At 45.5% G+C, this 57,671-nt stretch carries 49 protein-coding genes and 4 tRNA genes (2 of these 53 cut by a window edge); 15 read left to right on the forward strand and 38 right to left on the reverse strand.

What is annotated here, in order from left to right; all coding sequences use genetic code 11:
* Both VT06_RS03390 and VT06_RS03395 read left to right on the forward strand, forming a co-directional pair.
* Window positions 1-422, forward strand: the end of a protein-coding gene (locus VT06_RS03390; protein ID WP_046552862.1) for an oligopeptide/dipeptide ABC transporter ATP-binding protein. Its footprint begins 574 nt before the window's first position; only the last 422 of its 996 coding nucleotides appear in the window; its start codon lies beyond the left edge, outside the window; its stop codon occupies window positions 420-422.
* Window positions 419-1,186 (forward strand): ATP-binding cassette domain-containing protein, encoded by a 768-nt coding sequence (locus VT06_RS03395; RefSeq protein ID WP_046552863.1) that lies wholly within the window; start codon window positions 419-421, stop codon window positions 1,184-1,186. The genes VT06_RS03390 and VT06_RS03395 overlap by 4 nt, the downstream gene beginning before the upstream one ends.
* Window positions 1,187-1,268: 82 nt before the next feature.
* On the opposite strand, the gene VT06_RS03400 is transcribed toward VT06_RS03395, so the two are convergent.
* From VT06_RS03400 to VT06_RS03455, 12 genes are all read right to left on the reverse strand, one after another.
* Window positions 1,269-3,176, reverse strand: coding sequence for a SurA N-terminal domain-containing protein (locus tag VT06_RS03400; RefSeq protein ID WP_046552864.1), 1,908 nt, complete (start codon window positions 3,174-3,176; stop codon window positions 1,269-1,271).
* Window positions 3,177-3,316: 140 nt separating this feature from the next.
* Window positions 3,317-3,589, reverse strand: a complete 273-nt coding sequence (gene hupB / locus VT06_RS03405) for a nucleoid-associated protein HU-beta (protein ID WP_046552865.1) — start codon at window positions 3,587-3,589, stop codon at window positions 3,317-3,319.
* A gap of 208 nt (window positions 3,590-3,797) precedes the next feature.
* Window positions 3,798-6,194: an endopeptidase La gene (gene lon / locus VT06_RS03410; RefSeq protein WP_046552866.1), complete on the reverse strand. Its 2,397-nt coding sequence runs from the start codon at window positions 6,192-6,194 to the stop codon at window positions 3,798-3,800.
* 112 nt (window positions 6,195-6,306) lie between these two features.
* Window positions 6,307-7,587 carry an ATP-dependent protease ATP-binding subunit ClpX gene (clpX, locus tag VT06_RS03415; RefSeq protein ID WP_046552867.1) on the reverse strand — a complete coding sequence of 427 codons (1,281 nt, stop codon included), beginning with the start codon at window positions 7,585-7,587 and terminating at the stop codon, window positions 6,307-6,309.
* A gap of 55 nt (window positions 7,588-7,642) precedes the next feature.
* Window positions 7,643-8,248: an ATP-dependent Clp endopeptidase proteolytic subunit ClpP gene (clpP, locus tag VT06_RS03420; RefSeq protein WP_046552974.1), complete on the reverse strand. Its 606-nt coding sequence runs from the start codon at window positions 8,246-8,248 to the stop codon at window positions 7,643-7,645.
* Between the two features lie 122 nt (window positions 8,249-8,370).
* On the reverse strand, window positions 8,371-9,684 hold the full coding sequence (gene tig / locus VT06_RS03425; RefSeq protein ID WP_235357349.1) for a trigger factor: 1,314 nt from the start codon (window positions 9,682-9,684) through the stop codon (window positions 8,371-8,373).
* 300 nt (window positions 9,685-9,984) lie between these two features.
* A complete protein-coding gene (locus tag VT06_RS03430; RefSeq protein WP_046552869.1) occupies window positions 9,985-11,238 on the reverse strand; it encodes a glutamate-5-semialdehyde dehydrogenase in 1,254 nt (417 codons plus the stop codon).
* A complete protein-coding gene (proB, locus tag VT06_RS03435) occupies window positions 11,235-12,356 on the reverse strand; it encodes a glutamate 5-kinase (protein ID WP_046552870.1) in 1,122 nt (373 codons plus the stop codon). Before proB ends, VT06_RS03430 begins: the two co-directional genes overlap by 4 nt.
* Before the next feature lie 480 nt (window positions 12,357-12,836).
* A tRNA-Pro gene (locus VT06_RS03440) sits at window positions 12,837-12,913 on the reverse strand.
* A 23-nt stretch (window positions 12,914-12,936) separates the two neighbouring features.
* Window positions 12,937-13,012: transfer RNA gene (locus VT06_RS03445), tRNA-His, on the reverse strand.
* 26 nt (window positions 13,013-13,038) lie between these two features.
* Window positions 13,039-13,115: transfer RNA gene (locus VT06_RS03450), tRNA-Arg, on the reverse strand.
* A gap of 274 nt (window positions 13,116-13,389) precedes the next feature.
* Window positions 13,390-13,466, reverse strand: a tRNA-Pro gene (locus tag VT06_RS03455).
* Between the two features lie 187 nt (window positions 13,467-13,653).
* On the opposite strand from VT06_RS03455, the gene folD reads away from it, so the two are divergent.
* Window positions 13,654-14,514, forward strand: coding sequence for a bifunctional methylenetetrahydrofolate dehydrogenase/methenyltetrahydrofolate cyclohydrolase FolD (gene folD, locus VT06_RS03460; RefSeq protein ID WP_046552871.1), 861 nt, complete (start codon window positions 13,654-13,656; stop codon window positions 14,512-14,514).
* Window positions 14,515-14,570: 56 nt separating this feature from the next.
* On the opposite strand, the gene cysS is transcribed toward folD, so the two are convergent.
* Window positions 14,571-15,950, reverse strand: a complete 1,380-nt coding sequence (gene cysS / locus VT06_RS03465; RefSeq protein ID WP_046552872.1) for a cysteine--tRNA ligase — start codon at window positions 15,948-15,950, stop codon at window positions 14,571-14,573.
* A gap of 141 nt (window positions 15,951-16,091) precedes the next feature.
* Here cysS and VT06_RS03470 point away from each other — a divergent pair, with 141 nt between their 5' ends.
* Window positions 16,092-16,586: a peptidylprolyl isomerase gene (locus VT06_RS03470; protein WP_046552873.1), complete on the forward strand. Its 495-nt coding sequence runs from the start codon at window positions 16,092-16,094 to the stop codon at window positions 16,584-16,586.
* A 13-nt stretch (window positions 16,587-16,599) separates the two neighbouring features.
* A complete protein-coding gene (locus VT06_RS03475; RefSeq protein ID WP_046552874.1) occupies window positions 16,600-17,346 on the forward strand; it encodes a UDP-2,3-diacylglucosamine diphosphatase in 747 nt (248 codons plus the stop codon).
* Here VT06_RS03475 and VT06_RS03480 read toward each other — a convergent pair.
* A complete protein-coding gene (locus tag VT06_RS03480) occupies window positions 17,327-18,163 on the reverse strand; it encodes a tRNA-(ms[2]io[6]A)-hydroxylase (RefSeq protein ID WP_046552875.1) in 837 nt (278 codons plus the stop codon). The two genes, VT06_RS03475 and VT06_RS03480, sit on opposite strands and share 20 nt — an antisense overlap.
* A gap of 198 nt (window positions 18,164-18,361) precedes the next feature.
* Here VT06_RS03480 and VT06_RS03485 point away from each other — a divergent pair, with 198 nt between their 5' ends.
* The gene (locus VT06_RS03485) at window positions 18,362-18,961 is read left to right on the forward strand and encodes a Yip1 family protein (RefSeq protein ID WP_046552876.1); all 600 of its coding nucleotides are present in this window, start codon (window positions 18,362-18,364) and stop codon (window positions 18,959-18,961) included.
* A gap of 69 nt (window positions 18,962-19,030) precedes the next feature.
* On the opposite strand, the gene purF is transcribed toward VT06_RS03485, so the two are convergent.
* From purF to fabB, 10 genes are all read right to left on the reverse strand, one after another.
* Entirely contained in the window at window positions 19,031-20,542 is a 1,512-nt protein-coding gene (purF, locus tag VT06_RS03490; protein ID WP_046552877.1) for an amidophosphoribosyltransferase, read from the reverse strand.
* Between the two features lie 20 nt (window positions 20,543-20,562).
* Entirely contained in the window at window positions 20,563-21,051 is a 489-nt protein-coding gene (locus VT06_RS03495; RefSeq protein WP_046552878.1) for a CvpA family protein, read from the reverse strand.
* Between the two features lie 124 nt (window positions 21,052-21,175).
* A complete protein-coding gene (locus VT06_RS03500; protein ID WP_046552879.1) occupies window positions 21,176-21,811 on the reverse strand; it encodes an SPOR domain-containing protein in 636 nt (211 codons plus the stop codon).
* The gene (folC, locus tag VT06_RS03505; protein ID WP_046552880.1) at window positions 21,808-23,082 is read right to left on the reverse strand and encodes a bifunctional tetrahydrofolate synthase/dihydrofolate synthase; all 1,275 of its coding nucleotides are present in this window, start codon (window positions 23,080-23,082) and stop codon (window positions 21,808-21,810) included. Before folC ends, VT06_RS03500 begins: the two co-directional genes overlap by 4 nt.
* Before the next feature lie 6 nt (window positions 23,083-23,088).
* Entirely contained in the window at window positions 23,089-23,961 is an 873-nt protein-coding gene (gene accD, locus VT06_RS03510) for an acetyl-CoA carboxylase, carboxyltransferase subunit beta (protein WP_046552881.1), read from the reverse strand.
* A 142-nt stretch (window positions 23,962-24,103) separates the two neighbouring features.
* Window positions 24,104-24,883 (reverse strand): tRNA pseudouridine(38-40) synthase TruA, encoded by a 780-nt coding sequence (gene truA, locus VT06_RS03515; RefSeq protein ID WP_046552882.1) that lies wholly within the window; start codon window positions 24,881-24,883, stop codon window positions 24,104-24,106.
* A 90-nt stretch (window positions 24,884-24,973) separates the two neighbouring features.
* Window positions 24,974-27,376 (reverse strand): FimV/HubP family polar landmark protein, encoded by a 2,403-nt coding sequence (locus tag VT06_RS03520; protein WP_046552883.1) that lies wholly within the window; start codon window positions 27,374-27,376, stop codon window positions 24,974-24,976.
* Between the two features lie 193 nt (window positions 27,377-27,569).
* Complete coding sequence (locus VT06_RS03525) at window positions 27,570-28,589, reverse strand: aspartate-semialdehyde dehydrogenase (RefSeq protein ID WP_046552884.1); 1,020 nt, start codon at window positions 28,587-28,589, stop codon at window positions 27,570-27,572.
* Window positions 28,590-28,601: 12 nt separating this feature from the next.
* Entirely contained in the window at window positions 28,602-29,720 is a 1,119-nt protein-coding gene (locus VT06_RS03530) for a 4-phosphoerythronate dehydrogenase (RefSeq protein WP_235357351.1), read from the reverse strand.
* Window positions 29,721-29,826: 106 nt separating this feature from the next.
* Window positions 29,827-31,041, reverse strand: a complete 1,215-nt coding sequence (fabB, locus tag VT06_RS03535) for a beta-ketoacyl-ACP synthase I (RefSeq protein WP_046552886.1) — start codon at window positions 31,039-31,041, stop codon at window positions 29,827-29,829.
* A 166-nt stretch (window positions 31,042-31,207) separates the two neighbouring features.
* Here fabB and mnmC point away from each other — a divergent pair, with 166 nt between their 5' ends.
* Together mnmC and VT06_RS03545 are read left to right on the forward strand one after the other, a co-directional pair.
* Window positions 31,208-33,100 (forward strand): bifunctional tRNA (5-methylaminomethyl-2-thiouridine)(34)-methyltransferase MnmD/FAD-dependent 5-carboxymethylaminomethyl-2-thiouridine(34) oxidoreductase MnmC, encoded by a 1,893-nt coding sequence (gene mnmC / locus VT06_RS03540; RefSeq protein WP_046552975.1) that lies wholly within the window; start codon window positions 31,208-31,210, stop codon window positions 33,098-33,100.
* 121 nt (window positions 33,101-33,221) lie between these two features.
* The gene (locus VT06_RS03545) at window positions 33,222-33,551 is read left to right on the forward strand and encodes a hypothetical protein (RefSeq protein ID WP_046552887.1); all 330 of its coding nucleotides are present in this window, start codon (window positions 33,222-33,224) and stop codon (window positions 33,549-33,551) included.
* Between the two features lie 53 nt (window positions 33,552-33,604).
* Here the strand turns inward: VT06_RS03545 and VT06_RS03550 are convergent, their stop codons facing one another.
* Entirely contained in the window at window positions 33,605-34,489 is an 885-nt protein-coding gene (locus tag VT06_RS03550; RefSeq protein WP_200897896.1) for an OmpA family protein, read from the reverse strand.
* Between the two features lie 168 nt (window positions 34,490-34,657).
* Between VT06_RS03550 and rnt the strand changes: the two genes are divergently transcribed.
* On the forward strand, window positions 34,658-35,293 hold the full coding sequence (rnt, locus tag VT06_RS03555) for a ribonuclease T (RefSeq protein WP_046552889.1): 636 nt from the start codon (window positions 34,658-34,660) through the stop codon (window positions 35,291-35,293).
* A 50-nt stretch (window positions 35,294-35,343) separates the two neighbouring features.
* Here rnt and grxD read toward each other — a convergent pair whose 3' ends face one another.
* The gene (gene grxD / locus VT06_RS03560) at window positions 35,344-35,694 is read right to left on the reverse strand and encodes a Grx4 family monothiol glutaredoxin (protein WP_046552890.1); all 351 of its coding nucleotides are present in this window, start codon (window positions 35,692-35,694) and stop codon (window positions 35,344-35,346) included.
* Between the two features lie 243 nt (window positions 35,695-35,937).
* Here grxD and sodB point away from each other — a divergent pair, with 243 nt between their 5' ends.
* From sodB to VT06_RS03580, 4 genes are all read left to right on the forward strand, one after another.
* Complete coding sequence (gene sodB, locus VT06_RS03565) at window positions 35,938-36,522, forward strand: superoxide dismutase [Fe] (protein ID WP_046552891.1); 585 nt, start codon at window positions 35,938-35,940, stop codon at window positions 36,520-36,522.
* A 262-nt stretch (window positions 36,523-36,784) separates the two neighbouring features.
* Complete coding sequence (locus VT06_RS03570; protein WP_046552892.1) at window positions 36,785-38,707, forward strand: PrkA family serine protein kinase; 1,923 nt, start codon at window positions 36,785-36,787, stop codon at window positions 38,705-38,707.
* A gap of 13 nt (window positions 38,708-38,720) precedes the next feature.
* Complete coding sequence (locus VT06_RS03575) at window positions 38,721-39,986, forward strand: YeaH/YhbH family protein (protein WP_046552893.1); 1,266 nt, start codon at window positions 38,721-38,723, stop codon at window positions 39,984-39,986.
* A gap of 9 nt (window positions 39,987-39,995) precedes the next feature.
* Entirely contained in the window at window positions 39,996-41,504 is a 1,509-nt protein-coding gene (locus VT06_RS03580; protein ID WP_046552894.1) for a SpoVR family protein, read from the forward strand.
* Window positions 41,505-41,515: 11 nt separating this feature from the next.
* Here the strand turns inward: VT06_RS03580 and VT06_RS03585 are convergent, their stop codons facing one another.
* Both VT06_RS03585 and VT06_RS03590 read right to left on the reverse strand, forming a co-directional pair.
* The gene (locus tag VT06_RS03585) at window positions 41,516-42,493 is read right to left on the reverse strand and encodes a diguanylate cyclase (RefSeq protein WP_046552895.1); all 978 of its coding nucleotides are present in this window, start codon (window positions 42,491-42,493) and stop codon (window positions 41,516-41,518) included.
* 2 nt (window positions 42,494-42,495) lie between these two features.
* Window positions 42,496-43,500, reverse strand: a complete 1,005-nt coding sequence (locus VT06_RS03590) for a response regulator (protein ID WP_046552896.1) — start codon at window positions 43,498-43,500, stop codon at window positions 42,496-42,498.
* A 130-nt stretch (window positions 43,501-43,630) separates the two neighbouring features.
* Between VT06_RS03590 and tpx the strand changes: the two genes are divergently transcribed.
* Entirely contained in the window at window positions 43,631-44,251 is a 621-nt protein-coding gene (gene tpx / locus VT06_RS03595; RefSeq protein WP_046552897.1) for a thiol peroxidase, read from the forward strand.
* A 119-nt stretch (window positions 44,252-44,370) separates the two neighbouring features.
* On the opposite strand, the gene adk is transcribed toward tpx, so the two are convergent.
* From adk to VT06_RS03645, 10 genes are all read right to left on the reverse strand, one after another.
* Window positions 44,371-45,015: an adenylate kinase gene (adk, locus tag VT06_RS03600; RefSeq protein ID WP_046552898.1), complete on the reverse strand. Its 645-nt coding sequence runs from the start codon at window positions 45,013-45,015 to the stop codon at window positions 44,371-44,373.
* Between the two features lie 293 nt (window positions 45,016-45,308).
* Window positions 45,309-47,234: a molecular chaperone HtpG gene (htpG, locus tag VT06_RS03605; protein ID WP_046552899.1), complete on the reverse strand. Its 1,926-nt coding sequence runs from the start codon at window positions 47,232-47,234 to the stop codon at window positions 45,309-45,311.
* Window positions 47,235-47,401: 167 nt separating this feature from the next.
* Window positions 47,402-48,004 (reverse strand): recombination mediator RecR, encoded by a 603-nt coding sequence (gene recR / locus VT06_RS03610; protein ID WP_046552900.1) that lies wholly within the window; start codon window positions 48,002-48,004, stop codon window positions 47,402-47,404.
* 41 nt (window positions 48,005-48,045) lie between these two features.
* Window positions 48,046-48,372, reverse strand: coding sequence for a YbaB/EbfC family nucleoid-associated protein (locus VT06_RS03615; RefSeq protein ID WP_046552901.1), 327 nt, complete (start codon window positions 48,370-48,372; stop codon window positions 48,046-48,048).
* An 86-nt stretch (window positions 48,373-48,458) separates the two neighbouring features.
* Entirely contained in the window at window positions 48,459-50,438 is a 1,980-nt protein-coding gene (dnaX, locus tag VT06_RS03620) for a DNA polymerase III subunit gamma/tau (protein ID WP_046552902.1), read from the reverse strand.
* A 44-nt stretch (window positions 50,439-50,482) separates the two neighbouring features.
* A complete protein-coding gene (gene apt, locus VT06_RS03625) occupies window positions 50,483-51,031 on the reverse strand; it encodes an adenine phosphoribosyltransferase (RefSeq protein WP_046552903.1) in 549 nt (182 codons plus the stop codon).
* Between the two features lie 303 nt (window positions 51,032-51,334).
* Window positions 51,335-52,069 carry a TonB-dependent receptor plug domain-containing protein gene (locus tag VT06_RS03630; RefSeq protein ID WP_046552904.1) on the reverse strand — a complete coding sequence of 245 codons (735 nt, stop codon included), beginning with the start codon at window positions 52,067-52,069 and terminating at the stop codon, window positions 51,335-51,337.
* On the reverse strand, window positions 52,062-52,256 hold the full coding sequence (locus VT06_RS18385; protein WP_046552905.1) for a hypothetical protein: 195 nt from the start codon (window positions 52,254-52,256) through the stop codon (window positions 52,062-52,064). The genes VT06_RS03630 and VT06_RS18385 overlap by 8 nt, the downstream gene beginning before the upstream one ends.
* Window positions 52,257-52,465: 209 nt before the next feature.
* Window positions 52,466-53,452 carry a class I SAM-dependent methyltransferase gene (locus VT06_RS03640; protein ID WP_046552906.1) on the reverse strand — a complete coding sequence of 329 codons (987 nt, stop codon included), beginning with the start codon at window positions 53,450-53,452 and terminating at the stop codon, window positions 52,466-52,468.
* A 91-nt stretch (window positions 53,453-53,543) separates the two neighbouring features.
* Window positions 53,544-56,201, reverse strand: a complete 2,658-nt coding sequence (locus VT06_RS03645) for a TonB-dependent siderophore receptor (RefSeq protein WP_046552907.1) — start codon at window positions 56,199-56,201, stop codon at window positions 53,544-53,546.
* 526 nt (window positions 56,202-56,727) lie between these two features.
* On the opposite strand from VT06_RS03645, the gene dinG reads away from it, so the two are divergent.
* Window positions 56,728-57,671 carry the 5' end (the start) of an ATP-dependent DNA helicase DinG gene (gene dinG / locus VT06_RS03650; protein WP_235357352.1) on the forward strand. It continues 1,126 nt past the right edge of the window, so 944 of the gene's 2,070 nt are visible here — the first part of the coding sequence; its start codon is at window positions 56,728-56,730; its stop codon lies off the right edge, out of view.

Genomic DNA, 57,671 nt, shown 5'->3' on the forward strand with positions numbered 1-57,671 from the left:
CCACTCAAGCACAATTATTTCGTTTGCTCGCCAGCTTTAATCAATTAAAAGGTATGGCCGTGCTACTGATTAGCCACGAGCTAGAGAGTGTTGCCCGCTACACCCAAAAACTCAGTGTATTGTATTGTGGTCAGTTAGTTGAAGCCGGTGAAACCAGTCAACTGCTGCAAGCCCCGTTGCATCCTTATACCGATGCCTTAATTAAAAGCGTACCGGAGTTCCAGCCAGATCTGGCTGCCAAAACACCCCTGTATGCCCTACCTGGCAGTATTCCGACCTTACAACATGTGCCGATTGGGTGTCGTCTTGGACCACGCTGCCCAAATGCCCGCAAAGAGTGTGTTAAAACGCCAGCATTAGAGCGGCAGCAAAACCATTATTTTAGTTGCCATTTCCCACTCACCACTAAGGGCCGAAGATGACCGATTTATTGGAAGTGCAGGCGCTTGGGAAGGTATACAGTAAACAGCGTGGTTGGTTTGGCCGGCAGCAGGTAACTGCACTGGACAATGTTAGTTTCAGCTTGGCTGAAGGTAAAACGTTAGCGGTAGTCGGCGAAACCGGTTCAGGTAAAAGTACCTTGGCCAAACTGTTGGTGGGTATTGAAAAACCGGATAGTGGCCAGATTTTACTCGCCGGAAAACCGGTACAGATAAGTCATTATAAGAAGTATAACCATTTTATTCGCTTTATTTTTCAGGATGCCGGTCGTTCTCTTAATCCGTCACAAAAAGTCGGCCAAATGCTGGAAGATGTGCTGTGTTTCAGTACAATACTTGATCAACAACAGCGGCGCTATAAAATCGGTCAAACCTTAAAGTTATTGGGTTTACTGGATGAACATGCTGAACACTACCCGCACATGTTTTCTGGCGGTCAGTTGCAACGTGTCGCACTGGCCCGGGCGCTTATTCTTGATCCAAAACTGCTGATCCTGGATGAAGCATTAACTGCACTGGACCCCACCTTACGCGCACAAATTGTCAATTTATTGCTAGAACTACAACAAAAATCCGGGTTGGCGTATTTACTAATCAGTAATCAGTTAAGGCTGGTGCGGCATATTAGCGACAGTATATTAGTATTACATCAAGGGCAAGCCGTCGACTATGGTACAACTGCCGCAGTTTTTTCGGCGCCAACTCATGATTACACCAGAAAGCTGATTAACAGCTCTACTAGCTAAACCCGGGTAGTCGCCATAAAAAAACCGTGCCATTAAACACGGTCTTTAACTAACCTCAGCAAATTATCGACGATAATAAAACTTAGTTTTGCTCAAGCTCAGCAGAGCGCAGTTTACGACTGATTTTAGCATTGGCTTTTAAGGCCGCAACCAATGCCAGGTAACTTTGTTCAGCCTGACGTTGTGCCATACCATCAAGCTCTTGCTCGCTGGGAATAACCGTAACTGCACTATCCTGCACTGCAGTTACGGCGACTATCGCAACATCACCATTAGCTAACGTTACCGAATCAATACTAGGCTTACCTGACACTGGCCGTGCAAGCTTAAACGCTTTAGCACGAACTTCCGTGTCAATGCTGCCGCCAAAGCGCGGAGTAGCCGGAGCAGACTGCAGTACAGCATCAACTTGTGCTGCCAAACTTACCATATCCTGCTGTTCAATGGCCAACAGTGTTACCACTTGCTCTTGCGCAAAGCGGATTTGTTCTTCAATTTGTAAAGCAGACGTAATTTGTTCAGTTACTTCTGCCAGCGGCAAGGTTCTGGCTGGCTGATGGTCTTTAACCCGCACCACGACCAAACGCTGCTCACCAATCTCAATCGGATCACTGTTTAAACCATCATTAATAAAGCTTTGCTCAAACAGTTTATTTATCACCGCAGGATGACTAAGCGGTTCCGCTGCCTCAGCTTGGCTAAACAGTGAGGTAGAGCGCACTCGCTCTCCTAACACAGCGGCCGTTTCGTCCAGGTTATCCGGCACTTCGAATGCCACTTCAGCCATACGGGTCTGTAATTGATAGAACTGCTCAGTAGCCTGCTCTTGCTGTAAGCGCTCGGCAATATCATCACGCACCTGAGCCAGTGGCTGTTGCTGGCCTGGCTCTAGCGTGATGAGTTTAATAATATGATAACCATACTGGCTTTGTACCACATCACTTAACTGGCCTGGCGTAGTCAAGGCAAAGGCTGCAGTTTCGAAATTCGGATCCATTTGCCCTGGCGCTAAACTGTCAAGCACACCGCCATTTTCAGCTGAAAACGTATCGGCCGATCGCTGCTTGGCTAATTCAGAAAAATCAGCGCCTTGCTGTAATTCGTTTAGTAAGGCTGCAGCGGCTGCAGCGACCTCTGTATCAGCACCCTCAGCTTCCAGCATAATATGTGCAACCTTACGCTGCTCTGCCGTGCTGTAACGCGCTTGGTTGGCATCGTAGTAAGCCTGAATTTGCTGCTCAGTAACGTCAATATCAGTAGCTAAGTTTGCAGCAGACAGTTCAACGTAGTCAGCGGCTACCTTGGGCTTAGTCTCAAAACGCTGAATTTGCATCTGATAATAATCTTGGATCATCTGCTCGCTAATCGTCACCTGCGCCGCAAAACTTTCTGCTTTTACAACAAAATAACTAATGTCGCGGCTTTGCTGCTCCAATTGGCGTATTTGCTGAACTTCTGAAGGCAGCGAAAACTCACTGGCAAATACACCTGCGCGGAATTGACTAGCAGCCATATCTTGCCGTACTAATTCCCGAAAATCGGTGCTTTGATAGCCCATCTGCCGTAACAGTGCAATATAGCGGTCGTTATTAAAACTACCGTCTACCTGAAATTCACCCAGTGCTCTGATAGTATCGCGCACCTGATCATCACCCACCCGTATCCCCAACTTGCTAACAAACTGCTGTTGCAGGGTATCGTCGATCAGTCGCTCAAGCACTTCAGCCCGAAACCGGCGGTTATAAGCAGGATCGGCTGCGATGGTCTCGTACATTTCACCAAATTGTTGTTGCATCCGGGCGCGATCACGCTGCAATGCTTGTTCAAATTGCGTTTGATTAATCTCTTCGCCATTAACCACGGCGACAGCAACATCAGTGGGTGAACTTAAATAACTGCCTACGCCTGCCAATGCAAAGGTAAGAATAACCAAACCTAAAATAGTTTTGGCAACGACACCCTGGGAGCCTTCTCTGATTCTCTCTAACATCTTCGCGACATCTCTATTTTCAACTTAGTGGTAAGTTGTCTTAAAAAAAAAGCGCATCTTAACAGATGCGCCTTTTTTAATGAAGCCCGGTAACTAACCCAGACTTTACAGGCTGCTCCGGCGGCCGGAGCAAACACCAGTTAATTTACGGCGTCTTTTAACGCTTTACCTGGCTTAAAAGAAGGAATTTTCGCAGAAGCGATTTGAATAGTAGCGCCAGTTTGTGGGTTACGGCCTGCACGGGCAGCACGCTCACGTACACTGTAAGTACCAAAACCAACTAAAGCTACGGAGTCGCCTTCTTTAAGAGCGTCAGTAACAGCATCAATGAACGCGTCTAATGCACGACCAGCTGCCGCTTTTGATATATCTGCATTAGCAGCAATTTTGTCGATAAGTTGAGACTTGTTCACAATATCATCCCCTTCAATTGTTATTATTTTCTACAACACGCAGTTATTAGCTTTTATAGCCCGCGCTTCGTTATAACAAGCATCTTGTTGTCTTGCAAGCGGAAGACGCATTCAAACTAAAATTTAGGTTTTAACCGCAGCCCTTGTTATACAAGGGCTGGGTCGAAACTGACCATAACTTAGCACAGCCAACAGGAATGAAAAGCCCCTAAGCAAGATTTTTTATGATTTTTTTGCTTTTTGCTGAATTTTTTGCCGTATTTACGACACTAACGCGCTCTATAGGCTCCTGTAATGCATATTCAAGCACATCTTCAATCCATTTTACCGGCTTAATATCGATGTCGCCTTTGACATTATCCGGAATTTCTTTCAGGTCCCGAATATTATCATGTGGTATCAACACGCGCTTTATGCCACCACGGTGCGCGGCAAGCAGCTTCTCTTTTAAGCCGCCAATCGGTAACACTTCACCACGTAGAGTGATTTCTCCTGTCATTGCCACATCAGCCCGTACCGGGTTACCCGTTAAGCTGGAAACCAAAGCAGTAACCATAGCAATACCGGCACTCGGCCCGTCTTTTGGTGTTGCTCCTTCTGGCACATGCACATGAATATCACGCTTTTCGTAAAAATCTTCATTAATACGCAGTATTTCAGCACGGCTACGAACAACCGTCATCGCTGCCTGAATTGACTCTTTCATGACATCACCAAGCGAACCGGTAAAGGTTAATTTACCTTTGCCGATAACCGAAGCAGCTTCGATGGTTAACAAATCACCGCCTACCTCTGTCCAGGCCAATCCTGTAACCTGACCAATCCGGTTGCTGTCTTCCGCTTTACCGTAATCAAAACGCTGTACGCCAAGGAAATCTTCAAGATTTTCAGCGTTAATAATCACCTTCGTAATCTCGGTGTTCAACAATATTTGTTTTACCGCCTTGCGACACAATTTAGACACTTCCCGCTCTAAACTACGCACCCCGGCTTCGCGGGTGTAATAGCGAATAATACCAATAATAGCGCTATCTTCAATCTTAAGTTCATGAGGCTTTAAGCCATTGCGGCTAATTTGTTTGGCAATTAAATGCTGTTTCGCAATATTTAACTTTTCATCTTCGGTATAGCCTGACAATCGAATAACTTCCATCCGGTCTAGCAAAGCAGCCGGAATATTCAGGCTATTTGATGTTGCAAAAAACATTACGTCCGATAAATCGTAATCTACTTCCAAATAATGATCGCTGAAGGTACTATTTTGCTCAGGATCAAGCACCTCGAGTAATGCTGCCGCAGGATCACCGCGGAAATCTGACGCCATCTTGTCAATTTCATCGAGTAAAAATAACGGGTTACGTACCCCTACTTTTGCCATCTTCTGAATAATTTTACCTGGCATTGAACCAATATAAGTTCGCCGATGACCACGGATTTCCGCTTCATCGCGCACGCCGCCCAGCGCCATCCGGACATATTTACGGCCAGTCGCCTTGGCTACTGACTGGCCTAGCGAGGTTTTACCGACGCCTGGTGGCCCTACCAGACACAAAATAGGACCTTTTAGCTTATTAACCCGTTGTTGCACCGCTAAATATTCAATGATGCGCTCTTTTACTTTTTCCAGACCATAGTGATCAGAATTCAGAATTTGCTCGGCCACCGCCAAGTTTTTCTTTACCTTACTGCGCGATTTCCAGGGTACAGAAGCCAACCACTCAATATAACTGCGCACCACGGTAGCTTCGGCTGACATAGGTGACATCATTTTCAGCTTTTGCAACTCGGCTTTGGCTTTATTAGCCGCCTCAAGTGGCATTTTTGCTTGTTCAATTTTATTGGCCAACGCTTCAAATTCATCCGGCGCATCGTCCAGATCACCTAACTCGCGCTGAATCGCTTTCATCTGTTCATTCAGATAATACTCGCGTTGGCTTTTTTCCATTTGTTTCTTAACCCGGCTACGAATGCGACGCTCGACCTGTAATATGTCAATTTCGCTTTCCATCATCGCCATCAGGTATTCCAGACGCTCGGTAACATCGACCAGTTCCAGCACTTTCTGCTTATCTTCAACCTTAAGCGGCATGTGCGCGGCCATGGTATCCGCTAATCGGGCAGCGTCGTCTATACCACTAAGGGCAGTAAGCACTTCCGGTGGTATCTTTTTATTTAGCTTAATGTAGCCTTCAAACTGGTTGATAGCAGAACGAAGAAAAACTTCCTGCTCACTGCTATCAATATCAATTGATGGGATCAAGTCGATATGCGCGGCGAAGGCATGTTCCGTCTCGGTAAATTCAACTAAACGGGCACGCTTCGCCCCTTCTACCAACACTTTAACCGTACCATCAGGCAGTTTTAATAACTGCAAAATAGTCGCGACGGTACCAATTTTGTACAAATCATCAGCAGTGGGGTCGTCTAAAGTGGCATCTTTTTGCGCAACCAGAAAAATTTGCTTATCGTTATCCATAGCGGCATCTAAACACTTAATAGACTTAGCCCGGCCGACAAACAATGGGATAACCATGTGGGGGTAAACGACGACGTCACGCAACGCCAACACCGGCATATGCAAACGTTCAGTTTGTTCTACTGTCATTGATTTTCTCTCGAATTAATACTGCGGGCGACACCTGATAGCAAGTATATGGGGTTAAATTGGTAAACTTCAATTGTGAAGACAAAAAAGGAGCTTAACCAGCTCCTTTTCGTTAGTGTGACTGCGCTACATCCGGTTCGCTATTCTCGTATATTAATATGGGCTGAGTCTCGCCTCGGATCACTGTTTCATCAATAACAACTTTACTAACATCTTTCATAGAAGGAAGCTCGTACATAGTGTCGAGTAACACACCTTCCACAATAGAGCGTAAACCACGGGCGCCGGTTTTACGTTCCATGGCTTTTTGGCCAATGGCTTTTAACGCGTCATCCCGGAATTCCAATTCGACATCTTCCATTTTGAACAATGCCGCGAATTGTTTTACTAAGGCATTTTTTGGCTGACTTAGAATTTGTACTAAGGCGTCTAAATCGAGCTCAGTTAACGTTGCAACTACCGGTAAGCGACCAATAAATTCAGGAATTAAACCGTATTTTACCAAGTCTTCAGGCTCAACATCGCGGAACGACTCGCTTAAACTGCGGGTACTTTCTTTACTTTTAACTGTTGCACCAAAACCGATACCGGCACCTTTGGCGCTGCGCTGCTCAATTACTTTGTCTAATCCGGCAAAAGCACCGCCACAAATAAACAGAATTTTTGAAGTATCAACCTGCAAAAACTCCTGCTGTGGATGTTTACGGCCCCCCTGCGGTGGTACCGATGCAATAGTACCTTCAATCAGTTTAAGTAATGCTTGCTGCACACCTTCACCTGACACATCACGTGTTATTGACGGGTTGTCTGATTTGCGGGAAATTTTATCAATTTCATCAATATAAACAATACCACGTTGTGCTTTTTCAACATCATAATCGCACTTTTGCAATAGTTTTTGGATAATATTTTCAACATCTTCGCCAACATAGCCAGCTTCAGTCAATGTTGTCGCATCGGCCATAGTAAAGGGAACATCAAGTAACCGGGCTAAGGTTTCCGCCAGCAGTGTTTTGCCACTGCCGGTTGGCCCAATTAACAAAATATTACTTTTGCTTAGTTCAATTTCTTGCTTATGTTGGGCGCTGCGCAGTCGTTTATAATGATTATAAACCGCGACTGCCAATACTTTTTTGGCGTGTTCCTGCCCGATAACATACTCATCGAGGTGGCCACGAATTTCCCGTGGCGTCGGTAAAGAATCCGACTCGCGCTTAGGCGAAATGTCTTTAATTTCTTCGCGAATAATATCGTTGCATAAATCAACACATTCGTCACAGATATAGACTTGTGGGCCGGCGATCAACTTACGCACTTCATGCTGTGATTTGCCACAAAACGAGCAATATAACAATTTGCCGCTTTTATCGCCGTCAGTGCGGTGATCAGACATGTAACTACCTCTTATTACGTCGCTGGTGGCCACGAAACAGGCCACCTGACTTCAATTATTTTGCATCTCTTTTACTTAATATGGTGTCTATCAGTCCATAATCCAAGGCTTGCTGAGCACTTAAAAAACGATCGCGCTCAGTATCAGACACCACTTCTTCATATGTTTTACCAGTATGCTCAGCCATTAAACGGTTTAATTTTTCTTTAATACCTAATATTTCTCTGGCATGGATCTCAAAGTCAGTAGCCTGACCTTGGAAACCACCAAGCGGCTGATGGATCATCACCCGGGCATTCGGTAAACAATAACGCTTACCCTTAGTACCGCCAGATAACAAAAATGCCCCCATACTCGCAGCCTGGCCAACACATACTGTGGCTATGTCAGGTTTAATATAGCGCATTGTATCGTAAATTGATAAACCGGCGGTAACTGAGCCACCTGGTGAATTGATATAAATATAAATATCTTTTTCCGGATTCTCAGATTCAAGAAACAACAACTGCGCCACAATTAGATTAGCCATATGGTCTTCAACCTGGCCAGTCAAAAATATCACTCGCTCTTTAAGCAAGCGAGAAAAAATGTCATATGACCGCTCACCCTTAGCCGTTTGTTCAACAACCATTGGTACTAAAGCGTTCATGATGTCCGTCATATCGCGTGACATTGGCATAAATGGGGTCCCTTAATAATAACTCAGTATTGTGGTGCCTGAAAATAAAATGGCCCGAACTGCTGTTCGAGCCATTAAAACCAGCATACCACGATAAGTCAAACTTAGTTGGTGGCTTGCGGGTTCATTATCTCGTCAAAAGCGGCAGTTTGCTCTGTTACCTTAGCCGTGGCTAAAATCAGTTCAATCGCTTGCTCTTCCAACGCAACATTGCGCATGCTTTGCATTAATTCGTTATTGCTATGATAATACTGCACCACTTCGGCAGGATCTTCATAAGCAGAAGCCACGTTGGCAATAAGTTCTTCAACTTTAGCATTGTTTACTTTCAGCTCGTTTGTTTTGATCACTTCGCCTAATAATAAACCTACTTTAACCCGGTCTTTTGCTTGTTCTTCAAACAGCGATGCTGGTAACTCAGGCAGTTGTTTTGGGTCAACATTCTTACCGAAACGCTGCAGGGCCTGCTTACGTAAAACGTCAACCTCACCACCAATTAATGACTGCGGCACTTGCACTTCATTATTTGCTAATAAGCCTTTTATAACTTGTTCTTTAACTTTGCCTTTGATGGTCTGCTTCAGTTCGCGTTCCATATTTTTACGAACTTCAGTTTTCAAAGCGTCAACACTCGCTTCAGTTAAACCGAAAAGTGTAGCAAATTCATCATTTAATTCAGGCAGTACCTGCTCTTCAATACTACCCACGGTAACATTGAAGCTTGCGGCTTTACCTTTCAGATTTTCAGCATGATAGTCGGCAGGAAAATCTACGGCAATGGTTGCTTGCTCACCGGCTTTTTTACCAATAACACCATCTTCAAAGCCCGGGATCATCCGGCCCTTCCCAAGTTCTAACTGAAAATCAGTGGCTTTGCCACCTTCAAACTCTTCGCCATCGATAGAACCAACAAAATCCATGGTTACCCGATCACCCGTTACCGCAGCGCCGTTTTTAACCTGCCATTTTGCGTGTTGCTTGCGCAACGTTTCCAGCATCTTAGCCAGATCATCTTCACCAATATTCACTACCGGCTTGTTAACTTCAATTTTTTCCAGGTTAGCAACAACTACCTCTGGGTACACTTCGAAAGTGGCAGCAAACTCTAAATCTTTACCGGCAGCTAGCTCGCCAGGATTAAAGGTTGGAGTACCTGCTGGTGTTAACTTGTTTTCAATAATTGCTTCGTAGAATGAACGCTGCATTTGTTCAGAAGCCACTTCCTGCAATACTGCCTGACCAAAACGTTTCTGAATAATTGACACTGGCGCTTTGCCTGGACGGAATCCGTCAATACGCTGGCGTTTAGCCAGATCACGTAAACGATTTTTCACTTCTGAATCAATTTTGTCTGCCGGTACAGTAATAGTTAAACGGCGCTCTAAACCCTGGGTGGTTTCCACAGAAACTTGCATCATGCTACCTCGAAATCAAAATCAGGCGTCTGAAATACGCCGTGCTTGTATGGTCTGGACTCGATAAACTAAGCTGGACCCGACCTGTTATAAAAATGGACGCAGCATTATAGCGGGCTAAATCCGCATAGTCGAGCCTTTAGCCAAGGATGTTCATACTGTTTATCTTGACAAAAAACAAAAAACAGACTTAACCCTTTAAAGTTAAGCCTGTTCAATATGTTAGCAGATAATTGGCGTGCTGTTAGCGAGCTATTAGTGTTATAGTATAGCCTCATTTTAAGCTAACCTGCCCAGTACTTGCTAGCTTCTTACCTGACCATTGCCGGTAACCACATACTTTTCAGTGGTCAGTGCTTCCAATCCCATTGGGCCGTAAGCATGTAATTTACTGGTTGAAATGCCAATTTCAGCACCAAGGCCCAGTTCGCCGCCGTCTGAGAAACGTGATGACGTATTGTGCATCACTACCGCGGTATCTACCGTGCGGATAAAACGCTCGGCGTTAGCCTGATCTTCGGTGCAAATCACTTCAGTATGCTGGCTACCAAATTGATCAATGTGTGCTATTGCTTCATCCAGATCAGCCACGACTTTAATGGCAATTTCCGGCGCCAGATATTCTTGGCCAAATTCATCATCGGCAATCGGCGAAGCGGCAGTAAAATAGCTCAGGCTTTGCTGACAGGCATGTACTTTTACTTGATGCTCAGCAAGTGCTTTAGCAACCATGGGTAAGAAATCAGCCGCTTGGTGTTTGTTAATTAACAGGCCTTCCAGCGCATTACACACGCCAGGGCGTTGTACCTTGCCGTTAACCAATAAATTCAACGCCATGGTTAAATCGGCCGTCTGGTCAACATACAAATGACAAACGCCTTTATAATGCTGAATAACCGGTATACGGCTTTGCTCTGTAACAAAACGAATTAAACCTTCACCACCGCGAGGAATGACCAAATCAATAAACTGGTCTAGCTTTAACAATGCCAGCAATAAATCGCGGTCTGGATCGGGCACAATGGTAATCACATCTTCTGGCAAATTATGGTCGCGTAATGCCTGGCGCATCGCCGTGGCAATAGCCAAACTGGTATTAATGGCTTCCCGGCCACAGCGCAAAATAACCGCGTTACCCGATTTAAAGCACAATGCGCCAGCATCAGCGGTAACATTAGGCCGCGCTTCATAAATCATGCAGATCACCCCAAGAGGGATACGGGTTTTTGCAATATTAATACCATTAGGACGCTGTTCAATTTGCCGGGTTACACCTACCGGATCGGTCAGCTGGATTATTTGTTCAATAGCCTTTGACATGGCGTCAATACGCTCGGCATCTAGCGTTAATCGGTCGATCATTGCCAAACTGGTGCCATTGCTTTTAGCTTGAGCCACTTCATCTTTATTAGCGGCAATAATTGCTGGAGTTGCCTCACGAATACGATTAGCAAAGCTCTGTAATACAAAATTTTTCTGTTCAGTTGATAATACTGCAACAGCTTTGGCAGCTTTTGCTGCCTTGGCAGCCAGTGTGGCTGCAACGTCAGAAATCATAATTTCTCCAATAACATCATTTCACTGCGGTGAATAACAGCATCGCTACCTGCCGGGCAGTAACCTAAACACTTAGGAATATCGCGACTTTGCTGTCCCTTAATAGAAAATAGTTCGGTAGCACTAAAGCGACTAACACCTTTAGCAATACGGCGCGTACCGGTTGCACAACGAATAATAACCGCATCACCCGAGTCAAATTCACCTTTAATCTGGACAATGCCACTACTTAACAGTGATGCACCATGTTGGCTCAACGCCTCAATACAGCCGTCATCTACCCAAATTTCACCTTTGGCGCGCAAGGTATGGCGCACCCAATGTTTTTTAGCCGGTATAGGTTTATGCTGGCCAAAAAACACCGTGCCAGGATTTTCACCCGCTAAAAGACACTCAAACGTTTCAGGCAGATGGCCGTCGACAATCAAGGTATCAATACCCTGTGCCGTAGCCTTTTCAGCTGCTTCAACTTTAGTCCGCATGCCACCCGTGCCCACTGCAGACGAAGCTCCACCAGCTAAACTGTATATCGCAGCATCAATTTTACTGACTTCTGGGATTAGCGTAGCCATGGGGTCTTTGCTCGGATCGGCGGTGTACAAGCCTTTAACATCGGAACAAATAATAAGTGCGTCAGCCTGCACAACCGTTGCCACCATTGCTGCCAGATTATCGTTATCACCGACCTTTAGTTCATCCGTAGCAATAGTATCGTTTTCATTAACTATCGGCAGAACCTTATGATCCAGCAGTTTACGCAACGTATTCTGAATATTGACGTGGCGAACCCGGTCACTTAAATCACCATGAGTGAGCAGCACCTGAGCGCAAGGGAAGTCAAAACAATTTGTCCAGAAGTTCATCATCTGGTTTTGACCAACTGCAGCCATTGCCCGTTTTAATGCAATGGGTACCCGCTGATGAGAAAAGTTAAAGTGATGGCGGCCTGCCGCAACACTTCCAGAAGACACCAGGATAACTTCCCGGCCCTGTTGTCTGCATTGGTGGATAAATTCAGCGATAGGACGTAGATACCGTTCACTACATCCTTCGTTATCTGGCGCGATTAGGGCACTGCCCACCTTCAGTACGACCCGACGCCAGCTTGGGTTTATCATAACTCCTCCGTTATTTTTAACGCACTCAGTATAGCAAAAACGGCACCCCGGCACCACCGCCGATAAGAATCCACATACTAACAACAGTTAGAATTAAGCATTAATATTCATTAATTCAGTATTAAAATTGGCAATACACACCTGTTTGCTGGTTGCTTTTTAACCAGTAACGCTGTAATTAAATTACAGTTTTAGCCAAGATTATTAGTTTTAAGCAGGAGTAGCGGTAATTGCATAAAGCCAACCACTATAGATGTGATGAATAGTTGATATAAATGTGATTATTTTAAAAAATGGATGAATTCACACAGGCAAACACCCGAGCCATTAGCTTTACGTTGGATTGAAACAGTGGAATTATGGCTAAGTGGTAAGATAGTTTTAACTTAAGGGAGAATGGTCGGTGATGCAGGATTCGAACCTGCGACCCTTAGACTAAAAACACCCAAACCAAGTGCGCTGCTTTACTTTAGGGGAGAATGGTCGGTGATGCAGGATTCGAACCTGCGACCCCTTGGACCCAAACCAAGTGCGCTACCAAGCTGCGCCAATCACCGACAATAAAAACGTTGGGGGAAAATGGGGTGGATGATGGGGCTCGAACCCACGACAACCGGAATCACAATCCGGGGCTCTACCAACTGAGCTACAACCACCACTGAAAACTATATTGCGCTTGTTATGGTGCGCCCGATAGGATTCGAACCTATGACCCACGCCTTAGAAGGGCGTTGCTCTATCCAGCTGAGCTACGGGCGCAATATCGAGACCCTACCAAGCAACTTTAAAATGGTCGGTGATGCAGGATTTGAACCTGCGACCCGTGGATTAAAGATACCCAAACCACGTGTATACCTGACCAACTTTAAAATGGTCAGTGATGCAGGATTTGAACCTGCGACCCGTGGATTTAAGATACCCAAACCACGTGTATACCTGACCAACTTTAAAATGGTCGGTGATGCAGGATTTGAACCTGCGACCCGTGGATTTAAGATACCCAAACCACGTGTATACCTGACCAACTTTAAAATGGTCGGTGATGCAGGATTCGAACCTGCGACCCCTTGGACCCAAACCAAGTGCGCTACCAAGCTGCGCCAATCACCGACATTGCTGCACAAGTGCAACGGGGCGGAATATTAACGCTCGCCACCTAAGGCGTCAAACCTTTTTTTGCAATAATCAGTTGATTGCTGATTATTTGAACCTTTATCGACTTTAATTGCTCAGGATGGAGTTCTGCCGGCGGCTGTGCGAAAATAGCGCCATTAAAATGTGACAGAGAACTCAAAGCATGGCAGCACAAATTATAGACGGTAAAGCCGTTGCGCAAGCAACAAAAGATAAAGTTGCCGCCCAAGTTAGAGCCCGGGTAGCAGCAGGTAAAAGAGCACCAGGATTAGCGGTGGTGCTGGTTGGCTTAGACCCGGCTTCACAAGTCTATGTCGGCAGTAAGCGTAAAGCCTGTGAAGAAGTAGGTTTTCACTCGGTATCTTATGACTTGCCCTCTGACACTACCGAGCAACAGCTAACAGATTTAATCGACAAACTTAATAATGACAATACCGTAGACGGCATTCTGGTTCAGCTGCCCTTGCCCGCAGGGTTAGACTCGGCTGACATTTTAGAGCGCATTAACCCGCATAAAGACGTAGACGGCTTTCACCCCTATAACATTGGCCGCTTAGCACAACGGATGCCGGCGCTGCGTTCCTGCACGCCGAAAGGCATTATGACCTTACTACAAAGCACCGGTGTCAATGTTAAAGGTATGGATGCCGTAGTAGTGGGTGCCTCTAATATTGTTGGCCGCCCCATGGCGCTGGAATTGTTGTTAGCGGGTTGCACCACCACGGTGTGTCACAAATTCACTAAAAATCTTGAAGCACAGGTGCGTCGTGCTGATTTGCTGGTGGTCGCCGTCGGTAGGCCTGAATTTATTCCAGGCGATTGGATAAAACCAGGCGCAATGGTCATTGATGTCGGTATAAACCGCTTAAACAGCGGCAAACTGGTAGGCGATGTAGAATACGGTGCAGCGGTAAAACACGCCCGCTACATTACCCCGGTACCTGGCGGGGTCGGCCCCATGACCGTCGCCAGTTTAATTGAAAACACCCTAGAAGCCTGCGAGTTGTATCACGATAAGCATTAGCAGGCGTTACCGAAAAAACCGCCAGCTGGCGGTTTTTTCATTAATAGGTTACTCAATTAGCTTTTTCGCCAGCTGGTTACGCCGTTTTTATCTTCAACGATAATGCCAAGTTCGGTTAACGCATCGCGGGCGGCATCGGCAGCGGCCCAGTCTTTGGCGGTGCGGGCAGTGTTGCGTTTTGCAATAAGTGCCTCTATTGCAGTTACGTCATCATCTGAAGCACCGCTTTGTAAAAATTGCTCAGCATCGCCCTGTAACAAGCCTAATACCCCGGCTAATAACGTTAATAAACCGGCTAACTCTGCCGCTTTAGCCGGCTCTGTCTCTTTAAAACGGTTAACTTCGCGCGCCAATTCAAACAACACCGGGAGTGCTTCCGGTGTGTTGAAGTCATCATCCATTGCCACTTTAAACTTAGCGATATAAGGGCTTTTTAAATCAATACTGTGGCTTGGGGTAACATTACGCAGCGCGGTGTATAAACGGCCTAAGGCGGCATGCGCCTGTTCCAGGTTCTCTGTCGAGTAATTTAATTGGCTACGATAATGGCTGGACAACAGAAAATAACGCACAGCTTCAGCGTTATATTCAGCTAATACATCTTTAACGGTAAAAAAATTGCCTAATGATTTTGACATCTTTTCTTTATCTACCTGCACCATACCGGTATGGATCCAGGTATTAACGTATTTATGATCATGCGCGCAGGTAGACTGGGCAATTTCATTCTCGTGGTGTGGAAACTGCAAATCTGAGCCACCGCCGTGTATATCAAAATATTGCCCTAGGTGCTTAGCGCTCATGGCAGAGCATTCAATATGCCAGCCTGGCCGGCCGTTACCCCATGACGATGACCAGAACGGCTCACCGGGTTTAGCACCTTTCCACAACACAAAATCAAGTGGGTCGTCTTTATTTTGTGCCACTTCAACCCGCGAACCAGACTGCAGCATCTCAAGATTTTGCTGGCTTAGCTCGCCATAGGCGGCATATTTACTAACATCAAATAACACATCACCATCGTTAGCAACATAGGCAAAGCCTTTTTCTACCAGCTGCTCAATCATACTGATAATCTCAGCCATATGGCTGGTAACACGCGGTTCAATATCGGCAGGTAATAAGCCTAATGCGGCAAAATCAGCGTGCATAGCTTGCGTAAAGCGCTGTGTTAAAGCATCACAACTTTCGTTATTTTCAGCCGCACGTTTAATAATCTTGTCATCAACATCGGTAATATTGCGCACATAAGTTACCTCGTAGCCACTAAAGCGCAAATAACGGTTTATTACATCAAAAGAAACGTAAGTACGACCATGCCCAACATGACAATAATCATAAATTGTAATACCGCAAACATAGAGCCCTACTTTGCCGGGTTCTATTGGTGTAAAAAGCTCTTTTTTTCGGCTTAGGGTATTAAAAATATGTAACATGGGCGTCCTCAAAAACATCGGTATACGGGCTTATAATTCAGCGTAATAGTGTAACACCGGCAACCTTTAGCCGCTATCCTTGCTTTATGAAACGCACTGGCTGGGTTACACTAGGGTTATTCAAACAGAGGATACTTTTCAATGATCAACTTACACACTAATTATGGCGTTATTACCCTTAACTTGTTTGCTGATAAAGCGCCGGTTACCGTGGAAAACTTTATTAGCTATGTTAAAGACGGTTTTCTTGATAACACTATATTTCACCGGGTAATCGACGGTTTTATGATTCAGGGCGGCGGTTTTACCGCAGATATGGATCAGAAAGAAACCAAAGCACAGATTAAAAATGAAGCGAACAATAAGGTTGCGAATACTAAGGGCACGGTTGCGATGGCTCGCACCAATGATCCGCACTCAGCAACCTGCCAATTCTTTATTAACCTTGCCGACAACAGTTTTTTAAACCATAGCGCAGAATCAAGCCAAGGCTGGGGCTATTGTGTATTTGGTGAAGTTACCGCTGGCATGGATGTAGTAGATAAAATTCGCCAGGTTAAAACTGGCCGTTTTGCGGGCCACGGCGATGTTCCGGTAGAGCCGGTAATCATCGAAAAAGCTGAGCTACAAGCGTAACACTCGCTAACCGATGATGCAGCCACATACCTTGTTTATTGCTGATTTGCATTTAAGTGCAGACAGGCCGGATATTACTGCGGCCTTTCTGCAGTTTATTAACGATAAAGCCCGTAAAGCCGATGCGTTGTATATTCTGGGTGATTTGTTTGAAGTGTGGATTGGTGACGATAACCCCGAACCCTTACTCGATACTGTGGCAGCAGCATTATCGTTACTCAGCCGGCAGGTCCCCATTTACTTTATTCATGGCAATCGGGATTTTGTGTTAAAACAAGGCTATGCCAGCCGCGCTAATATGCAACTGCTGCCACCACAACAGGTTATTGACCTGTATGGTACGGCCACTCTGATTATGCATGGTGACAGCCTGTGCACGTTAGATATCGCCTACCAGAAATTTCGAAAATGGTGGAACCAGCCTTGGTGGCAATGGTTGTTATTAAAAACACCGCTGGCATTTCGCCAGCAACTGGCCAGCAAGGCCCGGCGAAAAAGCGCCGCCCATAAAGCGCGCTATAACCAGCAACAACAGCCACAAATAATGGATGTAACCCCCAGCGAAGTGCCAAGAGTAATGGCTGAATATGGCGTAAGCAAGCTTATTCATGGCCACACTCACCGTCCTGCTGTTCATCAGCTGGATTTAAACGGCAAAGCGGCACAGCGCTATGTACTAGGTGACTGGTACAGTCAAAGTAGCTATTTAACCGTAACAGCTAATCAGTGGAATTTAGTGTTTACGCCGCTGACTGCTTAACCGCTGCCAACACAGGGCTGCCACTGTGAAATTTAAAATCGGTATCTGGTGTCATTATTAGATCAGCTTCTATCTTACCAAAAAATGCCACCCGTTCACTTATATCGCTGCCAGCAATTTGCTTAGCTAAACTTAAATAATCTTGATAATGCCGTGCTTCAGAGCGCAACAACGAGGTATAAAAGTCAGCAATGCGCGCAGGCAACAACGGTGCTAACCTGGCAAAACGTTCACAAGAGCGGGCTTCAATATAAGCACCACAAATTAGTTTATCAACTATAGCGGCTGGCTCATAGGTACTGACGTGACGCAGCAAGCCTTTAGCGTAGCGGCTGGAATTTATTTTCTGATAGACAATACCGTTATCAGCCATAACCTGCAGCACCTGATAAAAGTGATGCAACTCTTCTTTAATCAATAAAACCATTTTATCAATTAGGTCCTGAGCAAAAGGGCTACTGGCCGTTGGTATCATCGATTTTTTCAAACTAAGGGCGGCCAACGAGCGCCAGTCACCTTGCTGACGATAGGTAAAATCTTCATATGGCTTTAACCATTGTAATAGCGCCTCAGCACTATTCTCGTCGGCGGCATAACGACGAATAAGATACATGGCACTTTGCGCCGCTTTTAACTCACACATTAAATGATCACATAATAAGGTTGTCAGGCTCTCTGGCTGTGCCGCTTGCTGCAGCCAGGCAGTTGGCGTGGCACAACCCAAAAACCGGGTAATGGGCTGCAACAGCTGTTGTAACTCATTACTTTGGCTCTCACTACTTTGAATATCACTACTTTGAATACCACTACTTTGCATAAGGCTAGCTGTGTCTGAAAAAAGTAAGTGCAGTATACCTAATGCCAGGCTGACAACCAAATACCACCATTAACACGCCTTTACCTTAAATTACTCTAAGTTGCTTGACGAATGGCTAAGTTTTAGTCATAACTGAGCTAAGGGTGGCGATAGCATCAGTTGCCCGAACTAAGGGGCGTAGTAAAAAGGATAATAATTATGATACTAAACCATTTATGGGGCTTATATGCCCACCCGAAAGAAGAATGGCATACTATAGATGCCAGACACGAAAGTTTTCGTTATAGCATGGCGCACATTATGATAGTGGCGCTTATTCCAGCTATTTGTGCCTATTACTCTGCAGTACACTTGGGCTGGAGCATCGGGGTTGGCGATGCCATTAAACTAACGCCACAAAGTGCCATTATTATGTCAGTGGCCATGTATTGTGGTTTGATCATTGGCGTGTTTACCCTGGCCTGGCTGGCTTACTGGATGGCGCATACTTTTGGTGCTGAACCAACCTATACCCAAACTGTTGAGTTATGTTCATATACCTCTACTCCACTTTTTATGGTTGGCTTTGCCGCGCTTTATCCTGAATTGTGGTTTGTAGTGTGCGTGGGTCTGGTTGGCTTGGCTTACTCGGTATACCTGCTCTACGTTGGCATACCAATATTAATGCATATTCCTGAAGAGCGGGGCTTTATCTATGCCAGTTCGGTAGTAACTGGCGGCTTAACCTTACTGGCGGTATTAATGGCAACAACTGTCATATTGTGGATGTCGGGCTTTGGCCCCACTTACACCCACTAACGATAATTAACTTAGCAATACCTAACTAAAAAGGCGCCAAAAAGGCGCCTGTTTTATTTGCTAGGCACTTTAACCTTCGTTATAGGTTTCTAAATTGGCAGCCATTGACATTGCCGTGTGTGCTTTAGCATCGTCACTGCGGGTTTGGTCTAACCGATTTAAATAATCCTGGTCAATATCATTTGTAACATAATGGCCGTCAAACACCGATGTTTCAAAACGCTTTATCTCTGGATTTTCAGAGCGTACCGCTTCAATTAGGTCAGGTAATGACTGAAATATCAAACCGTCTGCACCTATGGTCTGGCAAATACTCTCAACGTCGTGACCATGAGCAATTAGCTCGTTAGCCGATGGCATATCAATACCATACACATTGGGAAAACGCACTTCCGGGGCCGCCGAGGCAAAGTACACTTTTTTAGCACCGGCATCGCGGGCCATTTCAATAATTTGGCCAGAGGTGGTACCGCGCACTATCGAGTCGTCAACCAGCAGTACGTTTTTGCCTTTAAATTCCTGCCAAATGGCATTGAGCTTACGTCTAACAGATTTTTCCCGCTGGCCCTGTCCGGGCATAATAAAGGTGCGTCCTATGTAGCGGTTTTTAACAAAACCCTGTCGAAAAGGTAATGCTAACTCGTTGGCAATCTCTAATGCGGCATCATTACTGGTTTCCGGAATAGGTATTACTACATCTATATCCAAATGCGCCCATTCTCGCTTGATTTTTTGACCTAATACTTTACCCATCGCCACCCGCGAGGCATATACCGAAATATTATCAATAGTAGAATCTGGCCTGGCAAAGTAAACATATTCAAAAATACAAGGTGTGTAACTGGGGTTTTCGGCACACTGCTGGCTGTAAAGCTCGCCCTGCTCAGTAATATACACCGCCTCACCCGGCGATATATCACGTAGCACGGTAAAGCCATCCGCATCTAGCGCCACGCTTTCTGACGCTACCATATATTCGGTGCCGGCCGCGGTTTCCCGCTTGCCCATTACCAACGGTCGAATACCATTAGGGTCGCGAAACGCTACCAGGCCATGACCAATAATCAGGGCTACTGCCGCGTAACCGCCACGAATTTTGCGATGCACACTGGCGACAGCGTTAAAGATTTGTTCTGGCTCTAACTGCATAGTCGATTTTGATTGCAGTTCATGCGCCAGAATATTTAACAAAATTTCTGAATCTGAGGTGGTATTAATATGGCGGCGAGCCAACCGGAACATATCTTCTTTTAAATCATGAGAATTGGTTAAATTACCATTGTGCGCCAGCGCAATACCAAAGGGGCTGTTGACGTAAAAAGGCTGGGCCTCCGCGGTACTGGCAGAACCGGCAGTAGGGTATCGCACATGACCAATACCAATATTGCCAGATAAACGTTGCATATGCCGGGTTTCAAAAACATCTTTAACCAAGCCATTGGCTTTACGTAATCTCAGTGTATTGTTATCCACGGTAACAATGCCTGCGGCGTCCTGGCCCCGATGTTGTAACACTGTCAGGCCGTCGTATAGCGCCTGATTTACCGGATACTTACCTACGATTCCAACGATACCACACATTGTTTATTTCCTCGCCAGCGCTAAGGCTTTTGCATAAAACTAGAATGGTTTTCCAGATATTCAAAAAACCATTCAATAATAAAACCGAATTCGGGGATCAATATTGATTGTTGCCACCAGCTTGCTTGTGCCGCGGGCGTAAAGGCATCCATAAAAAACAATACCGCACTCACCACTAATACGCCACGCAAACCGCCAAATACCAGGCCCAGCACTCTGTCGGTACCGGATAAGCCAGTAGATTGCACCAGTTTCGCTATAACAAAATTAATTAAGGCACCCAGCACCAAAGTACAAATAAACAGAATAGCAATAGCCGTCGCATTGCGAATGGTAGGGTCATCTATATTGGAAAATAACGAGGCAAGCTTAGGATAGTACTGGCTGGCAATAAAAAAAGCCAAAAACCAGACCACCAGAGAAATAGCTTCTTTGACGAAACCGCGGATCAGGCTGATAACAGCCGATAAGGCAATGATTGCCAGTATAACAAAATCAACCCAAACCATTTGCTACCAAAGGATGTCTGATGACGGCGCGCAGTCTATCAAAATGGCAGCAACTTGGCTAGGGCGCGTTGACGTTTGCTGATTAGATTTTGCTACAAAGCGCCAACGCCAACGTCAACACACCCTAATTATTTTCAGTCACCTGATAGCGACTAACCACTAAACGGCTAATGCCAGTGAGCTTTTGTAACTGCTCAACTTGTTGCTCTAACCGCTCTTTTCGAAGCTCAGGGCCAACCAACACACTGGTTAATTTCTGACCATTGCTGTTGGTAATATTACGGGTAAACGTAACAAAACCTTGCTGGCGTAATTTAGCCACTAGCGCATTAGCGTTTTGTGGATTACTAAAACTGCCTACTCGCACTACCCAGGCATTGTCAGCAACGTCGGCGCTCTGCGCAGCCGTTTGCGCAGCTGCTGCGGGGCGAGGGCTGTTGCTCACCGTTACCTGAGCGTAGTCTTCTGAAGGAAGCACCGCCGAATTAGTCGGTTGCTGCTCTGGGCCAGCAACAATTGCATCGTCCAGTGCCGGCTCATTAACCTGCTGTGCTGCGGCAATACTACTGACACTATCAAAAGCTGCCTGCTCAAAAGGCTGTGGCTGCTGCACCCCCTGAAACTCTGGCCGCTCGGGTATTACTTTAAAATCATCTTTAACCACTTGTTTCTGGCCATCCAGTAAGTCTGGCAAAAAAATGATCCCAGCCAAGATCAAAATAGTGGCACCAAGTAGTCGATGTTTAAATCCTGCTGTCATGTTGCCTCCTGATGATAGCTTGCCAGGACTGCTGAAACGGTAACGAATGACCCAAAAATAACTAATAAATCATTCGGTTGCAATTGCCTGACAATCGCCGAAAATGCCTGAGTAACATCAGGGTATTGCAAAAAGTCTGGTTTTGCCAGCGCCAGAGCTAACTGAGCAGAGGATGCGCCCCTCACACCAGGCAGGCTGCTAAGATGCCATTGATCAATAATTGACGTCAAGGGCGCCAGGGCCTGAGCAATATCTTTGTCTTTTAACATACCGACTAAAGCAAATACCCGACTGTACGTTGGTTTTAGCTCTGCTAAACGGCTAGCTAAATAACGTGCCGACTGCGGATTATGCGCAACATCAATTATTATTGCCGGTTTTTTTTGTAAAAACTGCATGCGACCAGCCAACGTAATCGTACTTAGTACCGTGCATAGCGTGGCGGTGTCAGGCAGTAATTGTAGCTGATTAAGCACAGCCAAACTGGTCGCCACGTTTTGAATTGGCAAAGCAGGCAACGGTAGCTGCTCAAAATGCACCGCAGCGCACTGCCAACTCCAGTTATCAGCTGATTGTTGGTAAAAATAATGCTGATTAACCACACTAAGCGCACAACCCAACTCTGTCGCCTTAGCCAACACACTAGCGGGTGGCAATAGATCGCCAACCACCACCGGTGTATGCTGCCGAAATACGCCGGCTTTCTCCCACCCGATCGTTTCACGGTCATGCCCTAACCAGTCCTGATGATCTAAATCGATGGTGGTAATAACGCTGAGATCAGGCGTAATGATATTAGTGGCATCAAGCCGCCCTCCCAAACCAACCTCTATCAGGCAAAAATCAACCGGGTGCTGTTTTAGTACCGAGAAAGCCACCAAAGTAGTAAATTCAAAATAACTTAAGGCAATATTGCCGCGCAATGCTTCAACCTCAGCAAAGGCTGTCAGCAACATATTATCGGCAACATCCTGATTGTTAATTCGTAACCGCTCGTTAAACAATAATAAATGAGGAGAGCTATAAACGGCAACCGAAAACCCTTGCGCCAGTATTAACTGTTCCAGAATACGGGCGGTTGACCCTTTACCGTTAGTCCCGGCGATCAACACTACTTTCCCCGGCAACTGAGCCAACTGTGCTTTGCTGGCGACCTGATTAACCCGCTCCAGGCCTAACTCAATTTTATCGATTGGGTGACGTTGTTCAATATAATAAAGCCAATCGGCCAGTGTTTGGCACGATTGGCTTGAAGTTGGACTGTCTGACATATATTCCTAAGCGGCGTCCTGCTCGGTTACCGGCGCCGGCAACTTCATAAACTTTGCCACCAGACGGGCAATGGTATCGCGCATTTTACGCCGATCAACAATCATGTCTATTGCGCCATGTTCCAGTAAAAACTCGCTTCGCTGAAAACCTTCTGGCAGCTTTTCGCGTACTGTTTGCTCAATAACCCGAGGCCCGGCAAAACCAATAAGCGCTTTTGGCTCACCAATATTCACATCACCCAGCATGGCTAAACTGGCAGATACGCCGCCCATCGTCGGATCAGTTAATACTGAGATATAAGGTAAGCCCTGTTCGCTTAACTTGGCTAACGCTGCACTGGTTTTGGCCATTTGCATTAACGAAAACAATGCTTCCTGCATCCGCGCGCCACCACTGGCTGAAAAACAAACAAAAGGTACTTTATGGGTCATTGCATATTCTACGCCGGCAACAAACTTAGCCCCAACCACCGATGCCATTGAACCGCCCATAAACTCAAATTCAAAAGAAGCGGCAACGATTGGCATGCCATGCAAGGTGCCCTGCATTACAATCATTGCATCTTTTTCATTCGTTTGTTTTTGTGCCGCCGCTATGCGGTCTTTATAACGTTTGCTGTCTTTAAATTTTAATAAATCTTGTGGTTCTAAATCAGCGGCTAACTCCGTAGTAGACTGACTATCAAAAAAGTGTTTAAGCCGGGTACGGGCATTCACCCGCATATGATGATCACACTTCGGGCATACCCCTAAATTACGGTCAAGATCGGCTTTATATAACACCGCGTCACACGCGCTGCACTTAGTCCAGACACCCTCGGGAATATTACGACGCGAGGAGGTGGAGGTTCTGGGCAGGATTTTTTCTAACCAACTCATAATGCATTCCTATCAACAGGTATCAGGCGTTAGACCTTTAATGAAACAAAATAGGTCAACAAATGCCAAAATAAAACTAAACGGGGGCTATTAAAGCATAAACAGCCCATAACAGAATATAAAAAACTGGTCTTAGTAGTCACTATAAAAATAATGGCCCTGTAACTTTTTTAGGTAAAGCATACTGCTCAGGGTAATCTACTTCAACCAAATACAAGCCGCCGGGTTTAGCTGTAGCTGCCGCCAAATTACGATTACGGCTTTGTAATAGCTCTGCTAACCAGCTGACGGGCTTACGCCCCATACCAATTTCCAGCAAACTGCCGGTGATATTGCGCACCATGTGGTGCAAAAAAGCATTGGCTTTAATATCCAGTACCAGATAATCGTGCACACGGCTTAACTGCAGATGATGAACGTTGCGAAACGGCGTTTTTGACTGACACTGCATGGCCCTAAAAGCACTGAAATCGTGCTCACCAAGTAAAGCCGGAGCAGCTTGTTGCATCAAACTGATATCAAGTTGCTGATGATAATGACTCAGCCCGGAACGCAGGATAGCAGGACGAAATTGATTATTATAAATAACATAGCGATAACGACGGGCCGTGGCACTGAAGCGGGCATGAAAATCGTCACTAACCGGTCGAGCCCAGCGCACGGCAATTTGATCAGGTAATTGACTATTGGTGCCCATTATCCAAGCTTTTTCGTCCCTTGGCGCATCGGTATCGAAATGCACCACTTGCCCAGTAGCATGAACACCGGCATCGGTGCGACCGGCGCAAAATACCTCTACCGGACTGTTAGCGACTTTACTCAACGCACGTTCAAGCTCTTGCTGCACACTATTAACTTCGCGTTGGCGCTGCCAGCCAAAGAAACTGCTGCCATCATACTCAATACCTAAGGCTATTCGCATGGGGTCTCCTCTAATAAACCACCGCAATTATACCTCAGAGTATTCCAGATAACAGCACCGGACTTGGTCTATGCTGCACCTTAGCGTAAGTTAGTCGAGGGTTTTTTGCAGCGTTTGAGCTTCTGTTTTCACATGTTCCGGGGCGTCAGAATCGAGAATGTCAGCAATAATGTGTTCAGCACTATCCTTATCATCAATTTCAATATAAGCACGTACTAAGTCCAGTTTAGCGGCAAAACCATTATCTTCTGCATCAACATCTTGTGGGTTATCATTGCTTATTACATCAGCAAATTCATCCAGGCCAACATCAACATTTAGTTGTTCAAACCGGCCATCGTCTTCCTGCAGCTGCTCGCTATTGGCCAGCAAATTGTCAATTTCAACAAAATCATCATCCGACAATGTCGCTATTTCAGTGTCGACTAAGGCCGGGGTAAATACTGAATCAACATCTAGGCTTAATGCTTCACTGTCACTGGCGGTGGTCTGTGCCATCGCTTCTAATTCAGTCAGTAAACTGTCAAACTGGCTATCTTCTAACGTGGCTAAATTCTGGTCTTCGTCATTAATATTATCGTCATTCAGTTCCAGCTCTGGATAGCTTTCCAGCATCTTACTGGGGTTTTCTACCGAAAGTGCGGCTTCTGACGGTTTTGTCACTGAGTCATCTTCACTGCTTTGTAAGTCTGGTCCATCACTATTAGCGACATCACCAGAATCATCGACAATTTCATCATCGACATCCCCATTATCAACCGTCTCGTTATCCACTTGTTGTAATAATTCATCCAGCTCAGCGGTCAGTAATTCTGAGGCCAGCTCGTCAGTGTCGGTTTCAGAGTCAACAGATTTAAGCGCCGTATTTTGCTCACCATTTTCCAGCGCCAATGCTTCGGCAAAAGCATCAAGTTCAGTTCGATCAAAACTTTCATCGTCAACCAGGCCGGATATCTGACTGTCAGTTAACGTCTCACTAACCACATCATTGCTCAGAATGTCACTATCGTCTGCCGTTTCTACCAGGAAATGCTCATCTTCACTAATGTCATGGGCAGTAGCTTGCTCTGTTGCCACTACCGTACCGTTATCACTCAGCTCATCCGGAATGTCTAACTCAATTTCTTCTAAAAGTTCATCAGATCCATCGTCCAAATCAACGGTGAAAGCTTCCTCAACTACGGTGTCTTCGTCTGCTTGATCTTCACCAAACTCAATAATGGTGTCATCATCGTCTTCCGCTGCCAGCAACGCATTTAAATCACTATCAGATAAAATATTGTTGGCATCAAACTCAGCCTGGCCGGCATTATCGGACAAGTCAGGTACATCAAGGGCGTCGGCCAGTAAATCGTCTTCTAAACTTGTTGCGGCAGCATTCTTCGCCAGCAGGCTATCATCATCCAGCAAAATATCGTCTGCTAACAAATCGTCATCGCCAAAGTCTGACAAACTATCATCCAGCATATTGTTGCTGGCAAAGTCGCCATTGTCAGAAAAAGCATCGTCCAATAAGCTCTCATCAATATCAAACAAGCCGCTATCATCTAAATCGTTGCTCTCATCAAGTGGCGGTAGCGGTGATGTATAATTCGCCGGCGGCACAGCATCACTATTGGCCGCCAAAACCGCAGCTTCAGTTTGCTGACCACGGCGTTTCAGCCACAATACTAATCCAAACAGAATTAATAAAGCCGGTATTGATGCGGCTAATATCCAGGTGATAGGATTATTAAACATACCCGAGCCCGACTCTTGCTCAGCGGCTAATAACGCCGCTGCCGCTGCTGCTTGTTGTTCCTGAGCTTGCTGAGCGGCCAAAATATCAGCTTGCTGCTGCAACAACGTAGTCAACTGTTGTTGTAAAATGCTGTCTTCGCCTAATTGCTGTTGCAGCGCCAGCAAGTCTGTTTGTACCTGAGACAAGGTAGCTTTTAACGCATTATTTTCTCTGGCAATGGCTTCAATCATCAGTAACGAATTACCGAATTGATCTTTAAGTTCGGTCAACTGTTGTAATTGCGCTGGCGTTACCGGCGCCACCTTTGGCGCCGTTTTAGTATTGCCGGACTCTGCACTGGCGCTGCTAGCAGGTTTAGTGCGGGCAGCCCATGCCCGATCGTCAGAATCAGACTTAGCACGAGCGACATTAATATCGATGCCGCGAATTTCGCGCAAGTCAGGCAGCAACAACGTTGCTCCGGGACGCAGATGATTAAGATTATTGTCAATAAAAGCAGTAGGGTTTTTTAAATAAATAGCATACATAACCTGATAGGTACTGACCGTGGCACCCTCAGGTTTTACTTGTTCAGCAATTCGCCATAAGGTATCCGTGGAACTTAATGGTCCAAGCTGGCGTTGCATTAGCGAGGTATCAGAACTTTTCGGGCCGCGAAGCTGAGTAGACGAGGGTTCAGCCGCCAGCGCAACACCCGCCAGTAGCGTCGAAAAATTGACAATCAATAAAAATGACAAAAGACGCAGCGACATTAACTATCCTTACCCAGGCAACTTAAGCTTATTACGCTTTTCAAATATTAAAAACCAATGCAAGCATTGTTCCACAATTATTGTGAGAATAACGACTAATTGCAGAATATAAAACAGTTACTACCTTGTTACCAGCATAAACCCTAAGGAGTAAAAAGGCTCCATCAGGAGCCTTTTATTATTAGTCGAGGTGTTACAAGTAGTCGCGAATAAGGTGTTCAGCAATTTGAATGCTGTTGGTCGCAGCGCCTTTACGAATATTATCGGCCACCACCCATAAGTTTAGGCCATTTTCATGTGAAATATCCTGCCGCACCCGGCCAACAAATACCTCATCTTTACCTGCAGCACTGCATACCTGAGTGGGAAAATCCTCATTGTCTTCCAACAACACCACACCGGGTGCTACTGCTAACAAGGCTTTTGCTTCTTCAACACTTATCGGCATCCGGGTTTCAATATGCACTGCTTCAGCATGCCCATAAAATACCGGTACCCGCACCGCAGTAGCATTAACTGAAATGTTGCTATCGGCGAAGATTTTCTGGGTTTCCCAGTGCATTTTCATTTCTTCTTTGGTGTAACCGTTGTCCATAAAAACATCAATTTGCGGGATCACATTAAAGGCAATTTGCCGGGCAAACTGCCCTTCACCTTCTAACGGCCGGCCATTCATCAGCTGCACAGTTTCCTGCGCTAACGCATCGACTGCTGACTGGCCGGCACCACTGACAGACTGATAAGTAGCAACATTAATCCGACTGATACCTACCGCGTCATAAATGGGCTTTAACGCCACCAGCATCTGAATGGTTGAGCAATTGGGGTTAGCAATAATATTGCGATTACGAAAATCTGCTATAGCCGCCGCATTAACCTCGGGTACTACTAGCGGAATGTCAGCCTCGTAACGATAGTGCGAGGTATTATCAATCACCACGCAACCTGCATCGGCTGCTTTAGGTGCATAAATTGCCGACACACTGCCGCCCGCTGAAAAAAAACCAATCTGAGCCTGGCTCCAGTCAAAGGTATCCGCATCAAGTACGGTAATTTTCTTACCTTTAAAGGTCACCGTACCACCAGCAGAACGGCTGCTAGCCAGCGGAAACAATTGCGCTACCGGGAAATCACGTTGCTCCAGGATATCGATTAAATGTTGCCCCACTAATCCGGTCGCGCCTAAAATCGCGACATTGTATTGCGCTGTCATACCTAAACCCCTTTATTCCTGACTCGTAAAGCCTAACTGCGCCATCCATGCTGGCAGCTTAGCGCCAGCAAGTTGCAACGAACTAAATTCCCGCCGTGGCGGATATGACTTTCGTAACCAGTCAAACCCTTCACCCTGGATATGATAACGAAACAAGGCATCATCACGGCGCACATCATATAACAATCGCGCCAAATTTTGGACATCTGGAAGCCCAAAATCTGCAGATAATTGCACTTTAGTTACTGCAGACACGGGCAGTAATGCTGCTAAGTGTTGCTCCGGTGTCACCGCAAGCAACTGGCAAAGTCGCTGATATAGCATAGCGGTGCCCCGCGCCTTCCCCTCAATGCTGTGGCCAGCAATGTGCGCAGTAGCAATATCCAGATAAGGTAATAATGCCTGCAGTATATCGGGTTCTTGCTCCCAGACATCTAATACCACAGGCCGCGGTTGAAACTGCAGAGCATGTAACAATGCCTGATTATCAATAACAGCACCACGCGAAGCATTAACAAGCGCACAGTCTGCTTTAAGCAGGCTGAGGGTATCCTTGTTAAGTAAGTGCCAGCTGGCCATGGGCCCGGTTTTTGTCATTGGGGTATGAAAGCTAATAATATCGGCTTGACGGCAAAGCTGGTTAAACGGCGTATGCTTAAAATTGCGCTCAGTCTCTGCCCGCAGCGGATCGCATAATAATACGTTGATATTAAGTGCTGCTGCGGCCTCGGCTAGTCGTTGACCAATATTGCCTACGCCAACAATCCCCAATATTTTGTTACTAAGCTGCCACTGATATTTTTCAGCCAGATACCACAGCACGCTCAATACGTATTCAACAACCGACTGGGCATTGCAACCCGTGGCCGAGCTGAAGCTAATATTGCGGCTGGCTAAATAGCCCTGATCAATATGCTCCATGCCAATGGTCGCGGTGCCGATAAATTTTAATACCTTGTTTGGCTTTAGCAGCGCTGCATTAACCGGCGTAACCGAGCGCACCAACAATACTTCGGCATCAGCTACTTGCTCTGGACTGACCGTACGGCCATTAAACAAGGTTACTTCGCCAAGGTGAGCAAAAAACTCAGCCACCAAAGGCATATTTTCATCAGCGTATATTTTCATCATCGGGTTTAAATCGCGTTAAGCTGCTCTAATACAGCGGCAGTCTAGCAAAAAAACAAAAGGCCAGGCGAATTATCGCATGGCCTTTATTTAGTATAACCGCTATGGCTTATGGCTTAAAACGCTGCATCACCAGGGTAGCATTAGTGCCACCAAAACCAAAACTGTTAGACATAATCGTGTTTAGGGTCGCTGGCTGCGCCTGGCGCACAATATTTAAACCTGCTGCCGCGTCATCCAGTTCGCTGATATTAATAGAAGGGGCAATAAAATTATGCTTCATCATTAATAACGAATAAATTGCCTCGTGCACACCCGCAGCACCTAGGGCATGACCAGTCATCGCTTTGGTGGCACTTATCGCCGGTGATTTACCGGCAAACACCTGTTGAATAGCGGCTAACTCTTTAACGTCACCCACCGGAGTACTAGTGCCATGGGTATTAACGTAGTCAACCGGCGCGTCAACACCTTGCATGGCCATTTCCATACAACGTACGGCACCTTCACCACTTGGCGCGACCATATCGTAACCATCTGACGTAGCGCCATAACCGACTATTTCAGCATAAATAGTCGCGCCACGCGCCAGCGCGTGTTCTAACTCTTCAACTACCAGTATGCCGCCACCGCCGCTAATAACAAAACCATCGCGCTGGGCATCATAAGTACGTGATGCCTGCTCAGGTGTGTCGTTGTAACGGCTGGACAATGCGCCCATGGCATCAAACTCCATTGCCAGGGTCCAATGTACTTCTTCACCACCACCGGCAAACACAATGTCTTGTTTACCCAGCTGAATAAGCTCTACCGCATGACCAATACAATGAGCGCTAGTGGCACAAGCAGAACTGATTGAATAATTAACCCCTTTAATTTTAAAAGGAGTGGCCAGACAAGCAGAACAGGTGCTGGACATGGTTTTTGGCACCGCGTAAGGGCCAACGCGTTTTACACCTTTTTCCCGTAAAGTATCGGCGGCTTCAATCTGGGTTTTCGACGATGCACCACCGGAACCAACCACTAACCCAATACGTGGATCAGAAATCTGTTCAACCGTTAAACCTGCATCTGCTATCGCTTCTTGCATCGCAATATAAGCGTAAGCCGCCGCGTCGCCCATAAAGCGCAATGCTTTACGATCAATATGCTCAGCCGGGTTTAATTTGATATTGCCCCACACTTGTGAGCGCAAGCCATATTCGACAAACTCAGCTGAAGCAGTAATACCTGAACGACCTGCTTTTAATGACTCCAGTACTTCAGCTTGATTATTGCCAATACTAGACACGATACCCATACCGGTAATAACGGCTCTTTTCATGCTTTCTCCCTTTTCTGCTTACTGGCAGAAGATAATATTCAAATTGCTGGCTATTGTACGGACTTTGCCGTTAAAACTGGTCAGCTTTCAGCGCACAGCTGTACTTTTTTTAATTTTGCGTCAGCTTAGGGTAAACTACAAGCCGATTTTCCTGCCGGATAACACCATGCAACCGCTTAGTAATGCCAATATGCACTTTAACCAACAAGGCACCCCTTTTGCCACTGATTTTAATGACATCTATTTTTCAAATGACGGTGGCCTGGCCGAAACCGATTACGTATTTTTGCAGCAAAACGATTTACCACAACGTTGGCACAACCATCCACTGCCGCATTTTCACATTATAGAAACAGGTTTTGGTACTGGTAGCAATTTTTTATTAACCTGGCACCGTTTCCGTCAGTTTTGTCAGCAACAGCCTGGCGCAACGTGCCGAAAATTATACTTTTCCAGCGTTGAAAAATTCCCACTTAGCCGGGCCGATTTAAGCAAGGCGTTGCACGCACACCCAGAACTTAAAGAGTTAGGCCTGCTATTACTGGCACAGTACCCACCGGCTATTGCCGGCTGCCACCGTTTACCGTTTGACAATGGCCAGGTGATATTAGATTTATGGTTAGGTGATGCCAATGCGCTATTGCCACAAATACCAGATAATAATCAAGCAGATGCGTTTTTTCTTGATGGCTTTGCACCTGACAAAAACCCGGATATGTGGCAACCTTCTTTATTTGAGCAGATGGCCCGTCTTAGCCATCCGCACACCACAGCGGCTACGTTTACCTGCGCCGGCTTGGTTAAGCGAGGCCTGAAGGATAGTGGCTTCAGTATTAAAAAAGTAAAAGGCTTTGGTCCTAAGCGGGAAATGCTAACAGCCAGATTTACTGCGCCAATAACCAGTAGTGCGGCGCACAAACTGCCCGAGAAAGTCTGCATTGTAGGGGGTGGCATTGCCTCGCTTTGTCTGGCATTGCAATTAGTTGATAAAGGCATCCCCACCCAATTACTCTGCGCTGATGCTCAGGTAGCGCAAGGCGCCTCGCATAATTTGCAAGGCGCCGTATATCCAAACTTACACCCGACCATTACCCTGGCCAGCCTGCTGCATTGTCAGGCCTTTTATTTTGCCCGACACTTCTATCAGCAACTGGCTTCGCGCGGTTGCAACTTCGCTATGCAGTGGTGTGGGGTGCTGCATCTGGCCAGTAACCCGGCACTGGTGAGCCGTCAGCAAAAAATTATCGAACAGGCAAACTGGCCAGTAGAATTAGTGCAGCCGCTAACGGCTGATGAGGCCAGTAAAGTGGCTGGTGTAACACTAAGCCAAAGCGGCATTTTTTTGCCGCAGGCTGGCTGGCTCAGTCCACAGCAATTTTGTCAGGCGGCATTGGCGTTACTGCAACAATCAGAGTTGTTCAGTGCACATTTTAATTATCCGGTAAGCAGCTTCAATTACCAGCAACAGCAGTGGCACATTAACAGCACAACGTCTGAACATACTCAGCCACTAACCAGCCCTTGTTTGGTGTTGGCAAACGGTGCTGATCTTACCCGCTTTACGGTCACTGCCAGCATACCGGTAAACCGGGTACGTGGTCAGGTAAGTCATGTTCGCAGCAACACTATGGCATCGCTTAATACAGTATTGTGTCATAAAGGCTACATTACGCCTCAACTACAGGGCTGCCACGCTGTTGGTGCTACCTTTGACCGCGACGCTGACAGTGCCTTTATCAGTGGCGTTGACGACGAGGAGAATCTGGCGTTAGTAAACAGCCAATTACAACAACCTGACTGGTTTGCCGATGCCGAGGTTATTGACGCCCGGGCAGCCTTTCGCGCAACGGTACCAGATCGTCTGCCTTTAATGGGCGCACCAGAAAATAGCCAGGGGCTTTATGTACTAGGCGGCTTTGGTGCCAGAGGTGTGCTGCTGGCACCGTTACTGGCAGAAACATTAGCTTGCCATATTAGCGGCCAGCCACTGCCCATGACCAGCAGCAACCTGCAGGCTATTGCAGCCCACCGTTTTAGCAAAAGCGCCACCACAACGTGAAAATTTGCAGGTCTTATTATTGCAGCAGGTCGTGCAACAGACTGCTGTTTCTGCTGGTCAACACCCGCTAAAATTTGCTATGGTTACAACTCATTACCGCCCTGCATAAAAGGATAATAAAATGCGCTATGTAGCAATATTAGCGGCTTCGGCCTGGTTAGCTCTGGTGCCAGTAAACGCGTCAGCTGACAGTTTTTATCAAGTACCTGTTGCTGCCGATGCCCGTGAATTTGCCAGACTAGAAAACAAGCTACCGGCTGTGCTTAGCTATTTTAGCCAACAATCAATGCCAGAATTACACGCTTTTTACCGCCAACAACTGGGGGAACCGAACAGCAGTGCCGTTGTGCATGGCCGCTTAAATTTGTATTACCAGGTTAATCAGCAGCAAGTCAGAATTTTAATATCAGAGCAAAATGACTGGCGCCAAATTGATATTATGGTGCAATAAGGTTGGACTCAGGCAGGAATTAGCCTGCCACTGCGCGTTACATAAACGCTAATTTAAGGTTTGGCCATTTGTAAAACTACCCGTCGGTTTACGGCACGGCCCAGCCCGGTCTGGTTTGACGCAACATGACGGCGTTCGCCAAAGCCATCGACCTGCACCTTATCTTCGGCTACACCGGCTTGCGTTAAAAAGAGTTTAATCTTTTCTGCCCGCTTTACCGATAATTGTTCATTCATCCAGCGGCCACCATAACTGTCGGTGTAACCCTGTAGTTCTATCGCCTCAATATCAGTATCATGTTGTAAATAACGGGCAATCTGCTCCAGACGCCGCTGTGATTCACGCGTTAACTGATCACTACCCGACTCATAGCTCAGCACAGTAAAAGCAATATCCGTAAAACTGTAGGGCAACAGCTCAGCAACACATTGGCTAAAAGCATAGTATCCTGGGGCAAACTGCACCGGATTAAGAACCGCAGCAACGTTATCGTAAGGGCTATGCCAGTCAGCATAATAAAAGGTAGGGCTAAAACCCTGCTCCAGCTCGGTTAGCAGGGTCCAGGCTGTTTTTTTAGGTAGTTCACCGTTAAATTGTTTTAATAAAGCCATGCTTGCCAGATTTTTACCCGGCTCACCAGGTCGCCAGGCCGGCGGCATAGATAATACTTCAGCCAGACTATAGACATCAGGTAGCCTTAACATTTGCAATTCAAAATTAAGATTAAGCGCTTTACCAGCACGGCTTTGAAAAACCGCATTGCCAAAATGGGGGATACTGTGTTCTAACTGACAGATTAACGGCGTTGCGGCAGTTAACTGCCATTGCGACTGTTCAATGTTGGCAGAATATTGACGCAACTGCATAGAGGCAGCGTGAGAAGCGCTTACTGTCAGCGTTATCGCTAACGCCATAATAGATAAAACATAATGAGGCATTTACTCTCCCATATATCAAAAATACTTAAGACCATCGCCAGCAAGCCGCGTGTTGGCAGAAATAATTTAGCCAGTAACTTAAGTTTAATAAGCAAACACTGTGCCGAATGCAAGACGGTAGTCTTTTTTTTTGGCATAATGCGCCTTGAATTTTTTGATGGTTAGCTTATGACTGAAAAAACATCGCTACTGGCTCAACGATTTCGTGGCTACTATCCGGTCGTCATCGACGTTGAAACCGCAGGCTTTAATGCCCAAACTGACGCCTTACTTGAAATTGCGGTAAACCTGTTGCAGATGGATGAAGAAGGTCAGCTAAGTCCGGGAGAAACCCTGCACTTTCATGTTGAACCCTTTGAAGGGGCTAATTTAAATGCCAGCTCTCTGGCATTTAATGGTATTGACCCGTTTAATCCATTGCGAGGCGCAGTACCAGAGCGGGAAGCCCTGACCGAAATTTGTAAGGCCGTGCGCAAAGCGCAAAAAGCAGCAGGTTGTCAACGTACGGTAATAGTTGCGCATAACTCGGCTTTTGATCAGGGTTTTGTCAATGCAGCCATTGCCCGTACCAATTATAAGCGGTCACCTTTTCATGCCTTTGTGTCATTCGATACCACCAGTCTGGCGGCGTTGGCACTAGGCCAAACTGTGTTGGCCAAAGCGTGTCAACAAGCAGGCATTGCTTTTGATAACAAAGAAGCGCATAGCGCGTTGTATGATACCGAGCGCACCGCTGAATTATTTTGTTATATCATCAACAAATGGCAAGACTTAGGGGGCTGGCCAATGGTCGCCACAGACTAAAATAGGGAGCGCAGCTCCCTATTTTATTTGCGTGCGGTGCCTAGTAATAACTACTTTGCGTCAACTTCAGCATCTGGAACAGCATTTTTAGCAGTAGCGTCTTTGATTAACGGCTGTAATTCACCGCGTTGAAACATTTCCAAGATAATGTCACAACCACCGACTAACTCACCATCAACCCATAATTGCGGAAAAGTGGGCCAATTAGCATATTTAGGTAATTCAGCACGTATATCCGGGTGCTGTAAAATATCGACAAACGCAAACTGTTCACCACAGGCAATCAGTGCTTGCGACGCCTGAGCCGAAAAACCACAGCTTGGGAACTTAGGTGAACCCTTCATAAATAACAAAATAGTGTTATCAGTAATTTGCTGCTTAATTTTATCCAACGTCTCCATTTTCACCTCGACAGAAACTTAATGATTAATGCCATTTTACGCTTATCTTTACTAACTGCCACTTGAGTTTTATAAAAAAAACCCAACATCAATTCTAACTTTCGAATAATCTCTGGTTGAGTTAACGAACCAGCTTAGCCTGCTAAGCGTAAAAATTGACACTGCTTTAAACTTGAGTATTTTAGTCAGGTTTTGTAGTCTACGCGATGCAGACATCTTTCACAACGATAATGGAGCACAACCATGGCTTTTGAATTACCCGCACTACCTTACCCAAAAGACGCTTTGGCCCCGCATATTTCAGCAGAAACATTGGAATATCACTATGGCAAGCATCACAATACCTATGTAGTAAAACTTAACGGCTTAGTTGAAGGTACGCCTTTTGCAAGCAAGTCTTTAGAAGAGATTATCCGCAGCTCTGAAGGTGGTGTGTTTAACAATGCTGCTCAGGTGTGGAATCATACTTTCTACTGGCACTGTTTATCACCCGATGGCGGCGGCGAACCACGTGGCGCATTAGCTGACGCTATCAATGCCAAATGGGGCTCATTTGCTGATTTTAAAACCGCATTCAACGACAAAGCGGTGAATAATTTTGGTTCAAGCTGGACCTGGTTAGTTAAAAAAGCTGATGGAAGTTTAGATATTGTTAATACCAGTAACGCTGCTACGCCAATTCAGGATGCGGCAGTTACTCCGGTAATGACAGTAGACTTGTGGGAACATGCTTACTACATCGATTATCGCAACGCCCGCCCAACATACCTTGATGCTTTTTGGGCATTGGTTAACTGGAAATTTGCCACTGATAACTTTGCTAAGTAACCACACAGAGCATTGTTACCAGCATTAAAAATACCCGGCCTTGGTCGGGTATTTTTTTTACCCACTTACCCACTTACTAATGACGTCCACACTACTTTACATTAACAAACCAGCAGCAGTAAACTTTGTCAGACTTTGTTACGTAGCAAGTTACAAGTGATTAATTTTGGTAAATTAGACAAGCAAAGTTGATTTTTACTGACTAACCTTAACAGTAGCAGCAGCGAAATAAGATTTTTACAAGTAATGGCTGGAGGTGCATATGAGTATTTTTGAGCACTACAAATCACGATATGAGGCCACCCGGGAAGAAGAATATAGCATTCAGGAGTTTCTAACTCTTTGCAAAGATGATAAAAGTTGCTACGCCACCGCAGCTGAAAGGCTGCTGATGTCTATTGGCGAACCCGCGCTGATTGACACCGCGCAAGATCCAAAATTAAGCCGGTTATTTTCAAACAGAGTTATTGCCCGCTATCCAGCATTTTCTGAATTTTATGGTATGGAAGATGCCATAGAGCAAATAGTGTCTTATTTAAAACATTCAGCTCAGGGCCTGGAAGAGCGTAAACAAATTTTATATTTGTTAGGCCCGGTAGGTGGTGGTAAATCATCATTGGCGGAAAAGCTCAAACATTTAATGCAACAAATTCCTATTTACTATTTAAAAGGCTCACCGGTCTGCGACCAGCCATTGTCATTGTTCGATGCCAACGAAGATGGCCGCCTGTTACAGCAGGAATATGGTATTCCCCCTCGTTATTTGCGCAACATTTTATCGCCTTGGGCCACTAAAAGGCTGCACGAATACAATGGTGATATTAGCCAGTTCAGGGTAGTGAAAAAATATCCCTCTATTCTCGATCAAATAGCTATCGCAAAAACTGAACCGGGCGATGAAAACAATCAGGATATTGCAGCATTGGTGGGTAAAGTCGATATTCGCAAGCTAGAGTATTTTGCCCAGAACGACCCGGATGCTTACAGCTACTCGGGTGCGCTGTGTCGTGCTAATCAGGGCTTGATGGAGTTTGTTGAAATGTTTAAAGCACCGATTAAGGTGCTGCACCCATTACTGACGGCGACGCAAGAAGGCAACTACAATGGTACTGAAGGCCTGGCAGCGTTGCCATTTGATGGCATTATACTGGCGCATAGTAACGAGTCAGAATGGCAAACCTTTCGTAATAATAAGAATAACGAAGCCTTTCTCGACCGGGTGTATATTGTCAAAGTTCCGTATTGCTTACGGGTAAACGAAGAAAAGAAAATTTATCAAAAACTGTTGGAGCACAGTGAGTTACATGCCGCACCTTGCGCGCCAGGCATGCTAACCTCGCTGGCACAATTTGCCGTGTTATCGCGGCTTAAGCAGCCGGATAACTCCAGTCTTTATTCAAAAATGCGCGTTTACGATGGTGAAAGCTTAAAAGATACCGATCCGAAAGCCAAGTCGTATCAAGAGTACCGCGACTATGCCGGAGTTGACGAAGGTATGACAGGCTTATCTACCCGTTTTGCCTTTAAAATTCTGTCGCGGGTATTTAATTTTGACAATACCGAGGTGGCAGCTAATCCGGTACATTTATTTTATGTGCTGGAGCAGCAAATTGAACGCGAACAATTTGCTACCGACGTCGCTGAGCGTTATCTGGAACATTTAAAAGGCTACTTGATACCCAAGTATGTTGAATTTATTGGCAAGGAAATTCAAACCGCTTATCTGGAATCCTATTCAGAGTATGGTCAAAACATTTTTGACCGCTACGTCGTTTATGCTGACTTTTGGATCCAGGATCAAGAATACCGCGATCCGGAAACAGGCCAACTGTTCGACCGTGCCGCATTAAATGCTGAACTTGAAAAAATAGAAAAGCCCGCCGGGATCAGCAATCCTAAAGATTACCGCAATGAAATTGTCAATTTTGTACTTCGCGCTAAAGCGAAAAACAACGGTAAAAATCCGCTGTGGACCAGTTATGAAAAGCTTCGCACGGTAATTGAAAAGAAAATGTTTTCCAGTACCGAAGAGTTACTGCCGGTTATTTCTTTTAATGCCAAAACGTCTACAGACGATCAAAAAAAGCACGATGATTTCGTAAACAGGATGATGGAAAAAGGCTATACCCGTAAGCAAGTCAGGTTGCTGTCGGAATGGTATCTGCGGGTTCGCAAGTCACAATAACGCCGGAGGCAGTATGGCGCACTTTATTGACCGTCGACTCAATGGTAAAAACAAAAGTGCTGTTAATCGGCAGCGCTTTATTAAACGTTATAAGCAGCAAATAAAAAAAGCAGTCGCCGACGCCATAAGCGAACGTAGTGTTACCGATATCAGCAGTGGTGAAAACGTTACTATTCCGAGCAAAGATATCACTGAGCCGTTTTTTCATCAGGGCAAAGGCGGTAAACGCCAGATTATTCACCCGGGCAATGATCAATTTAGTGAAGGTGATCGCCTTCCCCGGCCAGCGGGTGGTGCTGCCGGCAGCGGCAAAGGTGATGCCAATGCTGATGGCGACGGTAGCGATGATTTTGTATTTGCGATTTCTAAAGACGAGTATCTGGACTTGCTGTTTGAAGATTTAGCACTGCCCAATCTGCAAAAAAATCAACTTGATAAACTAGTACACTATAAAAATGTCAGGGCGGGTTTTCGTGCCGATGGCGTGCCGAGCAATATCGATATTGTTCGTTCTCTGCGGGGCTCACTTGCGCGGCGCGTCGCCATGACCGCGGGTAAGAAGAGGGCTTTAGCCGAACTCGAGCATCAGCTACACGCACTGGATTTGGAACCGGTGCCAGAGCCACAACAACGGCTGCAGTTGCTGGAACAGATTGCGGTTTTAAATACCAGGATCGCAGCGGTGCCGTTTATAGACAGCGTTGATTTACGCTTTCGCCATTTTCAGAAAAAACCTGAACCAACCAGCAAAGCAGTGATGTTTTGTTTAATGGACGTGTCCGGTTCGATGGATCAACCCACCAAAGATATGGCAAAACGTTTTTATATTCTATTGTATTTATTTTTAAGCCGCAGCTATAACAATGTTGAGGTGGTCTATATACGACATCATACCCAGGCAAAAGAAGTTGATGAACAGGAGTTTTTTTACTCGCAGGAAACTGGCGGCACTATTGTTTCATCAGCCTTAAAACTAACGCATGACATTATTACGAAACGCTATGACCCCAGCCAGTGGAATATCTATGCTGCTCAGGCCTCCGATGGTGACAACTGGACCGATGATAGTGCCCCCTGTGCCACCTTACTGGCCAACACGCTGCTGCCCCTAGTGCGTTACTATGCTTACATTGAAATAACCCCCAGAGACCATCAAAGCCTGTGGCACGAGTACGAAAAGCTACTCAGCCAATATGACAACATAGCGATTGAGCACATTAAGGATTTGGCCGATATTTATCCGGTCTTTCGGCAGCTTTTTAAAAAACAGGCGGCATAAGGAGTCACGATGGCAAAAACTCAAACCCACTCTGCCTGCTTACCTGATGGTCCCGATTGGAATTTTCAGCTGCTCGATGCCTACCAGCAGGAAATTGCCCGGGTAGCTAATCACTATCAACTGGACACTTACCCTAATCAAATTGAGGTAATTACTGCTGAGCAAATGATGGATGCCTATTCCAGTATCGGCATGCCACTGGGTTACCATCATTGGTCATATGGCAAAAAATTTATTCAAACCGAACAACACTACAAACGTGGCTACATGGGGCTGGCCTATGAAATTGTCATTAATTCAAATCCATGCATCGCCTACTTAATGGAAGAAAACACTATTACTATGCAAGCTCTGGTCATGGCACATGCCAGCTTTGGCCATAATTCGTTTTTTAAAAATAATTATTTGTTCAAAACCTGGACTGACGCGGGCTCAATTATTGATTATCTGTTGTTCGCTAAAAATTATATTAGTCAGTGCGAAGAAAAATACGGTATTACGGCAGTAGAAGATATACTCGACTCCTGCCATGCACTGATGAACTATGGGGTTGACCGCTATAAACGACCACAGAAAATATCCTTAGATATTGAGCAAAAACGTCAGGAAGCACGCGAGGCTTACCTGCAAAGTCAGGTTAATGATTTATGGCGCACTATTCCGCAAAAACCATTAAATGAGGCGCAACAGCTTGAACACTTTCCGGCAGAGCCCCAAGAAAATCTACTGTATTTTATTGAAAAAAATGCACCATTGTTAACACCGTGGCAACGCGAAATTGTGCGAATTGTCAGGAAAATGTCGCAGTATTTTTATCCACAAAAACAAACTCAGGTAATGAACGAAGGCTGGGCAACATTTTGGCATTACACCATTTTGCAGCACTTGTACGACGAGGGTAAGGTCAGTGACCGCTTTATGCTGGAAGTATTACACAGTCATACTAATGTTGTGGCTCAGCCACCGTACACCAGTCAATACTATACCGGGATCAACCCATACGCCTTAGGGTTTGCCATGTTTAGCGATATCCGACGCATTTGTCAGCACCCGACCGACGAAGATAAGCAATGGTTCCCTGATATTGCCGGTAGTGACTGGCTGCAAACCCTGCATTTTGCGATGCAGAATTTTAAAGATGAAAGTTTTATCAGCCAGTATCTGTCACCTAAAGTGATTAGAGACTTTCATTTATTTGCTATTGTGGATGACGACGAAGCAAATAGTTTAGAGGTTGGCGCTATCCATAATGCACAAGGTTATCAACGGATCCGCCACATGCTGTCTGCTCAGTATAATCTAAGCCAGATTGAGCCTAATATTCAGGTTTATAATGTCAACATTAATACCAACCGGGCACTCACTTTACGATATATTCCACAGCAGCGGATACCGCTAGCGGCCAATACTGGCGAAGTAATGAAGCATTTACATCGGTTATGGGGCTTTGAGGTAATATTAGAGCAATTTAAGCCGGATGGCAGCAGCGAGCTTATCGCCCGCTGCCCTCATCCATAAAAGCCACGGAGTTATTCTGCCTCAGGTTTGAAACAGGTTACCCGATTTCTGCCGTCAATTTTCGACTGATACAAGGCTTTGTCTGCTGCCTCTATCCAGTGTCGGTGTTGTTGCATACTAACATCGCGCTCGGCCAAGCCCAGGCTTATTGTCACCTTAAGAACCGTTTTATTGTACTGTACGTCGAGTGAAAATACCTGCTGGCGAATACGCTCAGCCAGGCATAAGGCTTGCTCCAGTGAAGTATCAACCAATAATACAGCGAATTCTTCACCGCCGTAACGACCGGCCAAATCAGTAGTACGAATAGAGGCTTTAATTACGTCGGCCACTCTGCGAATAACCTCATCGCCGGCAGCATGACCATAGGTATCATTAACCCGCTTAAAGTGGTCTATGTCACACATCAGCAAGGTACTTTGATGCTGGCTATAGCGCTGTAACCGATTAAACTCCTGAATAAGAGAACTTTCCCAATGGCCACGGGTGCTTAGCTGGGTTAGGAAATCTGTGGTCGACAACTGTTTTAAGCGGCCATTCATCGATTCTAGCTCGGTGCGACTTACCGCGGCATCGGTCACATCATAAATGATAATACAAAGGTGGGTTACCTGCCCCCGGGTATCTGTTAGCGGAAAAATAGTACTGTTCTGATACATATATTCAGCACTACCGGTAATAGGCCGGTAATTTTTAAATTTAAAAATATACGGCCGCTGTTCCCAAATAGTAAAAGCACGATTTTTAAGCAACATCACCGGATCACATTTACGCCTTAACCACTGTTCATCAATTTCTGGAAATAAATCAAATAAGTAGCGCTCTCGAACCTGACGCGGGGTGAGACCACTATGGCTTTCCATAAAACCATTCCAAACCTGGATCCGATAATCGCTATTTAATACGACCAGCCCGACATCTACAGTTTGAAACATATCCATTAACCAATGAATTTCGGATGCATCAAACTCGGCATTGGTTAAACTCATGGTTATTCTTCCAGTAAAAAAGCAACTTTGTGCTTCATGGTTTTGACACTGTCCTCTGTAAAGAGTAACAGTAAATCGCAGTTAATATTGTAGTTTTCAATACCATAGCTAAGTTCTATCGCTAATGTTTTACGCCAGCGCCGGGCGTTAGCCTTAATCAATTCGCTAACAGGCGCATGTTGGCCAAGCACCACAGGATGGCCCTGGCTAAAACTCATATCTAATTGTTCTGCAATACCTTTTAGTACTGAGCCTATCAGAATATTGGCAACATCCATCAACAGTTCCAGCTCAGTCGACGGCGTTAAATCACCCTGAAAATTCAGCAAGCTGGCAATATCTTTAAAACTGGAGTCAGTTAAAATAAGCAACGCTTCGCCTGCTACCCCACCACCAATAAAACCCTGGCACACTGCAGAAGTAGAGGAATGCTGCTCGACCGAGGCTAACGCCATGTGCAATTCACTGACTTCAATAACATTAACATTAGGGATGGGCAGCTTAACAAAGACATTCAGCAAGCGCGCCAATAAGTCGCCGGCCTGGCCCATTGCTACGTTAGTAATTTCCTGGAACACATCACGCATTTCAGCATTAAGCTCAGTATCGCTATTACGTGGTGTTTGCCGTGGTGCGGCCGGCTGGCGCAAGCTGGCACTTTGCATAATGGCTTGCAACTTGGCAGTATCGACTGGTTTACGAATAAAATCGATGGCACCCAACGCCATCACGCGTTGGTATGCTTCTGGTTGCACATCACCCGATACCACCACGACTTTGACATCCAGCTGTCGTTTTTTTAATTCGGCGAGCACCTGATAGCCATCCATTATTGGCATGTTTAAATCGAGAAATAACCAGTCTATTGGTTCTTTCTCCAGTGTGGCCAGGGCATCAGCGCCATGACCAGCAAAATGAACCCGCTCCTGCCAGTCCTGTGGTAAAATCCTGGCAAGTTGTTTCCGTGCCAGGTTGGAGTCATCACATATTAATACTGCGGTGGTCATTGGGCACTCACGTAAACACTAATTGTGTTTATAATAGACGCAAAACCACCAGCGATAACAGCATTTACATCAATTAAATTACGTTATTTGCTTTATTATTATTAGAGCCCAAACAATTAGGACATCCATTATGTTTACTCGAATCAAAACATACTCCTCGCTGGCGGCACTGTTGACCCTTTGCATACTAAGCACTATGGCACAAGCCGTTGATATTACCGCCCAGTTGCCTAGCAGAGTCAGTGACGTGAAAGCAGGTAACCAACCCGTAGTTTTGTTAGGGCAAGAACTTAAAATCGGCCAAACTGCGCCTGCCTTTAAAGTAGTAGACAACAACTTTAAAACCGTACAACTAAGTAAGTTTAGCGGTAAAACGATTTTAATTAGTGTTGTGCCCAGCATTGATACTGGCATCTGTTCGCTGCAAACTAAACGCTTTAATAGTGAAGTGGCCAATTTGCCCGATAATGTGGTGTTATTAACCATAAGTACCGACTTACCTTTTGCGCAAAAACGTTATTGTCAGCAAGAACAAGTTGCCGATATGGCCGTGCTATCTGATGCGGTCTGGCGCGATTTTGGCAGTAACTATGGCTTACTGATTAAAGACATGGGCATCCTTACCCGGGCTATTTTGCTAATAGACAGCAGCGGCACCTTGCGTTACCAGCAACTGGTACCGGAATTGGCGCAAGAGCCAGATTACGACGCCGCGCTAACGGCATTGGGACAGCTATTAAAAAAGGCTTAACGCTGATGATGCAATAGCGCTTCTAACCCACCTTATTCGCCCAAAAATAACGCCCTCATTTGAGGGCGTTATTTTTTTAGGTAAACAGGCAAAACAGCCTGATAATTGAAAGTAATATTTTAATCTAACAGCCTCACCAGTTGCGCACTAATGTCCTCTACTGGCTGGGTGCCATCAACATAGTGATATTGGGTATCAGTTGCTGCAGCCGCCTTTCGATAATAACCTACCAACAACTCAGTTTGTTCATGATAAATGGCTAACCGCTTACGCACAGTCGCTTCAACATCATCAGCGCGGATCGCCAAGGGTTCACTGGTTTCATCATCTTTGCCTGCTACCTTAGGCGGATTGTACTTAATATGATAAACGCGACCGGACGCGGGATGAACCCGACGACCACTCATCCGCTCGACGATAACATCGTCTGGCACATCGAACTCAATAACATGGTCAACCAACACGCCATTGTCTTGCATGGCGTCGGCTTGTGGAATAGTGCGCGGAAAACCGTCCAGCAAAAAGCCTTTGCTACAATCTGCTTTAGCAATTCGCTCTTTTACCAAACCAATAATAATGTCATCTGAAACTAACTGGCCGGCATCCATTACCTGCTTAGCTGCCAGCCCTAATTCGGTACCTTCATTTATCGCTGCCCGCAACATATCGCCGGTAGAAATTTGTGGGATCCCATATTTATTCATCAAAAACTGTGCCTGGGTTCCTTTACCAGCACCCGGCGCCCCCAACAAAATGATACGCATAGCAACACCCTCGTGTTCTCGGATTATTCAAATATTTATTAGGCTGAATCTTTACACAATGCGCTGGCTGAGACAAGAAATTTGTCTGCGGCGACTCGCTGAGGCAGCGTATTTGCTCGTCTTTAGTCGCTAGCCTGAGTAACTGCAAGCTCTGGCGCTATTTACCCGGTAAAACCAGCGAAAGTAACGGTTTTATGCCCTCAATCCGCCACAGCATAGACTACTGCCTGCTGCAAAATAAAAAGCCCGACAACGCCATGGCATCTATCGGGCCTTTACTGCACGTTAAACCGTTACTTTGCTAAAGACAATAATAAGTTATTTAACCTTGTAACATAACCTGCAGGATTTTTTAAGCTACCGCGCTCAGCCAGTAATGCTTGTTCAAACAGCACATGAGCCCACTCATTAAAGCGTGCATCATCGGCTTCATCAACAATATGTTTTACCAGCAGATGCTCCGGGTTTAATTCAAAAATAGGTTTTACTTCAGGCACCTTCTGCCCAACCGACTCCATCAGCTTTAACATCTGAGTGCTCATATCGTGCTCGTCGGTTACTACGCAGGCCGGGCTGTCGGTTAAACGGTTGCTCACCTTCACTTCTTTTACTTCGTCGCCAAGTGCAGCCTTAAACCGCTGTAGTACACTGGCAAACGCTTCTGCCGTTTCCTGCTGTGCTTTTTTGGTTTCGTCATCGTCCAGTTTAGACAAATCTAAACCACCCTTTGCCACTGAACGCAATTTTTTGTCATTAAACTCTGACACGTGCTGAATTAACCACTCATCAATCCGATCAGACAGTAACAACACTTCCAACCCTTTTTTGCGGAACACTTCCAGATGCGGGCTATGTTTAGCCGCCTGGTAGTTGTCAGCAACCACATAGTAAATCTCGTCCTGACCTTCTTTCATCCGGCCAATATAGTCTGCTAATGACACATTTTGGGTGGCGTCATCATTATGGCTGGAGGCAAAGCGCAGTAAACCCGCTATTTGCTCTTTGTTGGCCATATCTTCAGCCGGACCTTCTTTTAATACCTGACCAAACTCATCCCAAAACACCTGATATTGCTCAGCATCTTTTGCTAGCTTTTCCAGCATTTTCAAGGTGCGGCTGGTACAGCCTTTACGCAGGCTTTGGGTCACTTTTGTATCCTGCAGAATTTCCCGCGACACGTTTAACGGCAAATCGCTGGAATCGAGCACCCCTTTAATAAACCGTAAGTAGCTGGGCATAAACTGTTCAGCATCGTCCATAATAAAGACGCGTTGCACATATAGTTTTAAACCGTGCTTGGCTTCCCGGTTCCACATATCAAAAGGAGCTTTTTTAGGCACATACAACAAGCTGGTATAATTACTGCTGCCTTCTACTTTGTTGTGGCTCCAGCTTAGAGGCTCACTCCAATCATGCGAAATGTGCTTATAAAACTCTTGGTATTCCTGCTCGGTTAGCTCCGACTTATCGCGGGTCCACATCGCAGTGGCTTTATTAACCGCCTGCCAGCTACCCTCGGTAGCCGGAATTTTCTCGCCATCTTCTTCCGTCTCCGGCGCCCCTTCCTGCCACATCTCTACCGGAATACTAATATGGTCAGAGTATTTAGTAATAATGCTTTCTACTTTCCAACGGCCTAAAAACTCATCTTCACCTTCGCGTAAATGCAAAGTAATGTCAGTACCACGACCATCTTTGGTAATAGGCGCCAAGGTATAGTCACCCTCACCCGCCGATTCCCATTCTACTGCTGTCGTTTCGCCAGCTTTACGGGTACGTACTGTTACTTTATCGGCAACAATAAACGCTGAATAAAAACCGACACCAAATTGTCCAATCAACTTAGAATCTTTGCTTTGATCACCTGATAGTTGCGAGAAAAACTCCTTAGTACCTGATTTGGCAATTGTACCCAGGTGTGAAATAACTTCAGCCTCGGACATACCAATGCCGTTATCGCTAATTGTTAGAGTGCGGTTTTTCTCATCCAGGCTTATCCGTACTTTTAACTCACCATCATCGCCATACAAACTGGAGTCAGATAAGGCCAGAAAACGCAGCTTGTCGGCGGCATCAGAGGCATTTGATACCAATTCACGCAGAAATATTTCTTTATTGGAATACAGTGAATGGATCATCAGGTTAAGCAGTTGTTTTACTTCAGCCTGAAAGCCATGAGTCTGCTTCTGTCCAGGGTTAGTGGCAGTATTATCACTCATTATTAGGTCCTCGAACGTAGTGGTAGTCAGAATAAAAGGCGCTAATGCGCCCATCAGTTGACAACTATATGGGGTAGCCCGCTACAGAATTCAAGCATAGAAAAGATCAAGTTTGCAGTTAAAAGAGAATAGCAATGCCGTGCAGTGACTAACCGGCAGCAAACAGCTCAGAAGGCTTTTCGACCACTAAAAGCATGAGACAGTGTATTACCGTCAATGTATTCCAGCTCGCCACCTACAGGCACCCCCTGCGCTAAACGGGTTACGGCTATTTGGTATTTGTAACATAACTCTGCCAGAAAAAACGCGGTGGCATCACCCTCAACTGTAGGGTTGGTGGCTAGAATAACTTCGGTTATCTGACCTTTAGCCAGCTGTTTGTCTAAGCGGTCCAGCCCGAGTTCAGCCGGGCCTATGCCATCCAGCGGTGAAATATAGCCCATCAGTACAAAGTAAAGCCCATTAAACTGGCCGGTTTGTTCTATCGCCAGCTGATCTGACGCCGACCCTACAATGCATAGGGTGCCGGCTTGCTGGCGCAGTGGATCAGCACACAACGCGCATAGGTCTGTTTCACAAAAAGTACGGCAACTTTGGCAATGGCCCACTTTCAGCATAGCGTTAGTTAATGCTGCACCCAACCGCTCGCCACCTTCACGGTTACGCTCCAGTAGCTGAAACGCCATACGCTGCGCCGATTTTGGCCCTACTCCGGGCAAAACCCGCAACGCTTCAATTAATTGCTGCACTAAAGGTGCCAATTTACTCATACTACTTTGCTACCTTGTTAACGACTTTAGATATTACTTAGTTAAAACGGTAACTTCATACCCGGTGGTAATTGCATGCCACCAGTCACTTTGGCCATTTGCTCTTTGTTATTATCTTCTACCCGGCGCACTGCGTCATTCAATGCCGCCGCGATTAAATCTTCCAGCATGTCTTTATCATCGGCCAGTAAGCTGTCATCAATTAGTACCCGGCGCACGTTATGGCTACCGGTCATGGTAATTTTTACCAGGCCAGCACCCGATTCACCAGTCACTTCCATATTGGCAATCTCAGCTTGCACCTTCTGCATTTTGTCCTGCATGGCTTGCGCCTGCTTCATAATATTGCCCATTCCGCCTTTAAACATGATTTTATCTCTCTTTTAAAATTACTGGCGTCAAGATAGTCAGTTGCGCCAAAAATTACAAGTTAAGCCGTTCACGTTAGCAGATGCTAGTTTACCTGCAAGGTGTCTGGCAATAAGCTGGCATCAAACTGCTGTTGTAGTTGCTGTACGTTTGGGTCATTCTGCATTAACCGGGTAACATAACTAATACGTTCTTGCTCAATCCGCTGCTGAATAGCCAACGGGCTCTGCGGTATCTGATTACTATAGTTTAACTGCAACTGAAGTTGGCGGCCAAACCCTTGTGACAGTAGACCTTGCAATTCATGCCGAAACTCAGGGTTATCCAAATGCTGCTGGCTTTGCTGTACTTCAAGCTTAATTTGTTGCTGTTCTAATTGCATGGCACTGTTTAATAAAAATAAACGCATCAGGCCGCCCACCGGCAACGTTTCAATTAACGCCGCCCAGCTATCTACCTCTGCGGCGTAACGAATTGAAAAATTCTGCTGATTAATCTCGCCATTAAATATGCTAGCCGTTTCAGCTGGTTGCTCACTCTGCTGCCACAACGTATTAAGCATAGCAGCATGGTTTGGATCATCCGCCAGCAGCGGTTCGTACTCATCTTCAGGCTCATCCACATACGCTATGTTTTTTGCCATAACGGCCTCAGATTCTGACCGGGTCAATAATATTGCAGCTGCTGCGGGCACCGGCACTGGCCGGTGCTCAGACTTTTTTGGCGGCTTGGCCTCTACTGCTGCGTCGACAGCAAGGCCCCGACGTTTAATAATGCTGGCCGTTAACGGATCTATACTACTGCCGGGAGACAAAAGCCTGTCAGGTTGCTGGCTGGCGGGTATCGTTTCAGCCAACAGCGGTGCAGTTGCTGGCGGCTCAGTTGCTGTCTGCGCAGTTACTGGCGAGGGCTGTATTGTTGCTGGCTGTGCATGCCGTTGCGGTAAAACAGGGCTTACGGTTGCCGCAGTCATGTTGCTGGCGGGTATTGGCACAAATGCCAGTGCCCGCAATAACGCCATTTCAAGGCCGGTGCGCTCGTCAGGGGCAAAGCTCAGTTCCCGTTTACCGCTAATTAATAACTGGTAATACAGCTGTAATGCCTCCGGGCTTTGATTTTTAGCCAATGCCGCTACAAAATCTGGTTGCTCAGATAATTGCGCCGCAGCAGGGGCTAACTGTGTCATTGCCGCTTGATGTAACAGGCTGAGCATATCATCCAGTACCCGGCTGTAATCACTATGCTGGCTAATTAACGCTTGCAGTTCAGTCTGCATTGCCGGGTAGTCCTGGTTAAGAATGGCACCCAGAATGGCACTGGCAAATTGCTGATCTAAAAACCCCAGCATATCCCTTACTGCTTCCAGGCTAATTTGGCTGTTACTTTGAGCAATAGCTTGATCGGTTAAACTGAGCGAGTCGCGTAAACTGCCATTAGCTGCTTTTGCCAGTAAAGGCAGCGCAGCAGTGTCAAACTGAATGTTTTCTGCCGTTAACACGTGAGCCAAATGGCCGGCAATTTGATCCGGACTTAATGCTTTTAAACTAAATTGTAAGCAACGGGACAGCACCGTAACCGGCAGTTTCTGTGGATCGGTAGTGGCCAACAGAAATTTAACATGCGGTGGTGGTTCTTCCAGGGTTTTTAGCAGGGCATTGAAACTGTGACGGGACAGCATATGCACTTCGTCAATCAGGTAAACTTTAAAGCGGCCACGGCTTGGCGCATATTGCACGTTGTCTAATAAATCGCGGGTATCTTCTACCTTCGTTCGCGAGGCCGCATCAATTTCTAATAAGTCGACAAAATTACCGGCATCAATTTCTTTGCAAGCACTGCAAACGCCACAAGGGGTAGCCGTAATACCAGTTTCACAATTTAAACTTTTAGCAAATATACGGGCAATGGTGGTTTTACCTACGCCACGGGTACCGGTAAATAAATACGCATGATGCAAGCGACTGCTGGTTAAAGCATTGCTCAGTGCTGTTTTTACATGGCCCTGGCCAACCAATTCAGCAAACTGCTTTGGCCGCCATTTTCGTGCTAAAACCTGATAACTCATGCTACGTCTGATACCCAGATAAGTAAACTGGCTCTAGCCTAAACTTATTCGCCGTTATACTCAACCAGACTTAAGATATTTAACCCCAGCGCCTCTAAGCGGCTTACCCCACCAAGTGCAGGCAAACTGATAACAAAAGCAGCATGCTCGACAATACCACCTAAGCGTCGCACCAGTTGCACGGTAGCATCAATAGTGCCACCCGTTGCCAGCAAATCGTCAACCAGTAACACCTTATCATTGGCATCTATTGCATCGGCATGCAGCTCAAGAGCATCTTCACCGTATTCCAGGGTGTAACGCTGCGAAATACGCTCGCGTGGTAACTTTCCGGGCTTACGCACGGGCACAAAAGGAATACCTAACGCATAAGAGAGCGGTGCGCCAAAAATAAAGCCGCGTGATTCAGTACCAATAATTTTGTCTATGCCTTTGTCAGCATAGTAAAGCGCAAAAGCATCAATCACTTTTTTAAATGCCGGGCCATCCTGCATCAGGCTGGTAACATCACGAAAAGTAATACCTGGTTTAGGATAATCAGGTACGGTTTTGATCACTTGTTTTAATTCGGTCGATAACTGTATAAAATTCATGGTGATACCTATATTGACAAACTCCTGCGGCCTACCACTTTTTATTAAAGCAGAATTTGTAACCAGCGCACTATTGGCACCAGACAAAGCAACACCACAAAAATGGCTACAAATGCCAGAAACTGCCAAACATTAAATGGATCTTTAAAATTTTCGTCGGCCATTCTCTACACTCTTTACGAATAATGAATATATTTAAGGGGTCATATGGTAATGAATTTACACCGCTTTGAACAGCGCCAAAAGCGCATTTACCACAAAACCCCCGGCTAAGAATATAAATATCGGTATTTAATATCCACTTCAACATGCTTTTTTACCGTTAGTAGCAAGATAATAAGCATTTAATTCGTCAGCAACATCGTAATTTGTTTTAAAATTGTAGTTAACACGTTCAAATTTTGGTTGTACTTCACTGTACTGTTGAAGGTTTATAAAATCACACCGCGGACTTGCGAAATTGTCAGCGTCAGACAAGGGACCAGCATATACATCGGGCAAAGAGCTGTCTGAATAAAACAAGCCTAAAATGTCACCTGTGAAGGGGTCCCATACTGTGCCTTGGTTTGAGATAACATAGAAACCAGCATTCGGTAAGGTAATATGATCTGGAAAAGCCTCATCATTAACTTTATCTGCCGGACGTTGCATACCGGTAGCCAGGGCGTATGGAAACGCGGTGTAAGAAGTTGCGGTCCAAGGGTTATCAAGTGCATTTAATGAATTCTGCGAATTATATTCAAGCGAAAACGCGGCATTACCACGACCATCGGCAAAATCCTGGCCATAAGAGAAAGTATACTTTTCATTCTGATAAGAACTATTATCAGCAAAACCTTTAATAGTACTAACATTTAAGCCAGTAATATCTTTTTTCAAGACAACGTTAACTACACCGGTTACTGCATCAGCACCGTACACGGCAGAGGCGCCGCCAGTGATAATTTCTATCCGGTCAATCCATGAGCTTGGAATGGTGTTGGTATCAACTGAAGAGGTACCAGAGGAACTGGCAACGTGCCGCTTTTTGTCAACCAATACTAACCGGTAATGGGGCGATTGCAACCTCACGCAAGATACGTGAGCCAGTAACTTCAATACGTTCTATTTGTTCAGCTTTTTGTTCTTCCTGAGCATTGGCAGCGCCCATTACCAGCATGCTTGATACTGCACCAAAAGTAACAGCCAGCCGCATGGCCTTGCTAAGTTTGCTATTTGTAAACATGTAAATATCCCTGGATTGCCTTAGGTAAAAGCAATTCTTGTTTTATGTAGTCTTGGTACTACATTATCCAAGCCGGTCCCAGTTAAGATATTGTTAGCAATAGCTTACAATCACTAATCCTAGTCGTACTTAAGGATTAAGCAAGGGTCAACAATAAGTTCCGCAGTTCATCGCAAATACAGGCAAACTATCTCTTTAAGCTGTTTACATTAATTATTTATATATTCTCCAGTGTCATTATTTTCTTTTACTTTTTTAGCAAGCTTAAATACCCAGCAAAGCTTGCCTTCAGCACTATCTAAGGTAGCAACTGACACTACAAAGCCCTGTTGCTCGGCAATTTTCTGTATATGTTTTATTTGCGCTGTATTCCAGCTCGCCGCTAATTGATCAGTCAGCCGCTGCTTAAAATCGGTTAAATTATGCACAAGGGTAGTAATAGTGTCTTCAGAAAGGCAGCGCCAATTGCTTAGTGCCGGCACCAGATCTTTTGCCATAACATTAAACCAGTCTAGTTTATCGCCGCTAAATAACTGCTGTGTTGCCATAAAAGCGCTTAATAACAAATTACTGTGTTGCTTAAGCAACTGCTGCTGCTGCGCTGATAAATCGGTGAACTGTTGCAGAGGCTTACAAAATATGGCGAACGCTTGTGCTTTGGCTAATAAGCCATCAGCTGCCGTAAATACCGGCAATACGGCTAAACCAACCTGACAATCGAGTGATATAAAAGAATCTGCATGATGTACCAAGGCTACCGCTTTACCGACTGGCGTTAAAATTCGATATAATTGCTGTAGTGTCGCGGCGGGTTCAGCATATTCAAAACCAAATTGGCTGATTACCATATCAAATTCGGCAGCTGCAAAGGTTAACCTTTCAGAGGGCATATTGCCAAAAAATTGGATTTTTTTAAGGTATTTATAGCTGGCGTCTTGCCTGCTAAATAATTGCAATGGCGCAATATTAGCTTTGTCAGTAGCAGTAACCACAAAACGATCATTCGTTTGCAATGCTAATACGGCTAAACCACCATTGCCCGTAGCCAAGTCTAAGATACTGGCGTTAGGCTGCAGTGTAGTAAAAATTTGCTGCCAAAACCGGGCGATATCGCCGGCGTATCCCAACCCTTGCTCCCCTTCTGCAAAACTATTTAGTGTTTTGGTTTTTTGCCAATAATTATCCCAATGCTGCAAAGTGCACCCCTTTTTCAGATTTTTAAATAGAAAAAAGGCGGGGAAACCCCGCCTTTTATTAGCTAACTATACATTTACTTAGTCTATAAGTTTAGAAAGACTGTGATAAACGAACATACGCTATACGACCATAAGCATCATATAAATTGAAGTTATAGTTACGACCATCAAAGCCTTTCAGCTGAGGCGCTTTTTCAAATATATTTTGCGCACCAACAGAAATCTTAGTATTGGTAGGTAAGGTATAGCTTAACTGCATATCATGCGTTACCCAAGAACCAACGTGACCAGAACGAACTACCTGACCAGGCTGACCAGGAACTTGATCAGTATTTTCAAACTGTGAACCGACCATATTAATGTTCCAGGCAAAGTCTAAGTTTTCGTAAACATAAACGTTTGACAATGAAGCACGCTGACGCGGATCACCCTCATCGTTAATTACGTTACGACCACCATCAATTTCGCTGCTTAAACGGTGGCTTAATTGTAACGTCTGCTTTAAACGACCAATGGCACCGAAATCGAAGTTAGTGTTAACACTAAAATCAAGACCGGTAATTGCCCACTTACCTTCGTTAGCATTACCTTGAGTAATTAACTCAATACCACCGTTTGGCAAACGCGCAACGCCTAATCCTGCTGGTACTGGCTGACCTGACTGTTCACGCGTTAAAATAGTGCCGGCACCGAAGAAACGGATTAAGTTACTGATTTCAATATCGTAGTAGTCAGCAGAGAAGTTAAACCACTCGGTTGGCTGGTAAGCCACACCTAAAGACAACTGCTTAGAGGTTTCTGAGCTAATTTCTGGGTTAGCAAGGGTAATAGCACTAACCTGAACAGCACAACCTGCTGCTAAACCTAAGTTTAAGCAAGATGGGTCATCAGATACACTTGGGTTACCAGGTGCTGGTTTTTGCGTTAAAATATCTAACGTCGGCGCACGGAAACCTTCACCGTAAGAGCCACGTAATACTAAGCCATCTAATGGCTCGTAACGTACTGATATTTTTGGCGAGAAGTCATTGCCATAGTCAGAGTATTCGTCGTAACGACCAGCTACTGAGAACTCTAAACCATCCATTACCGGAATTAACGCTTCAGCATAAGCACTTTTCAGGTTACGACCGCCACCAGCACTGTTACCGGCTGAACCACCAACCTGACCCGCTTCTGATAACGAATCGTAGGTATCTGAGTAATCTTCTTTACGGTATTCTGCACCAACAACCATTTGAATGGCACCCGCATCAGTGTCCATAACATCAAATGACGCTGAACCAAACACTTCTTCCTGATCGAAAGTACCAATACGAGCTGTGGTTACTTTTAGGCCATTTAATAAGTCTTGGTAGGCTTTTTTGTCTGTATCAGTAGTAAAACGCGTGCCAAACGGGTCATTTAACCTATAAGCACCGCTATCAACCGCACGACGGGCGTTAGAGCCCATTAAGTAGTTACGGCCAATTCCGTAGGTTTTGGTTTTGTTTTTACGTGCACCAAAATCAACGATGATATCACCGATTGAACCTTCAGCGCCGACTAGGAAGTCAGTTGACCAGTTATCAGATTCGTTATCACGGTTACCTAAGGCAGCAAAACGGTGACGGAAACCAACATCGCGGTTACCTCTACCATCTTGTGGCGCTTCATAGAATGGGCTGGCTGGGTTAGTTGGGTTGTTAATGCTTGAAGCAGACATTCTTGCGGCATCGCCAGCATCGTTTAACGATGGTGCATAACGGCCAAAAGACTTGGTTTTTGAAATTAAAGTATGAGAGAAAATTTTCCAATCATCATTAATGTTATATTCTGCTTTTACAAAACCTGCCTGGTTACCAGTAGAGGCTTCGTTAGCATTAGTCGCATTAAAGTTGTAGGCACAGGCGCCTGAACTTAGGTAGAAAAAGTTTTCTAAGCTATTACACGCTGCTTCAGAAATAATAGATTTTTGACCGCCAGCAATTGGAGCACCAGTGGTAGGATTTACACCACGGTAGCCATTCGGCATAGCCCAGTTTACACCAAAACTTGAGCCGCCTGGCTGAACCCAATCATAGGCGTTTTCAAAAATAATGTCCCGGTTGTTCCACGAAACACCACCAACTACACTGGCGTTATTAGAACTTGAACCGAATACGGCTGAACCTTCTTCACGGTCACCACCTTCGTTAGGAATACTAACGTCAGAGCCGCCGATACGCAGTTCAACGCCGTTGAAATCTTTACGGGTAATAATGTTAATTACCCCGGCAATGGCGTCAGAACCGTATACAGCTGATGCACCATCAGACAAAATCTCAATACGCTCTACCGCTGCCATAGGAATTGAGTTCAAATCCTGTGAGCTGCCAGTAGAAGGTGACTTAGGTAAACGACGACCATCAATTAGTATTAATGAACGTGAAGCACCTAAACCACGTAAGTCAACCTGAGATATACCCTGGGCTGAACTACCTGACTGCGGCCGGAAAGAACCTGATGAGTTGAACGTGGTATTACGAATTAAGTCAGCTACTGAAGTTTGACCTGAGAAGTCAATAGCAACCCGGTCGATAACGGTAACAGGAACTGATTGCTCTAAGTCAGTACGCTTGATACGTGAACCAGTAACTTCAATACGTTCTACCTTGGCCGCTTCATCTTCTTCTGCTGCAGTAACTGATGCAGTAAAAGCAGCGGTTGATACAGCACCGAAAGCGATAGCTAAGCGCACAGCTTTGCTTAATTTATTATTTGTATACATTTATTTCTCCCTGGACCACTATCTCGCTAGTGATTCTATTTTTAACAGTGTCCAATCTTTTAGAAACGATTGGCACTCCATTCATCTCGGTTTTAAGCCGATTTGTCGCCCCCTGATAATAAACGGTATTTTTCCATAGGGTCAACAGCTTTTAATGAACAATTTTGTTTTTATGCTGTCAGCGTTTATTTTGAACAATATTTAAACAATTCCATTTACTGAGCAATTCTGCCCCAAAATGGCACTGAAACCACTTAAACACGCTGCCTTACCGCGAATTAGTACCATAAAAGGCCATACAAGCCCTTTTTATGGCTTATTAAAGATTAAGACCCACAGGCTGGAGGTAAACAAAAATTTACACTTTACCTATATATGCCTTAAAAGCATTTCATTGTCCGCACGAACTAAAGTGACAAACCGGGCATTAAATAAACGGTAAGCGGTAAAGAGGGGCTTTGCTAAAAAGCAATTGACTGGTTACAATCAAAAAACTGTACGTCTATACAGGCAATATAGCCAGCGAATGTTAACTGAACAGCCCAAACCACAAATGTTATCTGAAACATTAAAACAGCAAATACGTGATGCCCAGCTAAAGTTTAAAACGGCGTTACCGAATTATCATAACCGGCCGGGTCAAAATAAACTGATTGCAGAAATGGCCAATATTGTTGCTGGCCAGTACCATCGGCATGACCGGATTGGGTTAATAGAAGCCGGCACTGGTACCGGCAAGTCACTGGCGTATTTGTTGGCTACTCTGCCCTGCGCCCTGGCCCAAAAAAAGACATTGGTTATTGCCACAGCAACTGTTGCATTGCAAGAGCAACTGATCAACAAAGACATTCCTTTTTTCCGGCAGCACAGCGGTATTGAGTTTGACTATAATCTGGTAAAAGGCCGCTCGCGTTATGCCTGTATTGAACGTTTAAAACAACAAATAGTGCAACCCGACTTACTCACCAGCACCGAGCGAAACCAATTTGCCATGCTGGAAACGCTTTATCAGGCTTGGCAACAACGTAGCTGGCTGGGTGACAAAGATACGTTACCAGCAGCATTAGATGATGCCTTGTGGCATAGCATAAGCGCTGATCCTTATCACTGCAGTAAGCATGATAAACGCCATCAGCACTGCCCGTTTCATTTAGCCCGCGCTGAAATTAGTGATGCTCAGGTGTTAGTGGTTAACCACAGCTTATTATTAGCAGATTTAGCGGCCGGTAACGCTATTTTACCGGCACCGGAAGACTGTATTTATGTCATTGATGAGGCGCATCATTTGCCCGCGTGTGGCCGTGATTATTTTGCGGCGTTTGCTCAGCTAACCCAACCGCAGCTGTGGCTGGATAAGTTAGGACAATTGGCTCAGCAGTTAATACAAAGCCTGCCCGACACCAGTTTAAAAGACTTATTAAAACTGGATGATCTGCGTAACGAATTACTCGGCTTGTTAAAACCTATCGA

The organism is Arsukibacterium sp. MJ3 (assembly GCF_000987765.1).
GTDB lineage: Bacteria > Pseudomonadota > Gammaproteobacteria > Enterobacterales > Alteromonadaceae > Alishewanella.

Coding starts and splice junctions, on each gene's coding strand:
- truA (WP_046552882.1), bottom strand. CDS start 24,883: ATGCGAATAGCCTTAGGTATTGAGTATGATGGCAGCAGTTTCTTTGGC.
- grxD (WP_046552890.1), bottom strand. CDS start 35,694: ATGGAGACGTTGGATAAAATTAAGCAGCAAATTACTGATAACACTATT.
- VT06_RS03575 (WP_046552893.1), top strand. CDS start 38,721: ATGGCGCACTTTATTGACCGTCGACTCAATGGTAAAAACAAAAGTGCT.
- VT06_RS03590 (WP_046552896.1), bottom strand. CDS start 43,500: ATGACCACCGCAGTATTAATATGTGATGACTCCAACCTGGCACGGAAA.
- dnaX (WP_046552902.1), bottom strand. CDS start 50,438: ATGAGTTATCAGGTTTTAGCACGAAAATGGCGGCCAAAGCAGTTTGCT.
- lon (WP_046552866.1), bottom strand. CDS start 6,194: ATGACAGTAGAACAAACTGAACGTTTGCATATGCCGGTGTTGGCGTTG.
- VT06_RS03480 (WP_046552875.1), bottom strand. CDS start 18,163: ATGCAAAGTAGTGGTATTCAAAGTAGTGATATTCAAAGTAGTGAGAGC.
- recR (WP_046552900.1), bottom strand. CDS start 48,004: ATGAGTAAATTGGCACCTTTAGTGCAGCAATTAATTGAAGCGTTGCGG.
- VT06_RS03550 (WP_200897896.1), bottom strand. CDS start 34,489: ATGCCTCATTATGTTTTATCTATTATGGCGTTAGCGATAACGCTGACA.
- fabB (WP_046552886.1), bottom strand. CDS start 31,041: ATGAAAAGAGCCGTTATTACCGGTATGGGTATCGTGTCTAGTATTGGC.
- VT06_RS03485 (WP_046552876.1), top strand. CDS start 18,362: ATGATACTAAACCATTTATGGGGCTTATATGCCCACCCGAAAGAAGAA.
- VT06_RS03400 (WP_046552864.1), bottom strand. CDS start 3,176: ATGTTAGAGAGAATCAGAGAAGGCTCCCAGGGTGTCGTTGCCAAAACT.
- VT06_RS03500 (WP_046552879.1), bottom strand. CDS start 21,811: ATGACAGCAGGATTTAAACATCGACTACTTGGTGCCACTATTTTGATC.
- rnt (WP_046552889.1), top strand. CDS start 34,658: ATGACTGAAAAAACATCGCTACTGGCTCAACGATTTCGTGGCTACTAT.
- VT06_RS03580 (WP_046552894.1), top strand. CDS start 39,996: ATGGCAAAAACTCAAACCCACTCTGCCTGCTTACCTGATGGTCCCGAT.
- VT06_RS03395 (WP_046552863.1), top strand. CDS start 419: ATGACCGATTTATTGGAAGTGCAGGCGCTTGGGAAGGTATACAGTAAA.
- VT06_RS03495 (WP_046552878.1), bottom strand. CDS start 21,051: ATGGTTTGGGTTGATTTTGTTATACTGGCAATCATTGCCTTATCGGCT.
- tig (WP_235357349.1), bottom strand. CDS start 9,684: ATGATGCAAGTTTCTGTGGAAACCACCCAGGGTTTAGAGCGCCGTTTA.
- clpX (WP_046552867.1), bottom strand. CDS start 7,587: ATGTCTGATCACCGCACTGACGGCGATAAAAGCGGCAAATTGTTATAT.
- VT06_RS18385 (WP_046552905.1), bottom strand. CDS start 52,256: ATGTTTACAAATAGCAAACTTAGCAAGGCCATGCGGCTGGCTGTTACT.
- folC (WP_046552880.1), bottom strand. CDS start 23,082: ATGTCAGACAGTCCAACTTCAAGCCAATCGTGCCAAACACTGGCCGAT.
- VT06_RS03530 (WP_235357351.1), bottom strand. CDS start 29,720: ATGATGAAAATATACGCTGATGAAAATATGCCTTTGGTGGCTGAGTTT.
- apt (WP_046552903.1), bottom strand. CDS start 51,031: ATGAATTTTATACAGTTATCGACCGAATTAAAACAAGTGATCAAAACC.
- accD (WP_046552881.1), bottom strand. CDS start 23,961: ATGAGTTGGTTAGAAAAAATCCTGCCCAGAACCTCCACCTCCTCGCGT.
- htpG (WP_046552899.1), bottom strand. CDS start 47,234: ATGAGTGATAATACTGCCACTAACCCTGGACAGAAGCAGACTCATGGC.
- clpP (WP_046552974.1), bottom strand. CDS start 8,248: ATGACGGACATCATGAACGCTTTAGTACCAATGGTTGTTGAACAAACG.
- proB (WP_046552870.1), bottom strand. CDS start 12,356: ATGATAAACCCAAGCTGGCGTCGGGTCGTACTGAAGGTGGGCAGTGCC.
- VT06_RS03645 (WP_046552907.1), bottom strand. CDS start 56,201: ATGTATACAAATAATAAATTAAGCAAAGCTGTGCGCTTAGCTATCGCT.
- VT06_RS03430 (WP_046552869.1), bottom strand. CDS start 11,238: ATGATTTCTGACGTTGCAGCCACACTGGCTGCCAAGGCAGCAAAAGCT.
- folD (WP_046552871.1), top strand. CDS start 13,654: ATGGCAGCACAAATTATAGACGGTAAAGCCGTTGCGCAAGCAACAAAA.
- VT06_RS03475 (WP_046552874.1), top strand. CDS start 16,600: ATGATGCAGCCACATACCTTGTTTATTGCTGATTTGCATTTAAGTGCA.
- VT06_RS03470 (WP_046552873.1), top strand. CDS start 16,092: ATGATCAACTTACACACTAATTATGGCGTTATTACCCTTAACTTGTTT.
- mnmC (WP_046552975.1), top strand. CDS start 31,208: ATGCAACCGCTTAGTAATGCCAATATGCACTTTAACCAACAAGGCACC.
- adk (WP_046552898.1), bottom strand. CDS start 45,015: ATGCGTATCATTTTGTTGGGGGCGCCGGGTGCTGGTAAAGGAACCCAG.
- tpx (WP_046552897.1), top strand. CDS start 43,631: ATGTTTACTCGAATCAAAACATACTCCTCGCTGGCGGCACTGTTGACC.
- VT06_RS03585 (WP_046552895.1), bottom strand. CDS start 42,493: ATGAGTTTAACCAATGCCGAGTTTGATGCATCCGAAATTCATTGGTTA.
- sodB (WP_046552891.1), top strand. CDS start 35,938: ATGGCTTTTGAATTACCCGCACTACCTTACCCAAAAGACGCTTTGGCC.
- VT06_RS03545 (WP_046552887.1), top strand. CDS start 33,222: ATGCGCTATGTAGCAATATTAGCGGCTTCGGCCTGGTTAGCTCTGGTG.
- VT06_RS03525 (WP_046552884.1), bottom strand. CDS start 28,589: ATGACAGCGCAATACAATGTCGCGATTTTAGGCGCGACCGGATTAGTG.
- purF (WP_046552877.1), bottom strand. CDS start 20,542: ATGTGTGGTATCGTTGGAATCGTAGGTAAGTATCCGGTAAATCAGGCG.
- cysS (WP_046552872.1), bottom strand. CDS start 15,950: ATGTTACATATTTTTAATACCCTAAGCCGAAAAAAAGAGCTTTTTACA.
- VT06_RS03570 (WP_046552892.1), top strand. CDS start 36,785: ATGAGTATTTTTGAGCACTACAAATCACGATATGAGGCCACCCGGGAA.
- VT06_RS03615 (WP_046552901.1), bottom strand. CDS start 48,372: ATGTTTAAAGGCGGAATGGGCAATATTATGAAGCAGGCGCAAGCCATG.
- VT06_RS03520 (WP_046552883.1), bottom strand. CDS start 27,376: ATGTCGCTGCGTCTTTTGTCATTTTTATTGATTGTCAATTTTTCGACG.